Origin of the sequence: Cellulomonas olei (assembly GCF_039548315.1) — a bacterium.
GTDB lineage: Bacteria > Actinomycetota > Actinomycetes > Actinomycetales > Cellulomonadaceae > Cellulomonas.
Window position 1 is genome coordinate 1 of sequence record NZ_JBCLVN010000002.1, and the last position, 57,671, is coordinate 57,671.

The 57,671-nt window shown below is 76.2% G+C and carries 44 protein-coding genes (1 of these 44 running past the window's edge); 13 read left to right on the forward strand and 31 right to left on the reverse strand.

The genetic code is table 11. The features are described 5' to 3' along the window. Window positions 1–600 (forward strand): MFS transporter (locus AAHH18_RS00875; RefSeq protein ID WP_343300221.1); only part of this gene is annotated, 600 nt, incomplete at its 5' end. 9 nt (window positions 601–609) lie between these two features. On the opposite strand, the gene AAHH18_RS00880 is transcribed toward AAHH18_RS00875, so the two are convergent. From AAHH18_RS00880 to AAHH18_RS00915, 8 genes are all read right to left on the reverse strand, one after another. Next, entirely contained in the window at window positions 610–2,148 is a 1,539-nt protein-coding gene (locus AAHH18_RS00880) for an FAD-dependent oxidoreductase (protein WP_343300222.1), read from the reverse strand. Next, window positions 2,145–4,034, reverse strand: a complete 1,890-nt coding sequence (locus AAHH18_RS00885) for a hypothetical protein (protein ID WP_343300223.1) — start codon at window positions 4,032–4,034, stop codon at window positions 2,145–2,147. Before AAHH18_RS00885 ends, AAHH18_RS00880 begins: the two co-directional genes overlap by 4 nt. Window positions 4,035–4,109: 75 nt before the next feature. Next, window positions 4,110–5,501, reverse strand: coding sequence for a GH1 family beta-glucosidase (locus AAHH18_RS00890; RefSeq protein ID WP_343300224.1), 1,392 nt, complete (start codon window positions 5,499–5,501; stop codon window positions 4,110–4,112). Beyond that, entirely contained in the window at window positions 5,498–8,287 is a 2,790-nt protein-coding gene (locus tag AAHH18_RS00895; RefSeq protein ID WP_343300225.1) for a glycosyl hydrolase 2 galactose-binding domain-containing protein, read from the reverse strand. The genes AAHH18_RS00890 and AAHH18_RS00895 overlap by 4 nt, the downstream gene beginning before the upstream one ends. Window positions 8,288–8,346: 59 nt before the next feature. Further along, window positions 8,347–9,864, reverse strand: coding sequence for an alpha-amylase family glycosyl hydrolase (locus AAHH18_RS00900; RefSeq protein WP_343300226.1), 1,518 nt, complete (start codon window positions 9,862–9,864; stop codon window positions 8,347–8,349). Between the two features lie 11 nt (window positions 9,865–9,875). Next, the gene (locus AAHH18_RS00905; RefSeq protein ID WP_343300227.1) at window positions 9,876–10,616 is read right to left on the reverse strand and encodes an aspartate/glutamate racemase family protein; all 741 of its coding nucleotides are present in this window, start codon (window positions 10,614–10,616) and stop codon (window positions 9,876–9,878) included. Beyond that, window positions 10,613–11,512, reverse strand: coding sequence for a hypothetical protein (locus AAHH18_RS00910; RefSeq protein WP_343300228.1), 900 nt, complete (start codon window positions 11,510–11,512; stop codon window positions 10,613–10,615). The genes AAHH18_RS00905 and AAHH18_RS00910 overlap by 4 nt, the downstream gene beginning before the upstream one ends. Continuing rightward, on the reverse strand, window positions 11,509–13,218 hold the full coding sequence (locus AAHH18_RS00915) for an FGGY-family carbohydrate kinase (protein ID WP_343300229.1): 1,710 nt from the start codon (window positions 13,216–13,218) through the stop codon (window positions 11,509–11,511). The genes AAHH18_RS00910 and AAHH18_RS00915 overlap by 4 nt, the downstream gene beginning before the upstream one ends. Window positions 13,219–13,303: 85 nt before the next feature. Here AAHH18_RS00915 and AAHH18_RS00920 point away from each other — a divergent pair, with 85 nt between their 5' ends. From AAHH18_RS00920 to AAHH18_RS00930, 3 genes are read left to right on the forward strand one after another with little or no spacing between them, the layout of a single operon-like run. Next, the gene (locus AAHH18_RS00920; protein WP_343300230.1) at window positions 13,304–14,176 is read left to right on the forward strand and encodes a DeoR/GlpR family DNA-binding transcription regulator; all 873 of its coding nucleotides are present in this window, start codon (window positions 13,304–13,306) and stop codon (window positions 14,174–14,176) included. Then, the gene (locus AAHH18_RS00925) at window positions 14,173–15,570 is read left to right on the forward strand and encodes a four-carbon acid sugar kinase family protein (RefSeq protein WP_343300231.1); all 1,398 of its coding nucleotides are present in this window, start codon (window positions 14,173–14,175) and stop codon (window positions 15,568–15,570) included. The genes AAHH18_RS00920 and AAHH18_RS00925 overlap by 4 nt, the downstream gene beginning before the upstream one ends. Continuing rightward, the gene (locus AAHH18_RS00930) at window positions 15,567–16,391 is read left to right on the forward strand and encodes a class II aldolase/adducin family protein (RefSeq protein ID WP_343300232.1); all 825 of its coding nucleotides are present in this window, start codon (window positions 15,567–15,569) and stop codon (window positions 16,389–16,391) included. Before AAHH18_RS00925 ends, AAHH18_RS00930 begins: the two co-directional genes overlap by 4 nt. 241 nt (window positions 16,392–16,632) lie before the next feature. On the opposite strand, the gene AAHH18_RS00935 is transcribed toward AAHH18_RS00930, so the two are convergent. Further along, window positions 16,633–16,887: an STAS domain-containing protein gene (locus tag AAHH18_RS00935; protein ID WP_343300233.1), complete on the reverse strand. Its 255-nt coding sequence runs from the start codon at window positions 16,885–16,887 to the stop codon at window positions 16,633–16,635. 247 nt (window positions 16,888–17,134) lie between these two features. On the opposite strand from AAHH18_RS00935, the gene AAHH18_RS00940 reads away from it, so the two are divergent. Beyond that, window positions 17,135–20,167, forward strand: coding sequence for an alpha-mannosidase (locus tag AAHH18_RS00940; protein WP_343300234.1), 3,033 nt, complete (start codon window positions 17,135–17,137; stop codon window positions 20,165–20,167). A 74-nt stretch (window positions 20,168–20,241) separates the two neighbouring features. Here the strand turns inward: AAHH18_RS00940 and AAHH18_RS00945 are convergent, their stop codons facing one another. After that, window positions 20,242–22,263, reverse strand: a complete 2,022-nt coding sequence (locus AAHH18_RS00945) for a beta-N-acetylglucosaminidase domain-containing protein (protein WP_343300235.1) — start codon at window positions 22,261–22,263, stop codon at window positions 20,242–20,244. Between the two features lie 191 nt (window positions 22,264–22,454). Here AAHH18_RS00945 and AAHH18_RS00950 point away from each other — a divergent pair, with 191 nt between their 5' ends. Next, entirely contained in the window at window positions 22,455–25,253 is a 2,799-nt protein-coding gene (locus AAHH18_RS00950) for an alpha-mannosidase (RefSeq protein ID WP_343300236.1), read from the forward strand. Window positions 25,254–25,350: 97 nt separating this feature from the next. Here the strand turns inward: AAHH18_RS00950 and AAHH18_RS00955 are convergent, their stop codons facing one another. Next, window positions 25,351–27,957, reverse strand: coding sequence for a glycoside hydrolase family 38 N-terminal domain-containing protein (locus AAHH18_RS00955; RefSeq protein ID WP_343300237.1), 2,607 nt, complete (start codon window positions 27,955–27,957; stop codon window positions 25,351–25,353). A 247-nt stretch (window positions 27,958–28,204) separates the two neighbouring features. On the opposite strand from AAHH18_RS00955, the gene AAHH18_RS00960 reads away from it, so the two are divergent. Further along, a complete protein-coding gene (locus tag AAHH18_RS00960; RefSeq protein ID WP_343300238.1) occupies window positions 28,205–29,575 on the forward strand; it encodes a type 2 periplasmic-binding domain-containing protein in 1,371 nt (456 codons plus the stop codon). A 133-nt stretch (window positions 29,576–29,708) separates the two neighbouring features. Here the strand turns inward: AAHH18_RS00960 and AAHH18_RS00965 are convergent, their stop codons facing one another. Continuing rightward, on the reverse strand, window positions 29,709–30,179 hold the full coding sequence (locus AAHH18_RS00965; protein WP_283318927.1) for a nucleoside deaminase: 471 nt from the start codon (window positions 30,177–30,179) through the stop codon (window positions 29,709–29,711). A 346-nt stretch (window positions 30,180–30,525) separates the two neighbouring features. Between AAHH18_RS00965 and upp the strand changes: the two genes are divergently transcribed. From upp to AAHH18_RS00980, 3 genes are all read left to right on the forward strand, one after another. Further along, window positions 30,526–31,161, forward strand: coding sequence for a uracil phosphoribosyltransferase (upp, locus tag AAHH18_RS00970; RefSeq protein ID WP_283318926.1), 636 nt, complete (start codon window positions 30,526–30,528; stop codon window positions 31,159–31,161). A 267-nt stretch (window positions 31,162–31,428) separates the two neighbouring features. Continuing rightward, entirely contained in the window at window positions 31,429–31,773 is a 345-nt protein-coding gene (locus AAHH18_RS00975) for a hypothetical protein (RefSeq protein ID WP_343300239.1), read from the forward strand. 436 nt (window positions 31,774–32,209) lie between these two features. Next, complete coding sequence (locus AAHH18_RS00980; RefSeq protein WP_343300240.1) at window positions 32,210–32,875, forward strand: SDR family oxidoreductase; 666 nt, start codon at window positions 32,210–32,212, stop codon at window positions 32,873–32,875. Between the two features lie 42 nt (window positions 32,876–32,917). Here the strand turns inward: AAHH18_RS00980 and AAHH18_RS00985 are convergent, their stop codons facing one another. The 7 genes from AAHH18_RS00985 to AAHH18_RS01015 all read right to left on the reverse strand — a co-directional run bounded on the left by AAHH18_RS00985 (window position 32,918) and on the right by AAHH18_RS01015 (window position 41,877). Beyond that, the gene (locus AAHH18_RS00985) at window positions 32,918–33,220 is read right to left on the reverse strand and encodes a DUF1540 domain-containing protein (protein WP_283318923.1); all 303 of its coding nucleotides are present in this window, start codon (window positions 33,218–33,220) and stop codon (window positions 32,918–32,920) included. Window positions 33,221–33,308: 88 nt separating this feature from the next. Then, complete coding sequence (locus AAHH18_RS00990) at window positions 33,309–34,325, reverse strand: cation transporter (RefSeq protein WP_343300241.1); 1,017 nt, start codon at window positions 34,323–34,325, stop codon at window positions 33,309–33,311. Continuing rightward, window positions 34,322–34,798 carry a substrate-binding periplasmic protein gene (locus AAHH18_RS00995; protein ID WP_283318921.1) on the reverse strand — a complete coding sequence of 159 codons (477 nt, stop codon included), beginning with the start codon at window positions 34,796–34,798 and terminating at the stop codon, window positions 34,322–34,324. Before AAHH18_RS00995 ends, AAHH18_RS00990 begins: the two co-directional genes overlap by 4 nt. An 88-nt stretch (window positions 34,799–34,886) precedes the next feature. Beyond that, on the reverse strand, window positions 34,887–36,239 hold the full coding sequence (locus AAHH18_RS01000; RefSeq protein WP_343300242.1) for a YihY/virulence factor BrkB family protein: 1,353 nt from the start codon (window positions 36,237–36,239) through the stop codon (window positions 34,887–34,889). A 105-nt stretch (window positions 36,240–36,344) separates the two neighbouring features. Beyond that, window positions 36,345–38,408, reverse strand: a complete 2,064-nt coding sequence (locus AAHH18_RS01005) for a hypothetical protein (RefSeq protein ID WP_343300243.1) — start codon at window positions 38,406–38,408, stop codon at window positions 36,345–36,347. Window positions 38,409–38,512: 104 nt separating this feature from the next. Further along, window positions 38,513–41,011, reverse strand: a complete 2,499-nt coding sequence (locus AAHH18_RS01010) for a hypothetical protein (protein ID WP_343300244.1) — start codon at window positions 41,009–41,011, stop codon at window positions 38,513–38,515. Window positions 41,012–41,274: 263 nt separating this feature from the next. Continuing rightward, window positions 41,275–41,877, reverse strand: a complete 603-nt coding sequence (locus AAHH18_RS01015) for a sugar O-acetyltransferase (protein WP_283318917.1) — start codon at window positions 41,875–41,877, stop codon at window positions 41,275–41,277. Between the two features lie 129 nt (window positions 41,878–42,006). Between AAHH18_RS01015 and AAHH18_RS01020 the strand changes: the two genes are divergently transcribed. After that, on the forward strand, window positions 42,007–42,369 hold the full coding sequence (locus AAHH18_RS01020; protein WP_283318915.1) for a PadR family transcriptional regulator: 363 nt from the start codon (window positions 42,007–42,009) through the stop codon (window positions 42,367–42,369). Continuing rightward, a complete protein-coding gene (locus AAHH18_RS01025) occupies window positions 42,362–43,117 on the forward strand; it encodes a hypothetical protein (RefSeq protein WP_343300245.1) in 756 nt (251 codons plus the stop codon). The genes AAHH18_RS01020 and AAHH18_RS01025 overlap by 8 nt, the downstream gene beginning before the upstream one ends. Before the next feature lie 121 nt (window positions 43,118–43,238). On the opposite strand, the gene nrdF is transcribed toward AAHH18_RS01025, so the two are convergent. The 12 genes from nrdF to AAHH18_RS01085 form a co-directional block, all read right to left on the reverse strand. Next, a complete protein-coding gene (gene nrdF, locus AAHH18_RS01030) occupies window positions 43,239–44,213 on the reverse strand; it encodes a class 1b ribonucleoside-diphosphate reductase subunit beta (RefSeq protein ID WP_222170735.1) in 975 nt (324 codons plus the stop codon). A gap of 136 nt (window positions 44,214–44,349) precedes the next feature. Then, a complete protein-coding gene (nrdE, locus tag AAHH18_RS01035) occupies window positions 44,350–46,455 on the reverse strand; it encodes a class 1b ribonucleoside-diphosphate reductase subunit alpha (protein WP_343300305.1) in 2,106 nt (701 codons plus the stop codon). 35 nt (window positions 46,456–46,490) lie between these two features. Beyond that, entirely contained in the window at window positions 46,491–46,907 is a 417-nt protein-coding gene (gene nrdI / locus AAHH18_RS01040; protein ID WP_343300246.1) for a class Ib ribonucleoside-diphosphate reductase assembly flavoprotein NrdI, read from the reverse strand. Window positions 46,908–46,990: 83 nt separating this feature from the next. Then, the gene (nrdH, locus tag AAHH18_RS01045) at window positions 46,991–47,236 is read right to left on the reverse strand and encodes a glutaredoxin-like protein NrdH (protein WP_222170737.1); all 246 of its coding nucleotides are present in this window, start codon (window positions 47,234–47,236) and stop codon (window positions 46,991–46,993) included. Between the two features lie 557 nt (window positions 47,237–47,793). After that, window positions 47,794–49,926, reverse strand: a complete 2,133-nt coding sequence (locus tag AAHH18_RS01050) for a threonine/serine exporter family protein (RefSeq protein ID WP_343300247.1) — start codon at window positions 49,924–49,926, stop codon at window positions 47,794–47,796. Window positions 49,927–50,005: 79 nt separating this feature from the next. Then, complete coding sequence (locus AAHH18_RS01055; RefSeq protein WP_283318909.1) at window positions 50,006–50,452, reverse strand: heat shock protein transcriptional repressor HspR; 447 nt, start codon at window positions 50,450–50,452, stop codon at window positions 50,006–50,008. Window positions 50,453–50,520: 68 nt separating this feature from the next. After that, complete coding sequence (locus AAHH18_RS01060; protein ID WP_283318908.1) at window positions 50,521–51,528, reverse strand: DnaJ C-terminal domain-containing protein; 1,008 nt, start codon at window positions 51,526–51,528, stop codon at window positions 50,521–50,523. Between the two features lie 103 nt (window positions 51,529–51,631). After that, on the reverse strand, window positions 51,632–52,258 hold the full coding sequence (locus AAHH18_RS01065) for a nucleotide exchange factor GrpE (RefSeq protein WP_343300248.1): 627 nt from the start codon (window positions 52,256–52,258) through the stop codon (window positions 51,632–51,634). Beyond that, on the reverse strand, window positions 52,255–54,120 hold the full coding sequence (gene dnaK / locus AAHH18_RS01070) for a molecular chaperone DnaK (protein WP_283318906.1): 1,866 nt from the start codon (window positions 54,118–54,120) through the stop codon (window positions 52,255–52,257). The genes AAHH18_RS01065 and dnaK overlap by 4 nt, the downstream gene beginning before the upstream one ends. Before the next feature lie 513 nt (window positions 54,121–54,633). Further along, window positions 54,634–55,221: a M15 family metallopeptidase gene (locus tag AAHH18_RS01075; RefSeq protein WP_343300249.1), complete on the reverse strand. Its 588-nt coding sequence runs from the start codon at window positions 55,219–55,221 to the stop codon at window positions 54,634–54,636. 93 nt (window positions 55,222–55,314) lie between these two features. Further along, window positions 55,315–55,908, reverse strand: coding sequence for a TetR/AcrR family transcriptional regulator (locus tag AAHH18_RS01080; protein WP_343300250.1), 594 nt, complete (start codon window positions 55,906–55,908; stop codon window positions 55,315–55,317). Further along, window positions 55,895–56,503 carry a sugar O-acetyltransferase gene (locus AAHH18_RS01085; RefSeq protein WP_343300251.1) on the reverse strand — a complete coding sequence of 203 codons (609 nt, stop codon included), beginning with the start codon at window positions 56,501–56,503 and terminating at the stop codon, window positions 55,895–55,897. Before AAHH18_RS01085 ends, AAHH18_RS01080 begins: the two co-directional genes overlap by 14 nt. 90 nt (window positions 56,504–56,593) lie before the next feature. Between AAHH18_RS01085 and AAHH18_RS01090 the strand changes: the two genes are divergently transcribed. Further along, window positions 56,594–57,671, forward strand: the 5' portion of a protein-coding gene (locus tag AAHH18_RS01090) for an MFS transporter (protein ID WP_343300252.1). The gene runs 221 nt beyond the window's last position; 1,078 of the gene's 1,299 nt are visible here — the first part of the coding sequence; the start codon lies at window positions 56,594–56,596; its stop codon lies off the right edge, out of view.

A 57,671-nucleotide genomic window follows, 5' to 3' on the forward strand; every position in this document is an offset into this window, starting at 1 on the left:
GCGGGTCCGGGCGCGTCCTCGTCGCGCGGCGCCGCCGCCCTGCGCGGCGGTCTCGCGCACCCGGCCGTGCGCGCGGCGGTCGCCGCCTCGGCGGGCGTCTTCCTCGCGATGGCGCTGGTGCAGGGCAGCATCGGGTTCCTGGTGCAGGACCGCTACGGGCTGGCGGCGTCGCGGGCGACCGCCCTGACCGGGACCCTGCTGCTCGTCGCCGGTCTCGGCTCGATGCTGTCCCAGGGGCTCCTGGTGCCGCGGCTCGGCTGGCGGCCGTGGCGGCTGGTGCGCGCGGGTGGCGCCGTGCTGGTCGTGGCGCTCGGGGTCTACGTCGTGCCGCTGCCCGTCCCCGCGCTCGTGGCGGTCGCCCTGGTGTTCGGTGCGGGCGTCGGCGCCGCGGCGGCGGGCTGCACGTCCGCCGCCTCCACGGCCGTGGGCGCGCGGGAGCAGGGCGACGTCGCGGGGCTGGTGAACGCCGCCAACGCGCTGACGTTCGTCGTCGGGCCGACGCTGGCCGCCGCCGCGCACGGCCGGCACCCCGCGCTGCCCGCCGCCCTGGCGCTCGCCTCCGGCCTGCTGGCCCTCCTGGCCGCCCGCGGCCGGCGCTGAGCGGGCGGGTCAGGGCAGCGCCAGCACCTGCCCGGCCGCCCGCAGCTCGTCCTGGAGCGACGCCACGTCCACCGCCTGCACCGCCCGGCCGGACGCCACCGCGCGCGCCGCGGCGAGGCCGGCGACGTGCCCGAGCATCTGGTACTGCGGCTCCATGCGGATCGACGAGAACGCGACGTGCGACGCCGAGAGGCACACCGGGACGACGAGGTTGGTGCAGTCCTCCCACCGCGGCACGAGCGCCCGGTACGGGATCGGGTACGGCGGCACCGGCACCGACAGGTAGCCCTCCGTGACGACCATCGCGACCGGTCGCGGGTGCTCGTGCACCCAGCGCCACGTCCGCTGCACCTCGCGCACGTCCAGGTGGTACGAGCCCATCGCGACCACGTCGTGCCAGCGGGCCGGACGGCGCAGGTCGTGCTCGGTCAGCACCACCTCGCCGCGCATCCGGCGCGCCTCGCGCACGTAGAGCTGGTGCGGCAGGTGGCCGGTGTCGGCGAACTCGTCCCGCGCCGGCCCCCAGCGCGCGAGCTCCCGCCGCACGGACGCCGGGACGGCCGGGTCGTGGGTGAGGAACCACAGGACGTCCTGCGCGTGGTGCCGGTGGTGCCGGCGGATCTCCTCGCGCCGCTGCCTGCCGGCGGTCGGGTACTCCCACGCGGTGCCGTCCAGGACGCTCAGCGAGAACGGGCCGAGCGAGTTGCCGTCGGCCTTGCCGCCGGGCAGGTTCGGCTCGAGCCCCAGCAGCGCGCCCGCCGGCGGCTCGTACCCCTCGGCCGCCCAGTGCCGGAACAGCCGCCGGCCGAGCTCCCAGTGAGCCTCGTCGTACCCGGGCCGGCGCTCGACGGGGACGCGGTCGGGGGCGGTCGTCAGGCACAGCCGGTAGCCGTAGGACATGACGCCGCCGTCGCCCGCGCCCACCGGCGCCATCGGCACGTCGCGCACCTGCGGCAGCACCGCGCCGGGCGTCGTGCCGCCCGGGTCGTCGGTGAACGGCGACACCCACGCCGGGAACGCGTGCCGTCCGGGCACCGGCTCGCGGCGCCCGGCGAACGTCTCCCCGTGCAACGACCGGTCCTCCCGCCCGACCGACGACGGCACGCCCGCGAGCGCCAGCAGGTCGCCCTCGTAGGTGGCGTCGACGAACGCCCCACCCGTCCACGTCCGCCCGTCGCGGGTGCGCACGCCCGCGATCGTCGCGTCCCGCACCTCGGCGGCCTCGATCTCCGCGTCGTGCACCACCTCGATGCGCGGGTGGTCGAGCCAGCGCCGGAAGATCTCCTCCGCGACGTGCGGCTCCGGCCCGGCGTACGCCCCGACCGGCACGCCGTAGCGCGCGGCGACCTGGGCGCGGAACCGGGCCGCCGCGCCGCCGAGCACCCGGACGTCCCCGACGTCGGTGTAGCCGAGCCCGCCCGACGTCATGCCGCCGACGTGCCGCCCGGGCTCGAGCAGCACCACCGACGCGCCGGCCTCCGCGGCGGCGACCGCGGCGCACACGCCCGCGGACGTGGCGCCGGCGACGACGACGTCGGCGGACGTCACGCGCGCACCCGGGCGCGGTCGGGCGCCGGGAGGCCGGCGCGGTACTCCCGCCACGCCCCGGCCACGAGGGCCAGGTCGTCCGCGCCGAGCTCCTCGCCGCTGCGGTCGATGCGCTCCGCGTAGTACAGCGCCGGCACGCCGCCCTCGGACTGCGCCGCCACGTACGCCCGCCACTGCGCCGCGTCGAGCATCGGCCACTGGTCGGTGTCCACCAGGTGCCCGGGCAGCGCGGCCGTCGCGATGGCCCGCCGCACCCGCATCTGGTCGGCGAGCGGCACGACGCGGTGCGCGGTGTCCCGCTCCAGCACGTCGTTGAGCCGGACCATGTCGCAGACGTCCGCGAACGCCGGGTGCGGCGTGTGCGTCACGACGAGCGCGTCGGGCTTCGCGGCCTTCGCGGCGGCGTACAGGTCGGCCAGCAGGGCGTGCAGCGCGGCGACGCCCCACGGCGCGTCCGGGTCCGCGCCGGCGTGCGGGTGCACCGTGTGGCCCGCGGGCGCGCGCTGCGTGAAGTCGACCTTGAACCCGTCGGCGTCCACCCCGTCCGGCCCGAGCAGCGCGGCGACCACGCGGCGCACGCGCGCCCGGTAGGCGGGGCTCGCCGGGTCGACGGCCACGGGCCGGCCGGCGGCGTCGACCAGGCACTCCTCGACGGGCAGCCCCTCGGGGTCCCACGCCTTCCACCACAGCAGCACCCGCTGGCCCGCGGCGTGCCGGGCCGCGACCCACGCGCGCAGGTCCGGCCACCGCCGCGGGTCCGGCTCGCCGGTGCCGTACGCGGCCTGCCACTTGTCGTCGACGACCACCGTGCCCGGCACGACGTCGTGCGCGGCGAGGCGGGCGAGCAGCTCGTCGTACACCTCCTGCCGGGCGAGGTCGGGCGCGACCGGCAGCCCCGCGGGGACCACGGCGGGGCCGAGGTCCTGGAGCCGGTACGGGTGCGACGCGGGCTCCCCCGGCAGCGGCGCGCGGGCGCACTGCGCGCCCCACCCGCAGAACAGCGGCTCGGCCCACCAGCCCGCGGCGGGGGCGACGGGACCGGCGGGCGCGCCGGCCCGCATCAGGTCCTCCCGGTGGTCCGCGAGCGCCCGCCACGGGTCGGCGGCCGGCCGCAGCACCAGGGCGGGGCTGGTCCAGCGCCCGGCGACGCGGGTGTGGGCGTCGTGGTCGAGCTCCAGCAGGAACCCCCCGTCGAGCGGCTGGTAGCGCAGCTCGGTGAACCGCAGGTCCGCGACGGGCCCGACCACGCCGATCCCGAGCCAGTCGCCCGCGGGCACGTCGAGCGCCGACGCGGCCTGCTCGCGGCCGAGCACCAGGCACAGCGGCGGCGGGGAGAATACCGCGTGCAGCCGGCCCGGCGACGCGTCACCGACCACGCCGAGGGTCGCCGCCGACGCGGCCGGGCGCACCAGGTCCACCGGCTCCGTCGGCGTCGGGACGAACACCGACCGGTGCTCCGCGGACGACCGGAACGTCCCGCCGGCGCCGTTCGGCAGCACCGCCCGGCCGCCCAGCAGCCGCACGTCCGTCAGCACGCCGTCGCCCTCGACCTCCACGACCAGCTCCAGCCGGTCCGGCAGGCACCGCAGCGTGACGCGCCGGCGCGCCCAGGCCGTGCTCGCGCACTCCAGCCGCACCTCGGCCGCGTCGGTCTCGACCGGGTCCGAGCCGACCGGGGTGCCGTCGGCGGCGTGCACCGTGGGGGCGCCGACGTCGAGCGACTCGTCCGCGACGCCCACCCGGTCCACCGACGCCAGCAGGGACAGGTGCGACCAGATGAGGCCGTCCGGGGCGGCCAGCACGGCGCGCGGCGGGTCGGACCGCACCTCCAGCAGGTAGGCGTCGGCGGCGACCGTGCGGGTGCCGGGTCCGGCGGTGATGCGCATGGGGGTCCTCGGGGATCTCGGGGGTCGGGACGGGGGCGTCGGGGGCGTCGGGGCTGGGGCCGGAGCCGGGGCGGGTCAGCCGAACGGCGGGATCTCGAGCGGGGCGTCGGGCAGCGTGCCGGTGCGGGCGATCCCCGCGTAGACCCGGCCCGAGTCCTTCACGGTCCGCCTGCCGGTCGCGTAGTCGACGTGCACCAGCCCGAACCGCGGCCGGTACCCCAGCGACCACTCGAAGTTGTCGAGCAGCGACCAGTGCAGGTAGCCGACCACCGGGGCGCCGCCCTCGATCGCCTCGTGCACCGCCCGCAGGTGCCCGAGCAGCAGCTCGGTGCGCCGGACGTCGTGCACGCGGCCGTCGTGCGTGGGGCCGTCGCCGAACACGCCGCCGTTCTCGGTGATCATCAGCGGCGTCCCCGGGTTCTCGCGGTGCAGCCGCAGCAGCAGGTCCCGCAGGGCGTCCGGCACGATCTCCCAGCCCTCGTCGGTGCGGGCCACGTCGCCGGGCGGCCCCACCACCCGCCACGGGAACGGCCGGCCCGGTCCGGGCCCGGCCGCCGCCACGACGCGGCGGGTGTAGTAGTTGACGCCGATCCAGTCCTGCCGGCCGCCGATCCGCTCCTCGTCCCCGGGGAGGATCACGTCGTCCAGCGACCGCCCGAGCGCCCGCTCGTAGTGCGCGCGCACGTCCGCGGGGTAGCCGCAGCCCCCGAGCGGGTCGAGGTACCAGCGGTTGACGTACCCGTCGGAGCCCCACGCGGCCGCGGCGTCCTCCTCCGAGCCCGTCGCCGGGTCGCACGGGAACAGGCTGAGGGCGCAGCCGGTGCGGGCCGCGGGCGCGTGGGCGTGGATCGCGTCGGCGGCGGCGCCGTGGCCGAGCAGCACGTGGTGCCCGGCGGCGACCGAGGCGGCCAGGTCGGCGACGCCCGGGGCGTGCAGGCCGAGCTGGTAGCCGAGGAGCTGCACGATCCACGGCTCGTTCTGCGTGACCCACCACGTCACGCGGTCACCGAGGCGGGCGGCCACCGCGTCGGCGTACTCCGCGAAGGCGGCCACGCTCGACCGCCCCGCCCAGCCGCCGTCCGCCATGAGCGCCTGCGGCATGTCCCAGTGGTTGAGCGTCAGCACCGGCTCGACGCCGCGCTCCAGCAGCGCGTCGACGAACCGCTCGTAGTGGTCCAGGCCGCGCTGCTCGATCCGGCCGCGACCCTCCGGGACCACCCGGGACCAGGCCACGGAGAACCGGTACGCGCCCAGGCCCAGCCCGTCCACCAGGTCCACGTCCTCGCGCCACCGCCGGTACGAGTCGCACGCGCGCGACCCGTCGCCGCCGCCCTCGACGGCACCGGGCCGGGACGCGAACTCCTCCCACACGGACCGGCCGCGACCGTCGGCGTCGAGGCTGCCCTCGACCTGGTAGGCGGACGTCGCGGCGCCCCACAGGAAGCCGGAAGGGAAGGTGACGGTCACGGCAGGGGCTCCACGGTGGTCGGGGCGGGGGCGGTCGGGGCGGGGGCGGTCGGGGCGGGGGCGGTCGGGGCGGACGTGGTCGGGGCGGACGTGGTCGAGTCGAGCGTGGTCGGGGTGAGGTTCCACGCCTCGAGGGTCAGCGGTCGGCGTGGCGGGACGCCGCCCGCCGCCGCGCCGTCCGGCCGGTCGCCGCGCCAGCGCGCTCGCAGCCGCCGGGTCGCGCCGGGCAGCAGCGGCCGGGGGTCGCCGTCGAGCACGGCCCACCCGGGCGCGCCGGCGGGCCGGGCGTCGAGCAGGGCGATGCCGACCACCGCCGGGCCCGCGCGGTGGGTGACGGTCACGACGACGGCGTCCTCCTCGGACGGGTCGGCAGGGTCACGCGGGTCGCCAGGGTCGGACGGGTCGCGCGCGATCCCGACGTCGACCGTCGCGGGTGGGAGGTCCAGCAGCGGCGACAGGTCGGCGGCCGACGTCGCGACCACGACCTCGTGGTCCAGCGGCGTGCTGTCGGACGCGGCCCACTCGACCTCCCACAGCAGCACCTCCGCCTCCGGCAGCACCGCCGCCGGGCAGCGCAGCTCCCCCACCGGGCGCGGCTCGGCCACCGGCTCCGGGACGTGCCAGCGGCGCTCGGCGAGCACGGCGCCGTCGGTCGCGCGACGCAGCCGGGCCGCGACGCGCGACCCCCGCTGGACGCCGGCGTCCGACCACAGCCACACCTGCGCGACGGCGTGCGACCGGCCGGCCCAGGCGCTGGTCGCGGTGCGCAGCGTCGCGCGGTCCGGGGCGAACGCCCGCGCGACGGCGTGGTACGCGGGCTTCGGGTCGCCCAGGTGGTCCACGACGGCCGTGCACCAGGTGTTCGGGTACGACTCGGCGAGCTGCCACGGCAGCACCAGCGAGCAGCGCGGCCACCGCCGCCGGTCCGCCTCGACCGCGTACGCCAGGCCGGTCGCCTGCAGGTGCTGGCTCGCGCGGCGGTACCCCTGGACGTCCGCGAGCCGCCCGCCGAAGCACTCCTGCACGAGCGGGGCGTTGTCCCACCACTCCCCCAGGTGGCGGTGCACGGGGTTCGACCGGTCGAGCGGCCAGACGTCCGCCGCCGGCACCAGGTGGTCCAGCAGCCGGCGGTTCGCCATGCCCTCGACGCCGAACTCGCTGTGCGCCAGGCACGTGCCCGCGTCCGCGAGCGCGTGCTGCCCCGTCAGCCCCTGGTGCTCCCACGGCCCGTGGACGTCGTGCTGGTCGTCGGGGGCGGTGGCGATGACGTCGGCGCGGTGGTGGAACGCCGGACCGGTCGGGGACGTCGGCAGCCAGGACCGGCCCGGGTCCAGGCGGGCGACCTCGTCGCGCAGCGCCGCGAGCGCCGGCGAGCGGTCCTCGTCCAGCGGGACGCCGCCCTCGTCGAGCTCGTTGCCGCCGCCCCACAGCAGCAGGCTCGGGTGGTGCGTGCGGGCCGGGACCAGGGCGGCGGCCTCGCGCCGCAGCAGGTCCACGAACGCGGCGTCGGTGGCGGGCGCGCTCTGCATGCCCGACGACGACTGCGAGAACTCCTGCCACACCAGCAGGCCCGCGCGGTCGCACGCGTCGTAGAGCTCCTCGGTCTCGACCAGGCCGCCGCCCCACACCCGCAGCAGCGCGGCGCCGGACCGGGCGGCCAGGTCCACCAGGTGCCGCACCCGCGCGGGCGGCACGGCGCCGTACTGCGCGTCGGCGGGCGCCCAGTTCCACCCGACCAGCGGCAGGCGGACGCCGTTGACCTCGGCGGTGTACCCGCGGGCGCCGGCCGGCGCGCCCGCGTTCGCGACGAGACGAGCCGTGCGGAACCCGACGGTGCCCGACCAGAGCGTGCGACCCGCGGCGCGGAGCCGGACGGTGTACGTCGCGGGGACGCCGAGCCGGGCCGGCCACCAGCGCGCGGGGCGGTCGACGGGGACGGTCACGGCGAGCGCGCGCCCGGCACCGGGGCCGGGGAGGTCGACGGCGGCGCTCGCCACGACCCGGCCGGCGCCGTCCAGCACCTCGGCGACCACCCGCGCCGGGCCGTCGTCGGCGACCTCGACGGTGCCGGTGACGCGGACGAGCCCGTCGGCGTCGGGGACCAGGTCCGCGCGCACCGCGGCCGACGCCAGGTGCACCCGGTCCACCACGACGCGGGCGCTGCGCCACAGCCCCTGGTGTGGCAGCCGCGGGCAGAAGTCCCAGCCCTCGGTCATCCGCGGCCGGTGGGTGCGGACCCGCTCGGTGCGCCCGACCTGCGGCTCCGACGGCGGCAGCGGGTCCACGACGACGGCGAGCCGGTGGGGCCCCGGCGCTGTGCGGGCCTCCGGGACCTCGGCGCGCAGCCGGTGGTACAGCCCGTCGACGCGGCCGATCGCCTCCCCGTCCCAGAACAGCGTCCCGGACGGGTCGACGCCGTCGAGCTCCACGACGACGCGGTGCCCGGCGGGGACGGGCGGCAGGTCCACGACGCGGCGGTGCACCCAGGACCGCGCGCCGGTCCACTCGGCGGCGCGGCTGCTGCGCCCCCGGTACGGGTCCGGCAGCTCGCCCGCGGCGGCCAGCGCGGTGACGACCGAGCCCGGGACGGTCGCCGGCCACCAGCCCGGGGTCGTGGCGGCGGCACGGGCGGCGTCGGCCGCGTTGTTGAGGCCGTGCGCGCCGCCGTCGACGTACCACTGCCAGGTGTCGCCGAGCGCCTCGCGCAGGAACCAGCCGTCGCCGTCCAGGTCGAGCACCCGCCCAGCGTCGGGGCCGGCGTCCGGCGAGGTCAGGGGATCTGGCATCGATGCCATATGAGAACGAAACCACACGCTCCGGAGGCGGGGCAAGGGCGGTGGCGGCGTCAGCCCGCGAGCGCCGCCAGGTCCGCCAGGTCCGCCACCGAGGCGAACCGCCGCTCCCCCTCCTGCCCGCCCGCGACGTCGACCACGAACCCCTGCCTCCCCGGCGTCACGTCGACCGTGAGCACCGCCGCGGCACCGGCGTCGTCACGCCACGCCAGCTCGAGCCGCCCCTCGCCGACCTCCCGCGCCGTGAACTCCCCCGCGAACGCCGGGTGTGACGTCCGCAGCGCCACCAGGCCGAGCTGGGCACGGGTGACCTCCCCCGTGAGCGCCTCGGCGAGCTCGCCGGGCGTGTAGACGTGGCGGTTGACCTCCCGCCCCTGGCCCGTCGCGGCGTACCGCGGCATGTCGTTGGTGCCGGCGAGCAGCCCGACGTAGTAGATCTGCGGCCGGCCGGGCACGAACAGCTGCACGCACCGGGCCAGCAGGTACGCGGTCGCGTCCTCGCCCAGCACCGACCAGAACGTCGAGTTGACCTGGTGCGGCAGCGCGGCCCACGCGACCCGCGCCGACGCCTGCGCCGACTCGCCGCCCGTGCGCCGCTCGGCCTCCGCGAAGACGGCGGCCATCTCCTCCGCGCTGAGGATCCCCGGCCGCTCGCCGGACGGCCCCGCGTCGATGACCCCGATGCCGTCGTGCGTGTCCAGCACCGTGACGGCGTTCGCCGGGCGGATCGCGAACCAGTGCGCGAGGCGGTCCGTGGCGCCCGTCGCCAGCGCGTGCAGCAGCAGCGGCGGCAGGGCGAAGTCGTACACCAGGTCCACCAGGGGCGCGATCGCCGCCTGCTGCGTGTGGTGGGCGTGCACCTCCACCAGCACCTGCAGGCCCTCGGCGTGCGCGAGGGCGGTGATCTCCTCGACGAAGCCCAGGGTGTGCTCCGTCATGAACGAGTCCGTGCCCGGCGTCTTGACGGCGTACCCCACGGCGTCGAGCCGCACCGTCGACACGCCGCCCTCGCGCAGGGTCCGCAGGATGCGCCGCAGGTAGTCGCGCGCCGCCGGGTGGTGGACGTCCAGGTCCACCTGCGTCGGCATGAACGTCGTCCACACCAGGCGCCGGGTGCCGTCGGCCCGCTGGTACGGCGTGAACGGCAGCCCCAGCCGCGGGCGGTAGAACGCCGTGATCGCCGCCTCGTCCGCGCCGTGCGGGAACACCGTGTCGAACGTGAGGAACATGCCGTCCGACGGGGACCGCGGCCCGCGCGCCAGCCAGTCGCGGAACTCCGCGGAGTCGGCCGAGACGTGGTTGACGATGAGGTCCGCGGTCACGTGCACGCCCGCGTCGGCGAGCGCCCGCACGTCGTCCCAGGTGCCGAGCCGCGGGTCGACCGTCCCGTGGTCCACCGGGTCGAACCCCGCGTCGTCGCCGTCGAACGGCACGAAGAACGGCAGCAGGTGGACGCCGCTGAACACCGCGAGCGGGCCGCCCGCGAGCAGCGCCCGCACGCCGGCCAGGTCGGGCGTCGGCCCGCCGAGCCGCTCGGTGTACGCCAGCAGGTGCACGCCGTGGTCGTCCACGTCCGTCCTCCTCACCGTTCCCCGGGCACGCGCCCGGTGGTCGTCGCGATCGCCCGGGCGAGCGCCGCCACCCCGCCGGCCGGCGAGGTCAGCACCGGCACCGAGGGCTCCGCGAGCGCGGCGGCCCCGGCCATCGACGCCTGCGCGAGCACCACCACGTCGGCCTCGCGCGCGGCGACCGCCACGGCCTCGGCGACCAGCCGGTCCGCCCGCTCGCCGTCCCCCGCGTCCCGCGCCGCGGCGGCACCGTCGACGACACGGGCCGCCACCTCGACGCCCGCGCCCGCGTCCGCCGCGGCGCGCTCCACCAGCCGGCCGGTCGGTCCGAGCGTCGACGCCAGGGTCGCCAGGACCGCCACCCGCCCGCGTGCGCCCGGGGCGGAGGCCAGGGTGACCGCCTCGCGCGCCATCGGCGCGTCGACGCGCAGCACCGGGACGTCCACCGCCGCCGCCGCGGACTCCGCCGCCTCGCCGATGGACGAGCACGTGACCAGGACAGCCGACGCGCCCGCGCCCGCCAGGTGCCGCACGTGCGCCGCGACCGCGGCCTCCACCTGCGGCGTCACACCCTCCGCCACCGCGGTGGCCAGCAGCCAGGCGTCCACCACGTGCAGCCGGCGCAGCAGGGGGACGGCGGCGTCCACGTCGGCGTCGAACCGCTGCGCCAGGGCGGGGACCGTGTGCAGGAGGCCGACGGTGCCGGCGGACCCGGGAGCGGCCGGGCCGGGGCCTCCGGGGCCGGGGGCCGTCACGCCGCGCTCCACGGCCGCGCCTCCGCGTCCACCAGGTCGACCAGCGCGCGCAGCCGCGGCACCGACACCTCCGCCAGCGCCGCCGGGACGTCCGGCCGCCCGACGACGTCGCTCCACAGCGCCCGCCCCGCGAGGAACCCGCTCGCCCCGCCCCGGCACGCCGCGTGCACGGCCCCGGCGAAGTCGTCCCGGTCGACGCCCTGCGAAAGCACCACCCACGGCCCGGTGATGGACGCGCCCAGCGTGGCGCACGCCCGCTCGAGCTCCGCGGCCGGCGCCCTGCCGCCCAGCGGCACCTGCACCTTGTACAGGCTCGGGCCGAGCGGCGAGAGCTCCCGGGCGGCCTCGGCGATCGCCGCCTCCTGGTCCCACGTGCCGGCCGCCAGCTCCTGCGGGGTGGCCCGCACGACCGGCTCCAGCACCGACAGCACCCCCCGCGAGGCGGCGACCTCGATGAACCGCCGGGCCAGCTCGACGCGCTGCTCCCGGCGGGCGTCACGCCGCCAGATCACCAGCAGCTTGAGCGCGACCGCGCCGTGCAGGTCGGACTCCGGGGCCACGACGACGTCGTCCAGGCCGGTCTCCTCGACCGGCCCTCCGGGCTCCTGCTCCAGGGCGTCCGCCGCGAGGATCAGCCCGCAGGACGCCGGCAGCAGCGGTGCGGCGCGCTCGACGCCCATCTCCCGGTCGATGAGGAACCCCGACGCCAGCGGCGACAGCGCGCGGGCGACCGCGAGCTTGAAGTCGACGAGCGTCGCGTGGTCGGGACGGCCGGCGCCGGCCTGGTCGAACATCGTGCGCAGGCTCTCGCGCTGGTCCATCGCCACCATCGCGAGCGCCCCGGACGGGCGGGCGATGGCGTCGAGCGTGGGCGCGGCGGCGGTCGGGTGGGTCACGGGCGGGCCTCCTGGCGGTGCGGGGCGGGGGGTGCGCCACGGGGCGCGGGCTCGGGGGTCGGGGCGCCGGGCGCGGGTGGCGCCGGGGTGCCGGTGCCGGGCGGGTCGGTGCCGGGCGCGTCGGCGCCCAGCGGGTCGGAGGCGGGCGCGGCGGTGCCGGGCGCATCGGAGCCCGGCCTGTCGGAGCCCGGCGCGTCGGCGCCCAGCGCAGCCCGGACGAAGCGGTCGAGCGCCGCCCCGGCGCGGGGGTCGGGGTCCGGGACGGGGCTGCCGTCGGGCAGGCCGGGGAGCAGCGGCAGCGTCGGCGCCTCGCCCGCGCCGAGCAGCCCGGCGCGGTGCAGGGCGAGCAGGGCGGCCCCCGCGGCGACGGGCTCGGCGCCGTCCACGAGCCGCACGGGCACGGGCCCCGCGAGCGCCTTGGCGCGCATCCACGCGGTGTTCCGCCCCGCCGGACCGCCGAGCACCCGCACCTGCCGGGGCCGGTGGTCGGGACCCGCGAGCCCGGCCTGGACCTCGAGCATCCACCGGGCGTGCAGCGCCAGCCCGTCGACCATGGCGGACGCCAGCGCCACCGGCCCGTGGCTGCCGCGGTGCAGGACGGCAGGGCGGGCGCCGGGGTCGGGCTCCGGCGTCTGCCGCCCGCTCACGTAGGGCAGCACCACCACGTCGTGCGGGCGCTCGTCCGCCGGCAGGGCCGCGACGGCCGCGAACAGCGCGTCGGCCGACCAGCCCGGGGCCTCGTGCTCCAGCCACCACCGGACCATCGCCCCGGCGCTCGACGACCCGGCCAGCAGGGCGGGCAGGCCCGCGACGGTCCGGACCAGGCTCATGCCCGCGCGGGCCACGTCCGCGCGCACGGGGTCGGCGGCGAGCACGGTGCACACGGCCTCCGCGGTCCCGATCGAGTCGGCGACGTCCCCCGGCGCCCGGACGCCGGCGGCCCACGCACCCACCGCGTGGTCGTGACCGGCCACCGTGACGGGCGTGCCCCTGCGCACACCGGCCGCGGCCCAGGCGGGGGCGCTCACCGTCCCGGAGGCCGCGTCGGGCGGTGCGACTCGGGGCAGGTGCTCCGGGCGCAGGCCGACCTCGGCGAGCAGGTCGGCGTCGAACCCGTCGGGCAGCGGCACGCCGGTGGCCGGCAGCCGGTACGCCATGGTCCGCCCGGCGAGCGTGTGGTCGGTGACGAGCTCGCCGGTGAGCCGCAGGGCCGCGAGGTCGGCGACGCCGGCCCACCGGTGCAGCGCGGCGCGCGTCGCCGGCTCGTGGGCGCCGAGCCAGGCGAGCGTCGCGAGCGGCACCTTCGCGCTCGGGCGCACCCCGGTGGCCTCGAACAGGGTGGTCGCGCCGAGCCGGTCCGCGAGCGCGGCGGCCTCGGCGGCGGCCCGGTGGCCGTCCCAGCGGAGCCACGGTCCGAGCGGCCGGTCGTCCGCGTCGAGCGGGACGCCCGTCTCGGCCATCGAGGCGAGGCCGACGGCCTCGGGCACGACGGCTGACCCGGTGCGGCGCGCGGCCGCGGCGAGCGCCCGGACGGCGAGCTCGCGCAGCGTCCGGTCGAGGGCCGCGGGGCCGGGCGTCGGGGCCGACGCGACCGCGAGCAGCACGGGCGCGTCCGCGCCGTCCTCGGGCACGTCCACCACCGCCACCTTGACGTTGGTGGTCCCGACGTCGATGCCGAGGCCCACCCGGCGGCGCTGACGACTCACTCGCCCAGTGTGTTCGTCATCGAACACTTCGGTCAACCATGTCCGACGATTGACAACCCACGACCGGCCCCGTTGGATGACGTCCGTGCGCTACTCCGCCGCCCCCCGCCGCCGCGACGAGCTGCTGCGCCGCCTCGAGGAGACCGGCTACGTGTCGTCCAGCACGGCGGCCGCGGAGCTCGGCGTGTCCGAGATGACCATCCGCCGGGACCTCGGCCAGCTCGCCGCCGAGGGGCTGGTCCGCCGCGTCGTCGGCGGCGCGAGCCTGGTGGACGGCAGCGCGGCGCCGTCGTTCGAGCTGCGCCGCACCGAGGCCGCGCGGGAGAAGGACGCGGTCGCGCGCGCCGCGCTGCCGCTGCTCGCCGACGCCGGCGTGGTCGCGCTGGACGCCGGCACCACCGTGGCGGCCCTCGCGCGCCGGCTGCCCGGCGGGCTGACGGTCGTCACCCACTCGGTGCCGGTCATCACCGCCTGCACCGCGCGCGACGACCTGGAGGTGGTCGCGCTCGGCGGCACCTACCACCGGCTGACGCGGTCGTTCGCCGGGCCGAGCACGCGCGCCGGCCTCGCCGACCTCGCCGTCGACGTCGCCGTCCTGTCCGCGACCGCCGCCGGCCCGGCCGGGGTGTTCTCGGCCGACCAGTGGGACGCCGACACCAAGCGCGCCATGGCAGCCATCGCCGAGCGCGTCGTGCTGCTGCTCGACCACCGCAAGCTCGACGCCCGCGCGCCCATGCGGGTGCTGGGCCTCGAGCAGGCGCACGCCGTCGTGGTCGACGACGCGGCCACCCCCGAGCAGCTCGCCCTGCTGCGCGAGCGGTGCGAGCGGGTCGTGGTCGCGGCGACGGCCGGGCCGGGCGACACGGGCGGTGCGGCGGACGACGACACCCGGGACGCCGCCCGCGCCGGAGGCGGGACGGACCGCGCACCCGCCGGCACGGCGCGGGCACCGGCGTGACGGGAGGACCGGCAGCCCCCGGCGCGACGGGGCCGCACCTCGGCGTCGTCGCGGACGACGTGACCGGGGCCTGCGACCTCGCGGACGCGGTGCGCGACGCCGGCGGGTCGGCGGTCGTCGTCCTCGGGGTGCCCGGGGCGGGGCTCGAGCTGCCGCCGTGCGACTGCGCCGTCGTCGCGCTCCGCACCCGCACGGCACCGCGTGCGCAAGCGGTCGCCGAGTCCGTCGCGTCCGCCCGCTGGCTGCTCGACCACGGCGCCCGGGCGCTCTACCAGAAGTACTGCTCGACCTTCGACTCCACCGACGAGGGCATGATCGGCCCGGTCGCCGACGCGCTGCTCGACCTCCTCGGGCCAGCCGCCGTCGCCGTCGGCACGCCCGCGACCCCCCGCGCCGGCCGGACGCAGTACCAGGGCCACCTGTTCGTCGGGGACCGGCTGCTGTCCGAGTCGCCGCTGCGCGACCACCCGCTCACCCCGATGCGCGACCCGGACCTGGTGCGCGTGCTCGGGCGGCAGACACCGCGCCCCGTCGCGCTCCTGGACCACCAGGCGGTCCTGTCCGGCGAGGCGGCGGTGGCGCTGGAGCGGCTGGCCGGCGACGGCGCGCGGCACGTGCTCGCCGACGCGCTGACCGACGCCGACCTCGACGCCCTGGCCGCGGCCATCCCGCTCACCTCCCGGCCCGTGCTGCTCGGCGGAGCGGCCGGCCTCGCGGCCGCGCTGGCACGGCGGGGGTCCCGCGACACGCGCCCGTCGCCCCTCGCCCCGCCGGCCCCGGCCGCGTCGTCCCCGGCCCCGTCGTCCGCCCCGTCGTCCCCCTTTCCGTCGCCCCTCGCGCCGTCACCCCACGAGTCCCGGGCCTCCGGTGCCCGCGACGACCGTCCCGCCCTCGTCGTCTCCGGCTCCTGCTCCGCGCGCACGCTCGAGCAGATCGGCCGGTTCGTCGGTCCGCGGATCCCGCTCGACGCGGTCGCCCTCGACGCCGACCGCGAGGGCACGCTCGACGGGGTGCTGCGAGCGCTCGCGGACGCCTACGCGGCCGGCCCCGGCCCGGTGCTGGTCGCGTCCTCGGCCGAGCCCGCCGCCGTCCGCGCCACGCAGGAGCGTCTCGGAGCCCGGCGGGCCGCTGCGCTGCTGGAGGACGCGGCCGGGGAGGTGGCGTCGCGGGCGGTGCGGGACCTGGGGGTCGGGCGGCTGCTCGTCGCCGGCGGCGAGACGTCCGGCGCGGTGGCCGCCGCGCTCGGCCTGCGGGTCCTGCACGTCGGCCCGGCGGCCGCTCCGGGCGTGCCGTGGATGGTGCCCGCCGACCGTCCCCGTCTGTCCGTGCTGCTCAAGTCCGGCAACTTCGGCGGTCCCGACCTGTTCCGCACCGCCTGGGAGGCCTGCCCGTGACCACCGCCGACTCCGCCCGCGAGGCCGTCGTCGCCGCGTGCCGCCACCTCGCCGCGCGCGGCCTGTCACCGGGAGGCTCGGGCAACGTGAGCGTCCGGGTCGGCGACCACCTGCTCGTCACGCCCACCGGCTCGAGCCTCTCCCGCGTGCGACCGGAGGACCTCGCGCTGGTCCCGGTCGCCCCCGGCCCAGGCGACGACGCCCCCACCGACGCGACACCCGGCACCACAGCCACCGCCGACGCCGCACCCGGCCACGCAGCCATCACCGACGCCGCATCCGGTCACACAGCCATCACCGACGCCGCACCCGCGGGCACCGCACCCGTCTGCGGAGCTCCCGCCGGCACGGCACCCCGCGCCGGGACGGCTGCCGTGGACGGACCACGGCCGTCGAAGGAGCTGCCCCTGCACCGCGCCGTCTACGCGGCCCGGCCCGACGCCCGCGCGGTCGTGCACCTGCACTCCCCGGCCGCCGTCGCGGCGTCGTGCCTCGAGCCCGCCGCGCTCCCGCCCGGGACCGCCACCGGTCCACTCCCCGCCACCACCCCGTACCAGGTGATGCGCCTGGGTGACCTCCCGGTCGCGCCGTTCGCCCTGCCGGGCAGCGCCGAGCTCGCGGCGGGCGTCGCCGACCTCGCGGGTGCGGCGCCGGCGCTGCTGCTCGCGAACCACGGCTCCGTCGTCGCCGGGACGCACCTCGACGCGGCGGTCGACCTCGCCGAGGAGCTCGAGGCCGCGGCCCAGGTGGTCCTGCTCCTCCACGGCGTCCCCCACCGCCGCCTCACCCCGGCGCAGGTCCGCTCGCTCCGCCCCCGCTGATCGCCCCCACCGCCCGCGTCCCCGCGCGAGGTCGTCACCTGCGCACGAGGTCGTCCGTCCCACCTGACGACCTCGCCCCGACCTGACGACCTCGCCGCCCATCGCACCGACGCCGCCCCGCCCCCGCCCCACGTCCCGCGTCCCGCGAGGTCGGCACTTCGGTGACGACTTCGGCAGCTCCAGGTGCCGAACTCGACCGGGACTGCCGAACTCGCGGGCAAGGCGTGCGCGGGGTGGGGGGTCAGGGGTGCGGGGGTGGGAGGCGGAGGTGGCCGCCGAACTCGCGGCAGTGCCGCGCGACGCCCTCGAGGGTCGCGCGGCCGGCCTCGTCGGTGACGCGCACGCCGGTGGCGTCGACGGTGAGCTCCTCACCGCTGGCCGCGAGCAGGCAGTGCAGCGCCTCGCGGAGCGTGGACGCGGTGTGCACGTCCAGGTCCCCGCGCACCGAGATCACCGACTCCCGCCCGGGTCGTCCCAGGTCGATCGTCACGTCCACGGCTCACCCCCCTGCCGCCGGTGCGACCGTCCTGCCACAGCCCGCCAGCGCGAGGGTAGGAGCGGTTCGGCGGTGGCGCGAGGGGAAGCGCCTCGCAGGAGCAGCGCCCGGGGACCGAGACGCCGCACGCGGGGCCTGGTGTCCGAACTCGCACATTCGCTAGTGTGGCAACGTTCCTACATTCCGTCCGGCGCCGCACGGAGCCCTGCCCGGGAACCCCGCGCGCGCGACCCGACCGAGGAGAGCCGTGCACCGCACCCTGACCGACCTCACCGCCCGCATCGACCGCACCCTCAAGGAGCGGATCCTCCCCTGGGTCCACACCGGGCGGACCCCGCTCGAGGTGACGGTCGCCCACCTGCCCGGCGAGCCCATGCCGTTCGCGGAGGCGGTGCGGCTGCCCTTCACGCCCACCGCCGTCGGCGAGCCGTGGGGCCGCGCCTGGTCGACGTCGTGGTTCCGGCTGCGCGGCGTGGTGCCGCCCGGCATGGCCGGCCGCCGCGTGGAGGTGCTGGTCGACCTCGGGTTCCGCACGGGCGGCCCGGGGTTCGAGGCCGAGGGTCTCGTGTACACCCCGGACGGCACCCCGCTGAAGGGCATCGAGCCGCGCAACCTCTACGTCCCGGTGACGGACGCCGCGACCGGCGGCGAGGTGGTCGACCTCTACGTCGAGGCCGCGGCCAACCCGTCGATCGGGGGCGAGCCCGTCACCGCGCTCGGCGACCTCGACACCGTGCCGGACACGCTGCTGTACCGGCTGGCCCGCGCCGAGGTGGCGGTCCTGGAGGAGGAGGTCCAGGCGCTGGCGCTCGACGTGCAGGTGCTGCACGAGCTGGCGCTGCAGCTGCCGGACAACGACCCCCGCCGCGAGTCCGTCCGCGCCGGGCTGGAGCGGCTGGTCGACTCCCTCGACGTCCGCGACGTCCCGGGCAGCGCCGCCCGTGCCCGCGCCCAGGTCGCGGACCTGCTGGCCCGGCCCGCGTCGCCGAGCGCGCACCGGGTGTCGGCGGTCGGCCACGCGCACATCGACTCCGCCTGGATGTGGCCGGTGCGCGAGACGATCCGCAAGTGCGCGCGCACGTTCTCCAACGTGGTGTCGCTCGCCGACCGGTACCCGGACCTGCGCTTCGCGTGCTCGTCCGCGCAGCAGTACGCGTGGACGAAGGAGCACCACCCGCGCGTCTTCGACCGGATCCGGGAGAAGGTCGCGTCCGGCCAGTTCGTGCCGGTCGGCGGGATGTGGGTGGAGTCCGACACGAACCTGCCGGGCGGCGAGGCGCTGGTGCGGCAGTTCGTGCAGGGCAAGCGGTTCTTCGACGCGGAGTTCGGCGTCGAGCCCCGCGAGGTGTGGCTGCCGGACTCGTTCGGCTACACCGGCGCCCTCCCGCAGCTGGCACGGCTGGCCGGGTTCCGGTGGTTCCTGTCGCAGAAGATGTCGTGGAACACCACCAACCGGTTCCCGCACCACACGTTCTGGTGGGAGGGCATCGACGGCAGCCGCGTGTTCACGCACTTCCCGCCCGCCGACACGTACGGCGCCAAGCTGTCCGGCGAGCAGCTCGCCTACGGCGTGGCGAACTTCGCCGACGCCGGGCCGGCGAACCGCAGCCTGCTGCCGTTCGGGTACGGCGACGGAGGCGGCGGCCCGACGCGCGAGATGATGGAGACCGCGCACCGCGTCGCGGACCTCGAGGGGTCGCCGCGCGTGGTCGTCGAGACGCCGGCGGAGTTCTTCGCCGGCGCCGAGGCGGAGTACCCGCAGGCGCCGGTGTGGTCCGGGGAGATGTACCTGGAGTTCCACCGCGGCACGTACACCAGCCAGCTCGCGATGAAGCAGGGCAACCGCCGCACCGAGCACCTGCTGCGGGAGGCCGAGCTCTGGGCGGCGACCGCCGCGGTGCGCACCGGCGCGGACTACCCGTACGAGCAGCTCGACCGGATCTGGCAGGAGATGCTCCTGCTGCAGTTCCACGACATCCTGCCGGGCAGCAGCATCGCCTGGGTGCACCGCGAGGCGCGGGCGACCTACGCGCGGCTGCGCGAGGAGCTCGAGGCGCTGGTCGGCGACGCGCTGCACCGTGCGGCCGGCGAGGGCGACGTCGAGGTGGTCGCGAACGCCGCGCCGCACGCCCGCGCCGGCGTGCCGGGGTTGGGGGCCGCACCCCCCGCGGCGTCACCGGCGCCGGTGGAGGTCCGCCGCGACGGCGACGCCGTCCTGCTCGACAACGGGCTGCTGCGGGTCCGGGTCGACGCCGACGGCACGATCGGCGCCGTGCGGGACCTGGTCGCCGACCGCGAGGTCCTCGCGCCGGGCACGTCCGCGAACGTGCTGCAGCTGCACCCGGACCAGCCGGTGCGGTTCGACGCGTGGGACGTCGACGAGTTCTACCGGCACTCCGTCCGCGAGGTCCGCACCGTCGAGGAGCTGGTGGTCGACGACGCCGACCCGGCACGCCCGCAGGTCCGCGTGACGCGTCGCGACGGGGCGTCGACGTACGTCCAGACGATCGCGCTCGAGGCGGGCGGGCGGCGCGTGGACCTGGCGCTGGACGTCGACTGGCACGAGCGCGAGACGCTCTGCAAGGCCGCCTTCCCGCTGGCCGTCCACGCCGAGCGGTCGGCGAGCGAGACGCAGTTCGGCCACGTGCACCGGGCCACGCACACCAACACGTCGTGGGACGCCGCGCGGTTCGAGATCTGCGCGCACCGCTGGGTGCACGTCGCCGAGCCCGGCTACGGCGTGGCCGTGGTCAACGACTCCACGTACGGGCACGACGTGACCCGCCCCGGGCCGGGCGACGCCCGCGGGGCCGGGGCGACGACGGTCCGGCTGTCGCTGGTCCGGGCGCCCCGCTACCCCGACCCGGAGACCGACCAGGGCCGCCACACGATGCGGTACGCGCTGGTGTGCGGCGCCGAGGTCGACGACGCGGTGCGCGAGGGCTACCGGATCAACCTGCCGGAGCGCCGCGTCCGGGGCGCGGCTGCGGTCGCCCCGCTGGTCGAGGTCACCGGCGGCGGCGCGGTGGTCGAGGCCGTGAAGCTGGCCGACGACCGGTCCGGCGACGTGGTGGTGCGGCTGTACGAGTCGCGCGGCGGCCGCGGGGGTGCCGTGGTCCGGCCCGGGTTCGCGACGTCGGGCGCGTCGGTGCGGGACCTGCTGGAGCGCCAGGACCCGGACGTCGCCGCGCTCGCACCGCTGACGGACGCGGGCGACGGGGCGGTGGCGCTGGACCTCGCGCCGTTCCAGGTGGTGACGCTCCGGTTCGCGCGGGCCTGACGACCGCGTCCCCGGCGGCCCGTGCGGGCACCGGGGACGGCGTGGTCGGACCGCCGGAGCGGGCGCGGACCGGCTCAGCGCCCGGCGTCGCCGCCGTCCGGCGCCCCGCCCACCAGCCGGTCGAGCGCCGCGTCGAGCAGCGACCACCCGGCGTCGGTCAGCAGCCAGCGCGCCGCGCCGTCGCCGGTGAGGAACGCGACCGTGCGGGCGGCCGGGGCCGGCGTGCCGTCGGCCAGCGGGGTCCCCGCCGCGACCTCGACCAGCACCGGCCGCGGCTCCGGCTCCGGCGCCCGGGCGACCACGTGCGCGCCGGCCACGGGCTCGCACCACGTGAGCCGCCCGGCCCCGCGGTGCACGACCACCTCGTCGTCGCCGGCACGCACGCGGTCGCGGTCCAGCAGCACACCCGACTCCCGCCCCAGCCCCAGGGTCACGAGCCGACCGGTCGCCAGCACGGGCACGGCCGCCGCCGCGACGGCGCGGGCGGCGGGCAGCGGGGCGTCCGGGGTCACCACCACGAGGTCCGCCGCATCCCCGGGCGCCCACGTCGGGCGGAGCTGCACCGCGAAGCCCCTCCGCCGCAGCCACTGCGCCGTCGCGAGGTCACCGGCCCCCGGGTCCGGGCCCGTGACGAGCACCGCCTGCCGCCCACCGGCGGCGTCCTCCCCCGCGACAGCCCCGGCCGCCGCGAGCGCCCGCCGCACGAACCCGGCGACGTCCGCCCGCAGGACGTCCGGGAAGTCGGTCTCGACCCGGTCGAGCGCCTCCCGCGCCGCCCCGACCTGCCCGGCCGTCGGGGCGCCGGGGCGGTCCAGCAGGTCGCACGCCGCCAGCACGGCGGCCCCGGTGTGCGCCGCGGCGTCGAGCCACGGGGCGAGCGCGGTCAGCAGCGCGTGGCCGGTCGGGGCCACGCCCGGGCGCTCCCGCTCGGGGCCGGCACCGCCCACGCCGGCCCCGTCCCCGCCGGCCCCGTCCCCGCCGCCCCCGCCCACGCCGCCCCCGCGGCCGCCGTCCCCCGCGCACCCGGCCAGCTCCCGCATCCGCCCCCGGACCGCCGCGACGGCGGCTGCGTCCCCGGCCAGCGCCCCCTCCAGGAGCGCGGTCAGCCCCGGGTCCCGCGGCGCCGACGGCGGCCAGGACGAGCAGGCCCGCACCAGCGGGGCGACCTGCGCCGTCAGCTCCCCGGCCACGGCCCGCAGCGCCGCGGCGCCCGCCCGCGCCGGGTCGTACGCGGCGGGGTCCCGCGCCCAGGCGCCGACGGTCGCGAGCGGCAGCCGGGACGGCAGCGCCTCGATCATCGCGTTCGCGACCACGCCGTCGAGCGGCAGGCCGGTGACGTCGGCGGGGCGCCCGGTCAGCGGCCCCAGGAACAGCCGCGTGCGGTCGAAGTCGTTGACGGGGTAGTTGTCCCACAGCACCAGGCGGCGCCCGAACGCGGCGGCCGCGGCGAGGACGTCCTCGCGGGTGACCTCCCCGACGACGATGTCCCGCCCCGTCCAGAGCACGCGCGCGTCGGCGGGCAGCGTCTCCGCGAGCCCGACGCGGTAGGGCGAGGGCCCGCACCCGGCGTAGTCGGTGGGGCAGACGGTCATCGGGTGGTCGAGGCCGTGCGGCAGCAGGAACGCCTCCCGGAACCGCGCGGCCGCCTCCCCGTGCGCCCGGCCGGCGCCGTGGGGCCCGTCGCCGTACCGGTCGGCGTCCGCGGGGTCGGCCAGCCGGTCGGGCACGTCGTCGAACAGCAGCCAGACGTCGCGCACGCCGGCCGCCCGCACCTGCTCGGCCTTCGCGGCGAGCGCGGCGTGGTCGGCGTCATCCGCGTACCGCATGGACAGGCCGGGGGCGACGGACCAGACGAACGCCACCCCGGCGTCCCGCGCCGCGGCGGCGAGCTCCCCGAGGCGCGCGAGGGCGTCCGGCGGGTACGGCTCGCGCCAGCGCTCGCGGTGCCACGGGTCGTCCTTGGGCGCGTACAGGGAGGTGTCGAGCCCGAGGGACGGGGCGGCGGCGAGCAGGTCGAGCCGCTCCTGGTGGCTCCACGGCGGGCCGTAGAACCCCTCGACGACACCGGCCTGCAGACGTCCTCCGCGACGTGACATGGCGACCATGCAACCGGCCGCCGTCCGCGGGTGTCAATCGCCGCACACGTGTGCGGCGTCGCACACTCGATGCGCCCCGACGTGCGGCGACGCCGCGGGTTGACACCACCCGGTCGCTCGATATGGGATCGATTGCAGCGTACGATCGTGCGCACAGGACCGAACCCGCGCGACGACGCACGAGGAGCGACATGAGCAGGCCCCGCCACACCACCGGCGCACCGGTGTCGAACGCACCCGCCGGTGCCCAGCCCCGGGACCTGCCGGCGGTGCCCCACCCGCACGCGACGCCGGACCGGACCATCCACATGATCGGCAACTCGCACATCGACCCCGTGTGGCTGTGGCCGTGGCAGGAGGGCTACCAGGAGGCGCGCGCGACGTTCTGGTCCGCCATCCACCGCATGGACGAGTACCCGGACTTCGTCTTCACGTGCGACCAGGTGGTGCTGCTGTCCTGGGTCGAGGAGTCCGACCCCGAGCTGTTCGCCCGCATCACCGAGCGCGTCGCCGAGGGCCGCTGGGTCAACGTCGGCGGCTGGTGGGTGGAGCCGGACTGCAACATGCCCATGGGCGAGTCGTTCGCCCGGCAGGGCCTGTACGGGCAGCGGTACCTGATCTCGCGGTTCGGGCAGCCCGCGACCGTCGGCATGAACGCCGACCCGTTCGGCCACAGCGCCGGCCTGCCGGCCGTGCTGCGCGGGCAGGGCATGGACTCGTACCTGTTCCTGCGGCCCGGCCCGCACGAGAGCGAGCTCGACGACACCCTGTTCCGGTGGCGCGCGCCCGACGGGTCCGAGGTGCTCGGCTACCGCATCCCGTTCGAGTACTGCTCCCCGCCCGGCTCCGTCGACGGCCAGGTCGACAAGGCCCTCGGGACCCTCGACCGCTCGCTCGGCGACGTCATGGTGCTGTACGGGGTCGGCAACCACGGCGGCGGCCCGACCATCGCGAACATCGAGTCCATCCACCGCTACGACCGCATGGGCTCCTTCGGCCGCCTGCGCATGTCGTCGCCGCGCGAGTACCTCGATGGGGTCCACGCGCGCGGCCCGGAGTTCCGGGAGGGCCTGACCGTGTGGACCGACGACCTGCAGCACCACGCGCCCGGCTGCTACTCCGCGCACTCCGGCATCAAGGCGTGGCAGCGGCGCGCGCAGTACGCGCTGCTCTCCGCGGAGCGCTGGGCCGCCGTCACCGCCGTGCACGACGGCACGCCCTACCCCCGGGAGGACCTGGAGCGCGCCTGGAAGCAGGTGCTGTTCAACCAGTTCCACGACATCCTGCCGGGGTCCGCGATCGAGCACGCCTACGACGACGCCCGCGACCAGCTCGGCGAGGCCGTCGCCATCGCGAAGCGCATCATCACGCGCGCGCACAACACGATCGCCCGGCAGGTCGACGTGCCGCTGGAGGAGGGCAGCCAGCCCGTCCTCGTCTTCAACCCCCACCCGTGGCCGGTGTCGACCGACGTCGAGCTGCACTACGGCTCGCACCCCGGCGCGGTGCACGTGGTCGACGACGAGGGCCGCGTCGTCGTCGCGCAGCCCACCCAGTCCCGCGCGACCACCAACCAGACCGGCCGCGGCGCGCTCGTGCTGCGGGCCGACGTGCCGCCGCTCGGCTACCGGCTGTACCGCGTGCGCATGGCCGCCGAGCCCGCCCGTCCCGAGTGGAGCGAGGGGGCGCCCGGGGCCCTGACGGTGTCCGGGAGCGTGCCGGGCACGGTGCTGGAGAACGACCTCGTGCGCATCGAGCTCGACCCGGCGACGGGCTGGATCGCGTCCTACCTCGACAAGCGCACGGGCCTCGACGTCATGCGCGGCGTGGACGGCGCGCAGCACACCCAGGTCTGCGACGACCCGACCGACACCTGGGGCCACCGCGTCGTGTCGTACGCGTGGCCGGGCGACACGATGGCGACGGCGCGGATCGTCGTGCGGGAGACCGGCCCGCTGCGCGCCCGGGTCCGCGTCGAGCGCGAGTGGGGCGCCTCGACGATGATCGAGGAGCTGCTGCTCGACCACGACTCGCCGGTGCTGCGCGTCGACGTCACGCTGGACTGGCGGGAGCCCGCGCACCTGCTCAAGCTCCGGTTCCCCACCGCGCTGACCGACCCGCGCGCCACCTACCAGATCCCCTACGCGGAGCTGGAGCGGCCGGTGGACGGCGCCGAGGAGCCCGGACAGGGCTGGGTGGACCTCACCGGCACGCTCGACGGCCGCCCCGCGGGCCTGACGGTGGTCGTGACGAACAAGCACGGCTACGACGTCTCCCCCGGGGAGCAGCCGAGCATCGGCGTGACGGCCGTCCGCAGCCCCGTGTACGCGTGGCACGACCCGCGCCTGCTGGACGGCGACGACGTGTACGCCTACCAGGACATGGGCATCCAGCGGTTCTCCTACGAGCTGGTCGTGCACGACGGGGACCGGCACGCCGCCGACCCGGGGCGCCGCGCCGCGCTGCTCGGCTCGCCGGTGCGGGCCATGCTCGAGTCGTTCCACGCCGGCACGCTGCCCCGGACCGGGTCCTTCGCGTCCGACCAGGCCGGCCCGGTGGCCATCACGGCGCTCAAGGGCACCGAGGACGCGACCGACGGGCCCGGGGGCGCCGACCTGGTGGTGCGGGCGGTCGAGACCCGCGGCGGCGCGGCGACCGCCCGGCTGGAGCTGCCCCTCGTGGGGCGCACCGTGGAGGCGGAGTTCGGGCCGTACCAGCTGCGCACGTTCGTCGTCCCGGCGGACCCGCAGGCGCCGGTGCGGGAGGTCGACCTCGTCGAGCGGCCGCTCGGGGCGGACGGCGCCGGCGCGTCGGCCGTCCGCAGCGTCCGCGTGACCCCCGAGGTGCCGGCGGCCGGCACGACGGACCACCCGGAGGACCCGGCCGCGGCCGCGCCCGGCTCGGGCCTGACGCCGACGCAGGAGTCCGCCCCGGGCGCGACGGGCCGGCCGCGCCCGTCGCAGGCCCCCTCGGCGGACGACCCCGCCTGAGACGCGCGAGGCCGGGTCCCGGGTCGTCGCGACCCGGGACCCGGCCTCGTCCACGCCCGAGGGGCGCCCGGTCGTGCCCGCCCGAGAGCGGCCCCGGTCAGCCCTCCGGGTGGTGCAGCACCACGTCGGCCACCCCGTGGCCGCCCAGCGACACCCGGCCCCCGCCGGCCACGCCCGGCCCGTCCCACGTGACGGTCGCCTCGACGGGCTCGTCGCCCGGGTTCCGCAGCCGCACCCGCACGCCGCCACCCGGCCCCGGCAGCGGCCGCACCTCGGCCAGCACCCGCTCCGCGGGCTCCACCCGCAGACCCGACCGGCCGGTGAACGCCACCGGGCCGTCGTACGCGCGGGCCTGGAGCGGCTCGGCGAGGTCCCGCCCGAGCACCCGCACGGCCTCGCGCGTCACGGCGTCGGCGGCGGCGAACCGGTAGCGGTAGGTGCGGGTGCCCTCCTGCCGGGCCTGGAAGTTCGTGAAGTGCAGGTTGTTCATGAGCCACGACGACAGGTAGCCGCTCGCGGGTCGCAGGGTGCGTGCCCACTCGCCCGTGTGCAGCCCGCCGACCTGCACCAGCGGCGCGTCGACGGTGCCCCACAGCACGCCCGGCCCGCCCGCCGCGCCGTGCACCCCGACGGCGTGCTGCACCGAGTACCAGTCCTTGCTGGTGTCGGGCAGCTGCTCGGTCTCGGCGGCGTACACCGCGCCAGCGGTCTCGAGCAGGAACTCCGGGGGGCCGTCCACGCGGAACGGGAACGCCACGTGGATGCTCTCCGGCCCGAACGACTCGGGCTTCACCAGCGCGACGGCCAGGTCCACCACGTCGACGTCCCGGTACAGCGTCAGCGTGGTCGTCGCGGGCGGCAGGCCCGGCGGGGTGGTCCGCCACGAGATCCGCGCCCAGCCGTCGCCCTCGGTGACGACCGGCTCCTCGTCGCCGGTCGCGTGCCGGCGGTCGAAGTCCGGGCCGGGGAAGTCGGGGTGGAAGTCCTTCGGGTCCCGCACCACCATCGGGTGGGTGCTGCCCGGGACGACGGTCTCGGTGACGACCGCGCCCAGCCCGTGCCCGGCGCCGCCGTCCACCAGCTCGCGGCCCGACGGCAGGTGCACCAGCGAGACGACGCCGCCGCGCGCCGGGTCCACCGCCACCCGGTACGCGCCCCAGGTCAGCTCCCGTGCCGTCCGTGACGCGCCGGGCGCCGCGGGCAGCGGCACCACCGCGACACCGAACGGCGGGACCGTCGCCACGGTGCGGGCCCGGGTGCGGCCGGCGACCTCGACGTCGACGGGCTCGGTGCGGGTGCGCTCGGTCGGGTTGACCACGAGCACCCGGGTCCCGCCGGCGACCTCCGCGTCGCCGGCCGCCGCACCGGGCCCGCTGGCCGCGAACCGGAACAGCCCCTCGACGGCGAGGTCCCGCGCCAGGTCGAACGCCCCGTAGGCGAAGCCGGCCTTCGCGTTCCAGTGCGAGTGCGAGAACGTGGAGTACGGCTTGGAGTAGGTCTCCCAGGAGCCCCAGGTGTGCTCGCCGAACAGCAGCAGCTCGTGGTCGACGCGCTCCAGGTCCCGCGCCACCTCGGCGTCGGACCGCACGCGCACGGGCCCGCGGCGGTAGCCGATGACATCCGCGAGCGCCGGCTCGCCGTCGCCCCGCAGCCGCGTGAGGCCGAGCGTGGTCTGCGCCGCCCGCGCGAGGCTGCGGGCCTCCCGGTAGACGGCGACCTCCCGCGCCGTCGAGCCGTGCCCGTGCGCCCACCAGTCCGACCACTCGCCGCGGGCCACGGGCACGTCGGCGGCCTCGGCCTGCGGCTGCAGCACGTCCAGCGCCTCGTCGACCGTCGCCGTGCGCATGGGCAGCTCCGGGTGACGGGCGTTCCAGTGCCGCACGACGTCCAGCCACAGCGCCGTCGGCCACCGGTTGTCGTTCGCGGCGTGCACGACGGCGGTGTCGTACGGGTAGTCGTCGCGCGCCTCGAGCTGCGCGACGAACGCCGCGACGTGGGCCTCCGCGGCGGTCGCGTCACCGTCGACGATCCCCCACTCCTCACCCACCCCGTAGTGCGTGGACAGCCACACGAACACCCGCCCGCCCGACGGCCCCTCCCACCAGAAGCCGGTCGGCTGGGTGTAGGGCGGTCGGCCGTGGTCGGGGTTGAGCGCCATCACGAGCCGCGAGACGCCGGCGCGGCGCATGCCGTCGACCGTGCCCCACGCGGTGCCGTTGACGTCGCCGTGCTGCTCGGTGCGCACGGGGAGCCCGGCGTCCCGCAGCCGGTCCAGCAGGTCGTAGGCGGTCCCGAGCTCCGCGTCGGAGGGCAGCTGGGTCATGTTGAGGTAGCCGCCGGTCACGGCGACCCGCCCCTCGGCGACCCGGCGGCGCAGCCGCTCCACGTCGGCGACGGAGGCCCGCTCCAGGAACCGCAGCACGGGCCGGGCCACCTCGAAGGTCCACCGGAACGCGTCCGGCCCGTCGCCGTCCTCCGTGTCGCACAGGTCCAGGACCCGCCGTACGGTCTCAGCGTGCAGGTCGTCGACCAGGCGCGGGCTGTTCGTGTAGCCGACGTCGTGGTGGGTGTGACCCACCAGCAGGACCTGCCGCAGCCGCGGTCCCGGCACGGGGCGGGCGGCAGCGGGGCCGTCGGGGAGCGGGCGGCCGGAGCCGTCGTGGCCCAGGCGGTCGTCTCGGGACTCTTCACGCGCGGAGGGCATCGCCAAATCCTCGTCTTTGTGGCATCGTTGCCATATGAGCCTAGTCACAGACTGGGTGTCGAGTCCATGGTCAGCACGCGTCGGACAGGCGTGATCACACCGTGATCCGTCCGCTCTTGCCGCCGCCGAGGGCCCTGAACTAGCGTCCGATGTGGGAAGGTTTTCATCCATCTCGGCACCGATGCCGAGGGTTCTCCCGTGGGCCCGCGACGACGCGGACCCAGTGGCCGAGGAAGGGAACACGTCAATGACCAAGAGGAGCCGTCGCGCAGCGATCGCCCTGCTGCCCCTCACCGCGCTCGCCCTCGCGGCGTGCAGCTCCGGCGGTGGGGAGGAGGAGGGCGGCGGATCCAGCGACTTCAGCACCGAGGCCACCGGCACGCTCAACGCCTGGGGCTTCGAGAACGCCGACGACGTGGGCCAGTCGCGGCTCGACTACGCCGCCGAGCAGCTCTCCGACGTGGACATCGAGCTCGACGCCACCGCGTTCGACGCCCAGAAGTTCACCACCCGCCTCGCCAGCGGCGACGTCCCCGACGTCGTGCAGATGGACCGCCGGTACGTCACGACGTACGCGGCGCAGGACCTGATCATGCCGCTGGACGCCTGCTACGCCGCGCACGACGTCGTGCCGGAGGAGCAGTACTACCCGTCGGTCGTCGACGACGTGCGGTACGAGGACCAGGTCTGGGCGGTGCCGCAGTTCTACCAGCCGCCGGCCATCATCCTGAACAAGCGGGTCATGGACGCCGCGGGCGTCACCAACGACCAGATCGACACCTCGAAGCCGGACGTCCTCATCCCGGCCATCGAGAAGATGTACGCCGAGAGCGGCGGCGTCCCGACGACGCTCGGCCTCGACCCGGTGGCCACCGGCCAGGGCGGCCTGTGGATCCTCGGGCAGGGCGGGCAGCTCACCGACGCGGACGGCAAGCCGACCCTCGACGACCCGTCCAACGTCGCCGGCATCGAGCTGCTCAAGCAGATCACCGACGCCCAGGGCGGCTTCGCCAAGGTCAAGTCGTTCACCGACTCGTTCGACACCTTCGGCGACAACAACCAGTACGTCGCCGACCAGGTCGGCGCGCAGGTCAACGCCCAGTGGTACCCGAACGTGCTCGGGGCCTACGTCGGCCAGATCGAGATCGAGGCCGTGCCGTTCCTCGACCAGGACGGCAACCCGTTCTCCGTCGCCTCCGGCACCGCCTTCGTCATCCCCGCCGGGGCGCAGAACAAGGACGCCGCCTGCTCCTGGATGCTCAACCTCACGTCCTACGACGCGTGGATGGCGGCCGGCGAGGCCCGGGCCGACACGATCGCCACGGACGGCGGGATCAACACCGGCCTGTTCACCGGCTCGCCCGAGGCGGACAAGGCGATCCGCGACGAGTACGTCACGGAGACCGGCGACGCCGGCTTCGACCAGGTGATCTCCACCTACTACGACGTCGTGGACTACGGGCAGACCTTCGGGTCCTCCCCCGCCGGCCAGGACATCCAGAACGAGCTGAACAACGCCATCACCGCGGCGCTGCTCGGCGACAAGTCCCCCGAGGACGCGCTGGCGGACGCCCAGACCGCGGCCATGCGGGCGTACGACAACATCACGGGCGGCTGACCCGCCGTCCGCCCCCTGCGACGAGGGCCCCCGCCGGTGCACCGGCGGGGGCCCTCGTCCGTGCGGCGCGGAGCGGGACCGACGTCCCGGGCCTGCCGGGACCCCACGGGGCCGTCGCGCCGGTCCCCCGCTGTCAGGCCCCGCCGCGGTGCGGCGCGAAGAACTCGCGCAGCAACACCCCGCACTCCTCCTCGCGGACGCCGCCGACCACCTCGACGCGGTGGTTCGACCGCGAGTCGCGCACCACGTCCCACTGCGACCCGCACGCGCCGGCCTTCGGGTCCCAGGCACCGAGCACCAGCCGCGGCACACGGGCCAGGACCGTCGCGCCCGCGCACATCAGGCACGGCTCGAGCGTCACGACGAGCGTGCAGTCGTCGAGCCGCCACCGGCCCAGGGCCGCCGACGCCGCCCGCAGCGCCAGGACCTCCGCGTGCGCGGTCGGGTCGCCGTCCGCCTCCCGCCGGTTGCGGCCCGCGCCGACGACCGCGCCGTCCGGGCCGATCACGACCGCCCCCACGGGGACGTCCCCCGACGCCGCGCAGCCGGCGGCCTCGGTGAGGGCCAGGCCCATCGCGGTCAGGTCGTCGGGGCGCGCGAACATGCGGCCCATCCTCGCGCACCACGCGCGGCGGGACCGGGCACCGCGGCGGGGGGGTGGCGGGGGTGGCCGAGAGGGACGGCGGACCACCGGAACGGACGCGCGACGGTGCGCGTGCGGCACGGGAGTTGGGTGCGCGGCGGCGACGACGCAGGCAGGGGGTCCTCGTCGTCGCCGCGCGCTCCCGCTAGCGTCGCGCCCGCGCGGGCCCCGCGCCCGGGACGTTGGACCCACCCGGCGGTCGCCGGTCGCACGCACCGGCCGGACGCGGGCCCGTGCCGGTGCCGTGGCGCCCGGCGGAGCCGCCGGGGCGGGGCGGGGCGCCGCCCGCGCACGGTAGGTTGAGCCCATGCGCCTGCACGTCGCCGACCACCCGCTCGTCGCCCACAAGCTGTCGGTGCTCCGCAACAAGGACACGTCGTCCCCGACGTTCCGCAAGCTCGTCGACGAGCTCGTGACCCTGCTCGCCTACGAGGCGACGCGCGACGTGCGCACCGAGCCGGTCGAGATCGAGACGCCCGTCGCCCGCACCACCGGCGTCAAGATCGCCGAGCCGCTGCCGCTCGTGGTCCCGATCCTGCGCGCCGGCCTCGGCATGCTCGACGGCATGACCCGGCTGATGCCGACCGCGGAGGTCGGGTTCCTCGGCATGCAGCGCGACGAGACCACGCTCGAGGCCATCACCTACGCCAACCGGCTGCCGGAGGACCTCACCGGCCGCCAGTGCTTCCTCATCGACCCGATGCTGGCCACCGGCGGCACGCTGGTCGCCGCGATCGAGTACCTGTTCGACCGCGGTGCGCGCGACGTCACGGCGGTCTGCCTGCTCGCCGCACCCGAGGGCCTCAAGGTCGTCGAGGACGCCGTCGGCGACCGGGTCGACGTCACGGTGGTCGTCGCCGCCGTGGACGAGCGCCTCAACGAGAAGGCCTACATCGTCCCGGGCCTGGGCGACGCCGGCGACCGCCTCTACGGCGTCGTCTGACCCCGCCCGCCGCCCCGCCGGGCGGCGCCTCCCGTCATCCGGTCTCGGCCGCTGAGACCGGACCGGGCATTGCCGTGGACAGCACCGGCCCGGTGCGTCACGCTCGTGCCGTGACGCACCGCCGACGCCCGACCGACGCCACCCCGGCGTCCGTCGGCGTACGCCCCGGAGCGCACCGCACGCGCTGTCGGTCCTGACGCCCCGCGTCCCCCGACCACACCCGGCCGCCCGTCCCGCGCGGCCCCGCGCACCCCTCCGGAGCACCCCGTGCCACGTCCACGCACCCCCGCGCCGCCCGCCGTGCCGGGCCCGCCGACCGCCCCCCGCCGCCCGCCGCGCGACCCGCAGCCCGCGCGCGCCGGCTTCGTCCTGTACGTCGGCCTGCAGGGCGACCCGCCGGACCTCGACGCCGGTCACGTCACCGAGCTGGCCGAGGTCGCGGAGGCGCTGCGCGACCTGGCCCGGGACCTGCTGCCCACGGCGGAGACGTTCACCGCGCTCTCGGTCGTGCCCGGCGCGTCCGGCCCCGACGACGTGCGCGACCTCCGCGCCCGGCTCGCCGCGCTGCGGCCGCTGGAGCGGGAGGCGGCACCCCGTCCCGCGGGGGCGTGACCCGGGCGCACCCGGAGCCCCGGTCACGTCCGCACCCCTACGCAGTCGCTGCGCGGCGCGCCGGCGAGGTCGGTCGCGCCCCTCAGTCCGGCGCGGTCCACCACCTGGTTCCGCCTCCGCGCGCTACTCATCGGTCTCCGTGACGCCCGGCGCTGCCTAGCCTGGCCGTGCGCCGCCGCCCCGCACGCACCGGCACACCCGCGCCGGAACGCGCGGCACGCGGCGCCGACGCCCGGCACCGTCACCCCCTTCGGCGACGGGCGTCACGCCCCGGGCCGTGGCACCCCTCCGCGGCCCGGGGCACCCCGCGATCGGCCGGGGGGACCGGCGGGCGGCACAGGCCGTCGCCAGCCGCCGCCGGCCGTCGCCGCCCGCCGGCGGCCTGCACGGCCGCGACCCTGTGGCGGGCCCGCCCGGACGCTCCTACCGTGGACGGATGCGCATCGTCATCGCCGGGGGCCACGGGAAGATCGCCCGACGCCTGAGCCGGCTGCTCGCCGAGCGGGGTGACACGCCGGTCGCCGTCGTCCGGAACCCCACGCACGTCGCGGACGTCGAGGCCGACGGCGCGACCGCGGTGCTCCTCGACCTCGAGCAGGCCGGCGTCGACGACCTCGCGCCGCACCTCGACGGTGCCGACGCCGTCGTCTTCGCGGCCGGGGCCGGCCCCGGCAGCGGGACGGCCCGCAAGGACTCGGTCGACCGCGGCGCCGCGGTGCTGCTCGCCGACGCCGCCACCACGGCCGGCGTCCGTCGCTACCTGCTCGTCTCGTCCGTCGGGGCGGGGGCCGAGCCGCCGCCGGGCACCGACGAGGTGTTCGCGGCGTACCTGCGCGCGAAGACGGCGGCCGAGGAGGCGCTGCGCGAGCGCGACCTCGACACCACGATCCTGCGCCCCGGGTCGCTCACGGACGAGCCCGGCACGGGCCGGGTCCGCCTCGGCCCGGACATCCCGCGGGGGTCGGTGCCGCGCGACGACGTCGCCGCCGTGCTGGTGGCCCTGCTCGACGAGCCGCGCACCGCGGGCCTCACCCTGGAGCTGTCCGAGGGCGCCGTGCCGGTGGCGGCCGCGGTGGCCGCCGCCACCGAGCGGGAGGACTGACCTCCCGCCCGGCGCGCGGGTCGGGCGTGGACCGGGCGCGGATCAGGCCGGGGCGTACGTCAGGCAGTCCGCCAGGTCGTGGCCCGCGCCGATGCGGACCGCGTCGGCGGCGCACGTCAGGTGCTCGTTGTGGGAGCAGTCCGCGCGCTGGCAGGCGCCGACGTGCGAGACCACGCGGTCGAGCCCGCCCTTGACGCTCAGCGGGATGAACGTGGAGCACTGCGCGTCGCCGGTCGTGCTGCCGCCGACGGTGATCGCGGCCGCACTGCACGCGTGGTCGTGGTTGTACGAGCAGCCGTCGACCGAGCACTCGGAGACGGGCGGCTGGTCCATCAGCGTGCTCATGGGAACCTCCGCGGGGGTGGGGGCGTGCCTGCTGTCCCGTTCGACGCTAGGCCCGGCCGGGCGGGGCGTCTAGAAAGGAAGGCCTGGCTCACCCGCCGCCGGCGGCCGTCCGCGACTCCTCGCCGGGTTCCGCCCGCACCCCGGGGAGCATCTGCTCCGGCAGCTGCTCGACGGGCACCACCACCAGGTCCTGGATCTTCCAGTCGAGAGCCGCCACACCCCGCCGCAGCTCCGTCAGGTCCTCCGGGCCGGGGGCGGTCCCGTCGCGGGGCACGACGAACGACTCCACGTGGAAGACGTGGCCCTGGTCCCTCACCCGTGACCGCGCGGCGGCCACCCACGGCACCGCGCGCAGGTACTCGTCGACGCGTCCCACCAGCGGGTGGACGTCCGTGCCGTCGACGGTCGTCGCCCGGGCGTCCATGAGGGCCGCCGCCGCGACCCGCAGGTTCGTGGCGCCGTCGCGCAGGATGCTGCCCGCGATGAACAGCGCCGCCGCCGCGTCCGCCCACCACAGACCCGCCCCGATGCCGAGCACGCCGACGACCGTGCCGAGCGCCGTCATCCAGTCGGCCTTGTTCATGTCGGCGTCGGCGTACAGGACGCGGTCGTGCAGCGTCCGGGCCAGCGGCAGCTTCGCCCGGCCGAGCAGCACCGGCGGCACGCCGGTCACCACCATCGCGGCGATCATCGGCCACCCCGCCCAGAAGACGTGACCGCCCAGGTGCATCACCCCGACCGGGGGGTGCTCGGCCTTCAGCAGGCCGCTGCCGGAGTCGACGACCAGGAACGTCCCCATCGCCAGCAGCGCCGTGGCCGCCACCAGGTGCCCGATGCCGACCGACCGGTGGTAGCCGTAGGGGTGCTCGGGCGTCGGCCGGCGGCGGGCGAACCGCACGGCCACCAGGAAGCTGATCGGCGGGATGAACGACAGCAGGTCCTCCGTCCACGCCGCCTTCATGGCCTGCGAGCTGCCCATCACCAGGTACACGAGCGTCACGCCGACGACGAGGAACCCGATCGTCCCCCAGGCGAGGCGCACCGCCCGGCGCAGCGCCTGCGACTGCTCCGGCGGCAGCTCCGTGTGCCCGAACGTCACGCTCACGGCAGCACGTCCTCCCGGTTCTCCAGCAGGTACGTCTCAAGGCGCACCAGGAACGCGTTCTCGCCGAGCGGCGCGGCCATCACGTGGGGCTCCGGCTCACCCCGCGGCCCGGGCACCGTCGTGTACGGCGTGGTGAGCGCCGCCTGGTCCGCCCACGGGGAGCGACCCGTGAGGCCACCGACCACGAGGTCGAGGCGGGACTCCGCCAGGTCCGCCACCAGCGACTCCTCGCCTCCGGTCGTCCACTCCACGCGGGCGTCGAGCGTGCGGGCGAACTCCGAGACGATCTCCACCTCCAGCCCCGACGGCTCGCCACCGGGTCCCACCTCGGTCCACGGCGGGTTCGGGGACACGCCCACCCGCAGCACGTCGCCGGTGACCCGCTCGAGCGTGCCGTCCGGGTCGGCCGGGAAGGACCCGCCGCACCCGGCGAGCAGCAGGACCGCGAGCGCCGTGGCCGCTGTACGCCTCATGCCGCCGAGTGAACCCCCCGGCGCTCCGGACCGCACGCGGAGGCGGTCGCGGGCGGAGCGGTCGAACGCGGGTGGCCCGGGCGGCGCGTCAGCCGGTGCCGGACCGTGCGGGACGGGCCCGGGCTCCCGGCGCGGGACCCTCGGCGGCGGGCTCCGCGCCTCCCGCGTCCTCCGGGCGCCCGGACCGGCGACCGCGCTCCGCGTCCTCCTCGCGGCCGCCGTGCTCCGCGTCGAGCTCGGCGACCAGGACGCCCCCGGCGAGCACCGCGATGCTGCACAGCCACAGCCACAGGGCCCCGGCGAGCACGAGCCCGAGCATCTGCGCCGCCGCCTGCACGACGGCCGCGCTGTCCGGGGAGGCGCCGGGGGTGTCCGGCACCGCGACCCGCACGTACGACAGGTACCCCGCGGAGACCAGCAGCACGCCGGCGGTCCCCACCACCGCCCCGGGGAGGCAGCGCCGCCAGGTGGAGCCGGCGCTCGGGGCGTACCGGTACAGGAGCGTGAGGAACGCGGTGGTCACCGCCAGCACCGCGGGCCAGCGCAGCAGGTCCCATGCCGTCCGGAACGCGTCGCCGAGCCCGAGGCGGTCCGCCAGGCTGGCACCGCCGCCGAGCAGCGGACCGACGACGACCAGCAGCAGCACCGTCACGACGGTGACCAGCGCGCCGACGGTGAACGCCAGGCCCAGGGCGTACTGCGCCACCACCCCGCGTCGCCTGCGCACCTGGTAGGCGTCGTCCAGCGCCCGCACCGCGGCCCGGAACACGCGGCTGGCGAGGTACAGCGTCACCAGCAGGGCACCGACGGCGAACCCGCCGCGCTGCTCGTCCAGCAGCCCGTCGACCAGCGGGACCAGCACGTCGCCGGCCACCTGCTGCGCGAACACGGCCGCCAGCGTGTCCACGACGCCGGACCGGAGCTGCTCCACCTGGGCGTCCCCGAGCACCGGCCGCAGGTACCCGAGGCTGGCGCCCAGGGCCGTCGTGATCGGTACCAGCGAGATGAGGGCGTAGTACGTCATCTCGGCGGCGAGACCGGTGACGCGCACGTCGCCCGCCCGCAGTCCCGCGCGCACCGTCGTGCCCACGACGTCGTGGCCCGCGACGCGCACGGGGTGCCGCCGGGCGAACGCCTCCGTCCGCTCCCGCAGCGTCGGCTGCCCCTCGCGCCGGCGCCGGCGGCGCGCGAGCGGCCCGCGCAGCCGGCCGGTGACCCACGCAGCCGCACCGACGGCCGCGGCGCCGGACGCTGCGGCGAGCGCACCTCCGGCCACGGCCCGCCACCCCGCGGGGAGGTCGGCCACCGCGAGCGCGCTCCCGGCGGCCGCCAGCCACGCGGCGGTCGTGGACGCGGGCACCGGGAGCCGGTGGCGGACCCACGGCACGCGGCGGGCCAGGACGGCCACGAGGAGGGCGACGACGAGCACGGTGGCAGGCACGGGGCCTCCTTCTCCGGGCGGGCGGCACCCTCGGTCGAGTGAAGCCGAGATGCGCGGGCGGCGCACGACGGGCCCCGCCCGGCTCGGGCCCCGTGCGGAGCCGGATCAGCCGGGGCCCGGCACCCCGCGCGGCTCCGACGCGCGGCGCGCGGCGGCCCGGCGTCCCCGGACGACCAGCAGCGCACCGCCCGCCCCCAGCACGACCAGCAGCCCCGTCGCGGCGGCCGCCCGGGCGGGCGCGGAGGCCAGCGTGCCGGACGCCCGCTCGGCCGCGGCCGTGGCCTGCGCGTACCGGCCGGCGTCGAGCGCCGTGCGCGCCGCCTCCAGGTCGCCGTCCACGCCGCCGGCGAGCATGCCGAGCCGCGTCACCGGGTCGGCGTCCTCCCGTTCGCGCGTGGCGGCCACGAGGGCCGCGGCGGCCTCCCCGGCCTCCGTGACGGCGGCGGCGGCCTCCGGCACGGACGTCGCGTTCTCCACCTGCTCCTGCAGCGCGCCCGGGACGTCCGCGCCGATGCCGGCGAGGGCGGCGACCAGGGCGTCGCGGTCCTCCAGCAGCGCCAGCACCTCGGGCGCCGCGGCGGTCGCGTCGTCGAACCGCCAGTCCGCCATCGCGTCGCGGACCGCTGCCGGCGGCGCCCACCCGTCGCCCGCGTCGAGCAGCCGCTGGTACTCGTCACGCGCGGCGTCCCGGGCGTCGAGCACCGGGAGCTCGTCCTGCCGCACGACCACGTCGCGGAACACCTGCGCGGCCCGTTCGGAGCCTCCCACCTGCTCGAGCAGGTCGAGCAGGCGCTGCCACCCGGTCGGGCCCCGCACGCCCGTGTCGTCGGTCGGCGCGGGGTAGGCGTCCTCGCCGGACACCGCCGCCCCGACGGCCGCCGACAGCGCCTCCGGGCCGATCTCCGCGGCGATCTCGTGCGCCACCCACCAGGACGCGGCGTAGCCGTACTCGTCGTGCGCGCCGCCCTCGGGCCCGTCCGCGCGGGCGTCCTCCCAGTCGACCAGGCGGACCGCGTCCGGCCGTGCGAGGTCCAGCGGCGCGGGCGTCGGACGCTCCTGGCCGAGCGTCTCCATCGCGATCGCGGAGTACTCGTCGGCGAGCGCCTCGCCGATCCACCGGCCCTCGAACGTGGTCCCGTTGAACCAGGCGTGGGCGAGCTCGTGGAGCGTCACGTGCGCGTCGAGCATGTCGCCGATCTCGATCGAGCCGCGGTCGTGGTCGTACCAGCCGGCGTACCCGTGCGCGCTCGGCGTGGCCGCCTCGAGGATCGTCAGCCCGCCCGTGACCGTCCACGGCTGCCCGACCAGCTCCTCCAGCACGGGCAGGCCGCGTCCGGCCAGGTCGGTGGTGAACGCCAGCCACTCCGCGTCGTCCGGCCACCCGAGCACCTGCACGCCGTCGCCGTAGTCCACGTCGGCCGGCACCAGGGCGTCGTCGTCCCGCACCACGACCTGGGCCTGCCACGCGGCCGGGTCGGCCACCGCGTCCGCGCTCCACGTCGTGCCGTCGCCGGTGGGCGCCAGGGTCATCGGGCCGCCCACCACCTCGACGTCCGGGACGCCGGGCACCACGACGCGCGCGGAGGCCAGGCCGGGGTCGCCGTCCAGCACCACGGGGAACGTCGCGAACGCCGGGTTCACCTGGGCGTACGTGGCGACGCGCGGCGGCTGCGCCGGCAGGTCGTACGTCACCCGCAGCGTCCGGGTGTCGCCGTACGTCAGCACCGGCCGCAGCGCGACGACGACGGCCGGCAGGTACTCGTCCGTCCCCGGCTCCAGGGTGAACGCGAGCGGCGTCCCGTCGTCCCACGTCGCAGTCACGCCCGTCCCGCCCGGCAGGAACGGCACCGCGTACTCCTCGAACGTGTAGTACCAGGCGCCCGTCGACGGGGTCTGGTGCGTGAGGGTCGCGACGTGCTCCACGTGCACGACGCTCGCCGCCAGGTCCACCGTGTACGTCGCGGACGTCTCGACCCGCAGGCCCTCGGTGCGGTCCTCGGCGGCCGGCAGCGGCCCGAGCGCGGGGACGGCCGCGACGGCGGCAGGGGGCGCGGGGCGCGCGGCGGCCACCGGCACCGCGGCGGAGACCCCGGCGGGGGCGAGCAGGGGCAGCAGCACGGCGGCACCGGCGGCACCGGCGGCCGCGAGCAGGCGGCGGGGCGAGGGCATGCGGGCATCCTGGCAGCGCAGGCGCCCGCCGGGGTCGACGTCGCGCACGGCGGGTGTCAGGTCACCCGGACGCGCGGCGCCGCGGGTGGGCGGGGCGTGGTCCGTCAGGGCACGGCGGGTGGCGCGACGACGAGCTGCGCCGGGGCCGACGACCCGGCCGCCGTGGTCGTCGCCGTGGTCCCCGTCGGGGTGAACTGCGCGACGACGTCGTACGTCCCGGCGTCGAGGGTCGGGAGCGCGACCGTCGCCCTGCCGCCCGCGGTGGACGCGATCGTGGCCGTCGTGGTCGTCCCTCCGGCGGTGACGGTGACCGTCCCTGTCGGCCTGGTCACGCCCGGGACCACGACCGCCACCCCGGCCGTGACCGTCGTCCCGGCGGGCGCGGACGAGGGCGTGAGCGTGACGGTCACCGCCGGCGCGGCCTTGACGACCGCCGCGGTCGCGAGGCTGGTCGCGGTCGCGGTCGTGTAGCCGCTCTTCCTGGCGGTCACACGGACGGACAGCGGCTTGCCGACGTCCGCCGCGGTCGGCGTGTAGGTCGACGCGGTGGCGCCCGTGATCGCCGAGCCGCTGCGCAGCCACTGGTAGCCGTACGTCAGCCCCGTCGTCGCCCACGTGCCCGGCGTCGCGGTCAGGCGGGACGCCACGGCCGCGGTCCCGGTGACGGTCGGCCGGGCCGTGCTCGTCAGGGTGCCGCGGGCCACCGCCGCCGTCGACGCGCTCGTCGCCGAGGCCGACGTGTAGCCGGACCTCACCGCGGTGACCCTCACCGACAGCCGCTGCCCGAGGTCCGCGGCGGCCACGGTGTACGTCGCCTTCGTGGCGCCCGGGACCGGCTTGCCCGCGCGCAGCCACTGGTACCGCAGCGTCACCCCGGACGCCGACCACGTCCCCGGCTTCGCGGTGAGCACCGCGCCGACCTTCGCCGAGCCCGCCGCGGTCGGCTTCGTCCGGACGGCGATCGTCCCCTTGGCGACCGGCGCCGTCGCCGCGCTGGTCGAGCTCGCGGCCTTGTAGCCGGTGCGGCGGACCGTGACCTTGACCGCGAGCTTCCTGCCCACGTCGGAGGCGGTGACCCGGTACGAGGCGGACGTGGCTCCGCTGATCGCCGCGCCGTCGCGCAGCCACTGGTAGGTGGTCGTCAGCCCGGAGACGGACCAGGAACCGGGCCTGGCGGTCAGCGTCGCGCCGACCTTCGCCGCGCCCGACGTCGTCGGCCTGCTCGTGCTGGTGACGACGAGCAGCGGCACCGTGGCGGTCGCGGCGCTCGTCGCCTGCGCGGACTGGTAGCCGGACCGCGACGCGGTCACCCGGACGGACAGCTTCTGGCCGGCGTCCGCGGTCGTGACGGTGTACGTCGACGTCGTGGCGCCGCTGATCGCCGCCGTGCCGCGCAGCCACTGGTACGTGTAGGCGAGCCCCGCGACCGACCAGCCGCCGGGCTTGGCGGTGAGCCTCGCGCCGACCTTCGCGGTGCCGAGGACCGTCGGCCTCGTCGTGTTCGTGGGCGTGAGCGGCGTCGCCGTGGCCGTGGGCCGCAGGACCAGGCCCGTCGCGCCGGGCGCGACCCGCGAGGCGTCGCTCTTCTGGTGGCCCAGCGGCTGCGTGTCCGAGACGTAGTACCCCGGGAAGACCTTGTCCGACCCGGTGATCGACAGGTCGTACGTCTCCCACGACGACAGGCCCGCGATGGTGAACGTCGTGGAGGACCCCGTCAGCGTCGTGCTGCCCTGGAACGGCTCGTCCCACCAGGACAGGCCGACGGCCTGCACCGTCAGCCCGGCGAGCGACGTCACCCCCGGCGGGAGCTCGACCCGGCCGGAGATCGACATCGGGTGGTGGGGCCTGAGCACGATGCCCTCGGAGCCCGGGTCGACCCACGTGCCGGCGGGCGCGCCGGAGTCCGCGTCGGTGACCGGTCCGAGCGTGCCGTCGTCGCTGCGGTAGCAGCCGGCGGTCGTCGACGCGGAGGCCTCCAGGCAGACCCGGTAGCCCAACGAGGGGTTCAGCCCCGTGAGGGTGAACGCCGAGCCGGTGACGACCGCGGTGCGCACCGCGTCCTCCCCCTCGTAGTCGGCGAGCCCGACGGTGGCGACGACGCGCGTCCCGTCGACCGACGCGACCTCGGGCGGCAGCGTCAGCGTGCCGGAGATGCTCGTCGGTGACGCCTTCTTCAGCGCCTCGACCACGAGGTCCGTCGTCCCGCCACGGACCGCGACGGCCGCCGCCACCGCCCGCACGGGCGGGACGCCGGGCCCCGCCCAGAGCCCGTCGGCCAGCTCGTCGTGCCAGAACGAGAGGGACACGACGTAGTCCTGGTCGGCACGCAGCCCCGGGATCGAGAACGAGGTCCCCGAGCCCGACGTGCTGCCGTACGTCCACGGCTCCTGGCCGTCCACGGTCCACGCCTGGATGTCGAAGCCCTCGGAGTACCCCTCCTGGAGCCCCTCGGGGAACACGATGGTCCCCGAGATCGACGCCGTCGCCGCCGGGTCCGTCCCGTCGCCGTCCGCGGCCCCCGCCGCCGGCGCGCCGGCGAGCGCCAGCACGGCCGCCGTCACCACCGCGACCAGCGCGTCCCGCCACCAGGTCCTCGTGCTCATGGGCCGTCCCTCGTCTCTCACGCCGTCAGCAGAGCGGAGCGTGACGACGGACGCGGGTGAGGCGGACGGCGGTCGCACCTCCGTCACGCCGGTCACCCACGGTCCGGCTCGCGCCGCGGCCGCGTCGGGACGCCGGGCACGGCAGCTCACCGCGCCGTCGTGGGCGTCCGCGTCGGTCTGGCGGTGAGGCTAGTGACGCGTGCGGCCGGAACGGCCGGGCGCAGGCGTGCGGGACCGTTCGGAGATCTGACGGCGCCGGGCGGTCAGCCCTCCGGCAGCAGCGAGCGCACGACGCGCGCGGGGTTCCCCGCCACGACCACGTCCGGCGGCACGTCCTTCGTCACGACGGACCCTGCGCCGACCACCGACCGGGCGCCGATCGTCACGCCCGGGCAGACCACGACGCTGCCGCCCAGCCAGACGCCGTCCTCGATGGTGATGGACGAGACCCGCTCCCACCCCTGCGGGCGCAGCTCGGGGTCCAGGACGTGCGTCGGCGTGTAGAGGCGCACGCTCGGACCGATCAGCACGTCCGCGCCGATCCGGATCTCACCGCCGCCCAGGGTCAGGAGGTCCGCGTTGACGAACGTCCGGTCGCCGAGGTGCAGGCGGTGCCCGTAGTCCAGGTAGAACGGCGGCCGGAAGTCGACGCCCTCGCCCACGGTGCCCAGCAGCTCGCGGAACAGCTTCTCGGCCGCGGGCCGGTCCTCGTCGTACAGGGCGGTGATCCGGCGGCACGTGCGCTGCGTGCTGGTCGTCATGTCCGCCAGCTCGGGCCCGAACCGGTAGCGGTACCAGTCGCCGGCCACCATCTTGTCGTACTCCGTGCGGCCGTCCGCGAGCGCCGTCGCCAGGTCGAGCTCCACCCTCGGGTCCTCCTTCGTCGTGTGGGGCGAGTCTCCCAGACCACGCAGGCGGGCAGCCGGGACCACAGGTCCGCGGGCCGGCGACCCCGGTAGATTGCCTCCCGATCTAGTCAGCCATACGATCTAGACGTGACCGACGAACGCGAGTGGCCGGGCGAGTGGCTCCGCGGGGTGCTGCCGCAGGCAGTGCTGCGCGTGCTCGCCGACGGCCCGACGTACGGGTACGCCATCGCCACCCGCCTCGCCGGGGCCGGGATCGGCGACATCAAGGGCGGCACCCTCTACCCCCTGCTCGGTCGCCTCGAAGCCGCCGGGCACGTGACCGTCGAGTGGCGCGCCGGCGAGGGCGGTCCGGGTCGCAAGTACTACGAGATCACCCCGGAGGGGCGCCACCACCTGCTCGACCTGGTGGCGCGCTGGACGCGCTTCGCCGCGGTCGTCGACGCCCACCTGGCCGCACCCGCCCCCGGAGGAGAGGACCCCCGTGCCTGACACCCGCCGCCCGACCGGCGCCCAGCAGATCGCGCCCGCCGTCGACCCGGGCTGGGTCGACGCGTTCGTCCTCGAGGCCCGGCTGCGCGACGTCCCGGGCGAGCGCATCGGCGACGCGCTCGCCGAGATCGACGCCCACTGCCGGGACAGCGGCGAGCCCGAGCACGTCGCCTTCGGAGACCCCGCCGCCTACGCCCGGACGGTCGCCGAGACGTTCCCCGCCCCGCGCACGCGGTGGTGGCCGCACCTCGCGCCGCTCGCCGCCGAGATCCTCGGCATGGTCACCGTCATCACGGCGGTCGGCGAGACCGCCCGGGGCGGCGACGTCACGCTCAGCTGGGGCCTCGTGGCGATGCTGGCGGTCGTGGCCGCCGGGTGCGGGCTCCTCGTCCGGCGCGCGGACCGCGTGCTGGGGCTGATCGTCCGGAGGCCGGTCGTCGCCGCGGTCACCGTCGGCGCCGGCGTCACCGCCGCGCTCGTCCCGGCGGCGCTGCTGCTGCGCATCGAGGCACCGATCGCGCACCTGCCCGCACCCGCGGCCCTGGTCGCCGGCCTCCTGCTGCTCGCCGCCGGCATCGGGGCGGAGGTGGTCCTCGGGCGTCGCGGCCGGACCGCCGACCCCGTGGTCGGCCCGCGCGAGGAGGCGGCCCCGCGACGCGTGAGCATGCTGCTGCCGTGGACGGTGCTGGCGTGGACCGCGATCGGGTCCGTGGTCGTCGCCGTCATCGGGGCCGGGTCCGGGAGCTGAGGCCCCGGACGAGCCGTCCCGCGGACACCAGCCGGCTCCCCGGCAAGCGCTCCGGGACGCACGACGCCCCGGACCCACCAGGGTCCGGGGCGTCGTCGTCGGTGTGCGGTTCAGGCCGGGATCAGAAGTCCCAGTCCTCGTCCTCGGTGTTCACGGCCTTGCCGATGACGTACGACGAGCCCGACCCGGAGAAGAAGTCGTGGTTCTCGTCGGCGTTCGGCGACAGCGCGGCGAGGATCGCGGCGTTGACGTCCGTCTCGTCGCGCGGGAACAGCGCCTCGTAGCCCAGGTTCATGAGGGCCTTGTTGGCGTTGTAGCGCAGGAACTTCTTGACGTCCTCGGTGAGGCCCAGGGGGTCGTACAGGTCCTGGGTGTACTCCACCTCGTTGTCGTACAGCTCGAAGAGCAGCTCGAACGTGTAGTCCTTGAGCTCCTGGCGCTCCGCCTCCGTGAGCTTCTCCAGGCCCTTCTGGAACTTGTAGCCGATGTAGTACCCGTGCACCGCCTCGTCGCGGATGATCAGGCGGATCAGGTCGGCCGTGTTGGTGAGCTTGGCCCGCGACGACCAGTACATCGGCGCGTAGAAGCCGGAGTAGAACAGGAACGACTCGAGCATCGTCGAGGCGACCTTGCGCTTGAGCGGGTCGTCGCCCCGGTAGTAGTTGAGGACGATCTCGGCCTTGCGCTGCAGGTTCGGGTTCTCCTCCGACCAGCGGAACGCCTCGTCGATCTCCCGGGTGGAGATGAGGGTCGAGAAGATCGAGGAGTAGGAGCGGGCGTGCACCGACTCCATGAACGCGATGTTGGTGTACACCGCCTCCTCGTGCGGGGTGAGGGCGTCGGGGATCAGCGAGACGGCGCCGACCGTGCCCTGGATGGTGTCGAGCAGCGTCAGGCCCGTGAACACCCGGGTGGTCATCTGCTTCTCGGTCTCCGTGAGCGTCGCCCACGACTGGATGTCGTTGGACAGCGGCACCTTCTCGGGCAGCCAGAAGTTGCCCGTGAGCCGGTCCCAGACCTCGAGGTCCTTGTCGTCCTCGAGCCGGTTCCAGTTGATCGCCTGCACGCGGTCGATCAACTTCAGCTTCTCCGCCATCACTGCTCCATCGTCGTGTCGTGGTTCGCCGCGCCGACCGCGGCTGCGGGCCGGGGCCCGCGACGTCCTGCTCCCCATCCTGCACCCCGGGACCGACGCGCCGGCCGGGCCCGCGGGCCCGGCCGGCGCCGGTCGCTCAGAGCATGCAGGACACGCAGCCCTCGACCTCGGTGCCCTCGAGCGCCATCTGCCGCAGGCGGATGTAGTAGAGCGTCTTGATGCCCTTGCGCCAGGCGTAGATCTGGGCCCGGTTGATGTCGCGCGTGGTGGCGGTGTCCTTGAAGAACAGCGTCAGCGACAGGCCCTGGTCCACGTGCTGCGTGGCCTCGGCGTACGTGTCGATGATCTTCTCGTAGCCGATCTCGTACGCGTCCTGGTAGTAGTCCAGGTTCTCGTTGGTCATGAACGGCGCGGGGTAGTAGACCCGGCCGATCTTGCCCTCCTTGCGGATCTCGATCTTCGACACGATCGGGTGGATCGAGGAGGTCGAGTTGTTGATGTACGAGATGGAGCCCGTCGGCGGGACCGCCTGGAGGTTCTGGTTGTAGAGCCCGTGCTCGCGCACCGACTCCGCCAGCGCCCGCCAGTCGTCCTGCGTCGGGATGTGCACGCCGGCCGTCGCGAACAGCTCCCGCACCCGGGCGGTACGGGGCTCCCACGTGCCCTCGATGTACTTCCGGAAGTACTCGCCCGAGGCGTACGTCGAGTCCTCGAAGCCGAGGAACGCCTGGCCGCGCTCCTTCGCCAGCAGGTTCGACGCGCGGATCGCGTGGTACGCCACCGTGTAGAAGTAGATGTTCGTGAAGTCCAGGCCCTCGTCGGAGCCGTAGTAGACGTGCTCGCGCGCCAGGTAGCCGTGCAGGTTCATCTGCCCGAGGCCGATGGCGTGGCCGCCGCGGTTCGCCTTCTTCACGGACGGCACCGACTCGATGTCCGTCTGGTCCGACACCGCGGTCAGCGCGCGGATCGCCGTCTCGACCGAGCGGCCGAAGTCCGGGGAGTCCATCGCCAGCGCGATGTTCATCGAGCCGAGGTTGCAGGAGATGTCGCGGCCGACCTCGGCGTAGGACAGGTCCTCGTTGAACGTCGACGGCGTCGAGACCTGCAGGATCTCGGAGCACAGGTTCGAGTGCGTGATCTTGCCCTTGATCGGGTTCGCGCGGTTCGCCGTGTCCTCGAACAGGATGTACGGGTAGCCGGACTCGAACTGCAGCTCGGCGAGCGTCTGGAAGAAGTCGCGGGCGTTGATCTTCTTCTTGCGGATCTCGCCGTTGTCGACCATCTCGCGGTACTTCTCGGAGACGTTGACGTCCGCGAACGGCACCCCGTAGACGCGCTCGACGTCGTACGGCGAGAACAGGTACATGTCCTCGTTGTTCTTCGCCAGCTCGAACGTGATGTCCGGGATGACGACGCCCAGCGACAGGGTCTTGATGCGGATCTTCTCGTCCGCGTTCTCACGCTTGGTGTCGAGGAACCGCATGATGTCGGGGTGGTGCGCGTGCAGGTACACCGCGCCGGCGCCCTGGCGCGCGCCGAGCTGGTTCGCGTACGAGAACGAGTCCTCGAGCAGCTTCATCACGGGGATGACGCCGGAGCTCTGGTTCTCGATGTGCTTGATCGGCGCGCCGTGCTCGCGGATGTTCGACAGCAGCAGCGCCACGCCGCCGCCGCGCTTCGACAGCTGCAGGGCGGAGTTGATGCCGCGCGCGATCGACTCCATGTTGTCCTCGATGCGCAGCAGGAAGCAGGACACGGGCTCGCCGCGCTGCGCCTTGCCGAGGTTGAGGAACGTCGGCGTGGCCGGCTGGAACCGGCCGGAGATGATCTCGTCGACGAGCTGCAGGGCGAACGTCTCGTCGCCGGCCGCCAGCGTCAGCGACACCATCGCGACGCGGTCCTCGAACCGCTCCAGGTACCGCTTGCCGTCGAACGTCTTCAGCGTGTACGAGGTGTAGTACTTGAACGCGCCGAGGAACGTCTGGAACCGGAACTTCTTCGAGTACGCGTGCTTGAAGAGCCGCTTGATGAACTCGTGGTCGTACTGGGCCAGGACCTCGGCCTCGTAGTACTTGTTCGTGACCAGGTAGTCCAGCTTCTCCTCGAGGTCGTGGAAGAAGACGGTGTTCTGGTTGACGTGCTGCAGGAAGTACTGCCGCGCCGCCTCCCGGTCCTTGTCGAACTGGATCTCGCCGTTCGGCCCGTACAGGTTCAGCATCGCGTTGAGCGAGTGGTAGTCCATCTCGGGCGTGATGGTGACGACCTGCGTGCCGTCGGTCAGGCCGGCATCCGTGACTGTCGCTGCCAAAATCGTCCCCATCCCTCTCGGACGCGCGTGACGTCCTCGGTCGTTCCCATGAGCTCGAAGGCGTACAGGTACGGGACCTGGCACTTCGCGGCGATGATGTCCCCGGCGATGCAGTAGGCAGCGCCGAAGTTGGTGTTCCCCGCCGCGATGACGCCGCGGATGAGGGAACGGTTCGATGCGTCGTTGAGGAACTTCACGACCTGCCGCGGCACCGCGCCGCCCTCGTTGCCGCCGCCGTACGTCGGGACCACCAGCACGTAGGGGTCGGTGACGCGGAGGAACGGCTCGGAGGGGCGGAGCGGGATGCGCGCGGCGTCGATGCCCAGCTTGTCGACGAATCGGCGTGTGTTCTCCGAGACGCTGGAGAAGTAGACCAGTGAGCTCATCGCTCGTCGATCCCCCTCGCCCCGGTCGGATCGTGGATCGTGCAGGGTCGCGGCCGGGCCGCCCGGGTCAGCGGGCGGCGACGTCAGGCGACGGAGACCGCGGCGCGGTCGGCGATCGCCTTGATCTGGTCGGGGCGGTAGCCCGACCAGTGGTGGCCGTCCGCCACGACGACGGGCGCCTGCAGGTGACCGAGCGACATGACGTAGTCACGCGCGTCGGCGTCCTCGGTGATGTCGACGACCTCGTACTCCAGCCCGGCCTTGTCCAGGGCGCGGTACGTCGCGTTGCACTGGACGCACGACGGCTTGCTGTAGACGGTGATGGTCATCGTGTCTCCCCGGTGTGAAAGGCCTCGCTGGTACGTGCGCCCCCGCGCCCGCCCCGCACTGCTGGTGGTGCTCGTCCTGGGCCGCGTCGGCGGGTCTCCCGGTGGCCGGGGCCCCGCGTCGAGCGGCGAGTCAGAACACTACACCTAGTGGTGCGTCCGGCAAGGGACCACAAGTGCTGGTGTTACACGCGTGTCGTTCTCCACAGGCTGTGCACGGAGTCGTGGTGTCCGGCTTCATCCACAGGCTACGACCGACCACTGACACACAGCCCGCCCGACGGCGACCCGCGGGACCTGCTGCGTCGTCCACAGCGAGCCCCTCGTCGTCCCCAGGTCACCCACACCCGGGTCCACCTGTGGACGACGACGCGCACGCCCGCCGCGGACGTGATCCGGGTCCGGCGTGTCGCGCCCGCCGGCGTGTCGCGGACCGGACGCGCGCGTGCCCCGACCCCCTCCCCCACCCCCTGGCCGCGTTCGGATCCGTTCGCACGGACACGCCCGGCGCGCCCGCACGAACGGATCCGAACACCCCCGGCCGACCGGCGGCGGGGCGGTCAGATCCGCGGAGTGTCGGGGGCGGGCGGCGCGGCGGGGTCGGTGCCCGGCGACGCACCGCGGCGGTCGGCGTCCGCGACACCCCCGCCGCCCGCCCGGTCAGCCGCCACCCCGTCGTCCGCCTGGTCGGCCGCGCGGTCGGCCGCGCGTGCACCGGCACCGGGCGCGGAGGCTCCCGCAGCCGCGACGGGCACCCGCCGCCCCACGACCGCCGTGCCCGGCAGGCCGTCGCCGCCGCGCCGGTGCGGCAGGCCGGGCAGCGCCCGCGAGGCCGACAGCCCCAGCAGCACCCCGAGCGCGATGCCGAGCATCGTGGAGGCCGTCGACACGAGGGTGGACAGGGCCCCGCTGCCGCCGTCGAGCAGGGTCGCGACGCCCACGAGGCCCAGCGCACCGGGGACGAGCATCCAGAACGCCGGCAGGAACGACACGAGCGGCGACGGGCCGGACGGGAACCGCGCGACCGCGAGCGCCACCGGCGTCATGACGAGCGCACCCACGAACGCGGACAGCACCCCGCCGAGCAGCGTCCCGCCGACCACCTGCGCGCCGTAGGCGACCGCGAGCACCAGGACGACCCAGCCGGTGGTCCGCGGCCGGGCGCACCGGAAGACGACGGTCCCGACGCCGAACAGCACGACCCCCGCCCACGGCGCGAGCGGGCCGAGCGGCTGGGACGACGCGGTGAGGTCGAGCTCGGGGATGCCGACGAGGGCGCCGGCCCCGACGATGCCGCCGGCCAGCAGCGCGAGCTGCATGGTGCCCGCCGCGAGCCGCCCGCCGCCGGACAGCATCTGGCCCGCCGCGAGCTCGATCACCCCGGTGGTGAGCAGACCGCCCGGCAGGAACAGCGCGAGCGGCGCGACGACGGACGGCAGCACGCCGAGGCCGGGCACCACGCGGGCGAGCAGCAGCACCGCGAGCGCCACCCCGAACGCCGCGGCGATGGTCAGCGCCACCTGGGGGCCGCTGGACAGCGGCGGCACGGCGAGCTGCACCGCGCCGACGGCCACGCCCAGCCCGCCGGCGACGAGCAGGTCCACCCAGGACCCGCCGAGCAGCGCGGCGAGGCCGACGGACAGCAGCAGGTAGCCCGCGAGCCGGGCCACGGGCCCGAACGGCCGCGGCGCGGCGCGCAGGTCCGCGATCCGGCCGATCAGCGACCCGGGCGTCGGGCGGGGGCCGGCGTCCGCGGGCGCGGCGGCGTCGCGCAGCACGTCCGCCAGGTCGTCCACCTGGTACAGGTCGAGCGGGCGCCGCCCCGTCGACACCACGGCGGTGGCGACGGCGGACCCCTGCGGCACCGACACGAGCAGCGCCGTGGGCAGCACGACGACCTCGGCGCCGTGGACGTCGTGCGCGACGGCGATGTCGTCGAGGGCCTCCGCGACGGAGGAGACGGTGTGGCCGGCGTCGATCATCGCCTCGCCGGCGGTGACCATGAGGCGCAGCACCTCCTCCGGCCCCGGGGGGTCGGAGGCCGCGCTCCCGCCTCCCGCCGCGTCCGGGTCCGCCGCGGGCCCGTGCGGTGCCGCGGCGGCAGCGGCGGCCGCAGCCGCCCGGCGGCGCGCGGAGACCACGACGACCGCGACGGCACCCGCGAGGACGACCGCCAGCGCGCCCAGCAGCTGCCCCCACGGCGTCGTCGCGGTCGTGGCCGCGGGCGGTGTGGCGGGGCGCCGGCCGGGCGCGGGCCGGTCGTCGTCCGTCCCGGACCCGCCGGGTGCCACGGACGTCGGCGTCGGAGCGGGCGACGGCGTCCCCGGCGCGACGGGGGTCGGCTCCGGCACGGGGGTCGGCGTGGTCGTCGGGCGCGGCTCCGGCTGCGGCGCGCGCGACGGGGTGGGGTCGGGTGTCGGCACGGGCGCGGTGGTCGGCACCGGTGTCGGTGTCGGCGTCGGCGTGGGGACGGGCTGCTCGGGCGCCGCGGCGTCAGCGCCGGACCCCCCGCCGTCCGCCGCCGGACCGCCGCCGTCCACGGTCGTCGCCGCGGCCGGCCGGGCGGCGACCACCGCGGCGTCGCGGGCGGCGACGGGCCCGCCGGGGCTCCCGGCCGCCGGCCCGGACCCGAGCAGCGTCAGGACCGCCGCCAGCAGCAGCGCGGCGCCCGCCGCCGGGGTCCTGCCTCGCATCGTGCCCGCCTCGTCCGTCCGGCCCGTCGCCTGCCACGGTAGGCGACCTCGCCCGGCGCGCGCCGGGCGACGTCGCGCGTCAGCGCCCGGAGGGCCGCCAGAGCACGATCGCCCCGCGCGCCCCGGCGGCTCGGGGGTCCTCCGCGGCGGGCTCGGCGGACCGGCGCTGGCTGCGCCCGAGCGGCCCCATCGCCACGACGTCGCCCGAGGGGTGGGCGGTGAACACGCGCCGACCGGGCTCGGCGAACGCCCGCAGGTACTCGACCTGCCGGCGCAGCCGCTCGACCTGGGACTCGAGCTCCAGGATGCGCTTGATGCCGGCGAGGTTGACGCCCTCCTCCTGGGAGAGCCGCTGCACCTCGCGCAGCGTGGCGATGTCCCGCAGGGAGTACCGCCGCCCGCGGCCGCGCGTGCGGCCGGGCTGCACGAGGCCGAGCCGGTCGTACTGCCGGAGCGTCTGCGGGTGCATGCCGGCGAGCTCGGCGGCGACCGAGATCACGTAGACCTGCGCGTCCTCCGAGACCATCCCCACCACCTCCTGCCGTCGTGCGCCGGGCGACCGGGACCGTCAGGCCCCGGTCGCCCGGCGGTGCCTCACTCCTGGGCGCGCGCCAGCAGCTCGGCGCGCGGGTCCTCGCCGGACGTCGCGATGCCGAACGCCTGCACGGCCTCCTTCGCCGCGGCGCTGAGCCGCTGCGGGACGACCACCTGCACGGTGACCAGCAGGTCCCCCGTGCCGGACGACGTCGTGACGCCGCGGCCCTTGACCCGCAGCGTCCGCCCGGACGGCGTGCCGGCCGGGATCTTCAGCCGCACGGTGCCGCCGTCGAGCGTCGGCACGGGCACCTCGGCGCCGAGCGCGGCCTCGTCGAACGCGACCGGCAGCGTCACCCGCAGGTTGTTGCCGTCGAGCGCGAACACCGGGTGCGGCGTGACCCGCACGGTGACCTCGAGGTCGCCGGGGGGCGCCCCGTGCTCGCCCGGCCGGCCCTTGCCGCGCAGCCGGATCTTCTGGCCGTCGCGGACGCCGGCGGGGATGCGCGCCTTGACGGTGCGTCCCTCGACGCCGAGCGCCACGGTCGAGCCCTCGACGGCCTGCCGGAACGGCAGCGTGGTGACCGCCGACAGGTCCGCGCCGCGGCGCGCCGTGCGGGCCTGGCCGAACCCGCCGCCGCCGAACAGCCCGCCGAGCAGGTCCTCGAACCCGCCGGCACCGCCCGCGCCGCCGCCCGCCGCACCGCCGCCGCCCTGCGGGAACCGCACGCGCGACCCGCCGCCGCCGGTGAACACGCCGCCGAACAGGTCCTCGAACCCGCCCGCCTGCGCGCCACCCGGGCCACCGGCACCCGCGCGGAACCGCGCACCGCCCGCCATGGCCCGCAGCTGGTCGTACTGCTGCCGCTGCTCGGGGTCGGACAGCACGGCGTACGCCTCGCCGACCTCCTTGAACTTGGCCTCCGCGACCGCGTCCCCGGGGTTGTGGTCCGGGTGCATGGTGCGGGCGAGCTTGCGGTACGCCTTCTTGATCGCGGCCGCGTCGGCGTCCTTGGGGACGCCCAGCACGGCGTAGAAGTCCTTCTCCAGCCAGTCCTGCCCGCTCACGACGCCTCCCTCCGCTCTGCTCCACCGGTCCGGGCCCGCGTCAGGGCCCGGGCCGGGCGGGACCCGGCCGCGCGGTCACGCGGCCGGGCCCTCATCCTGCTCGTCACGCCTCCGGGTCGACGACCGCCACCCGGGCGGCGCGGATGATGCGCTCGCCCATGCGGTAGCCCGGCTGCAGCACCTGCTGCACGGTCGGCTCGGAGACGTCGGCCGAGTGCCCGTGCATGAGCGCCTCGTGCACCGTCGGGTCGAACGGCTCGCCGGCCGCGCCGTAGCGCTCGATCCCGAACCGCCCGAGGGTGCCCTCGAGCTTCTCCGCGATCGACGCGAACGGGCCGACCAGGTCGCCGTGCTGGCGCGCCAGCTCGATGTCGTCGAGCACGCTGATGAGCGCCTCGGCGACGGCGGCCACGCCCTGGTCCCGGGCCGTGAGGGCCTCGGACTTCGACCGCTTCACGTACGCCGAGTACTGCTGCTCGAGGTTGTAGTAGTCGGCGTTCCGGCGCTGGAGCTCGTCCAGCCGCTCGGCCGCCAGCTTCTGCGCCTCGACCAGCCCCTCCAGCACCACGGCCTCCTCGGCGGCGGTCGCGGCCTCCTCGGCCTCGGCCAGGACCGCCTCCTCGGGCGTCGGCTCGCGCAGCTCGCCCGTCTCCGGGTCGATGCGGCGCTTGTCGGTCACGCGCGGGGCGTCCTCCGGGTCACGCCCCTGCGGGGTCGGCTCGTCGGTCACTTCTTGTCACCCTCGTCGTCGACGATCTCGGCGTCCACCACGTCGTCGTCCTGCGCCGACGCGCCGGAGTCGGCCGCGCCGTCCGCCGGGGCGTCGCCCGCGGGGGCCTGCTGGTTCGCCGAGTACAGCGCCTCGCCGATCTTCTGGCTGGCGGTCACCAGGGCGGCCTGCTTCGCCTGGACCTCCGCGACGTCCTCGCCCTCGAGCGCCTTCTTCAGGTCGTCGACGGCCGACTTCACCTCGGTCTTCACGTCGTCGGACAGCTTGTCGTCGTTGTCGGCGAGCAGCTTCTCCGTGGAGTAGACGAGCTGCTCCGCGGAGTTGCGGGTCTCGGCCTCCTCACGACGCTTCTTGTCCTCGGCGGCGTGCGCCTCGGCCTCCTTGACCATGCGGTCGATCTCGTCCTTCGGCAGGCCGGAGCCGCCGGAGATCGTCATCGACTGCTCCTTGCCGGTGCCGCGGTCCTTGGCGGACACGTGCACGATGCCGTTCGCGTCGATGTCGAAGGTGACCTCGATCTGCGGGACGCCGCGCGGGGCCGGCGCGATGCCGGTCAGCTCGAACGTGCCGAGCGGCTTGTTGTCCCGCGCGAACTCACGCTCGCCCTGGAACACCTGGATCAGCACGGACGGCTGGTTGTCCTCGGCGGTCGAGAAGATCTCGCTGCGCTTGGTCGGGATGGCCGTGTTGCGCTCGATGAGCTTGGTCATCACGCCGCCCTTGGTCTCGATGCCGAGGGACAGCGGGGTCACGTCGATCAGCAGGACGTCCTTGCGGTCGCCCTTGATGACGCCGGCCTGCAGCGCGGCGCCGACGGCCACGACCTCGTCCGGGTTGACGCCCTTGTTGGGCTCCTTGCCGCCGGTCAGCTCGCGCACGACGTCGGCCACGGCCGGCATGCGGGTGGAGCCGCCGACGAGCACCACGTGGTCGATGTCCGAGACCTTGATGCCCGCGTCGCGGATGACCGCGTGGAACGGCGCCTTGGTCCGCTCGAGCAGGTCGGCCGTCATCTGCTGGAACTGCGCCCGGGTGAGCTTCTCGTCCAGGTGGATGGGGCCGTTCTCGCTCATCGAGAGGTACTGCAGGCTGATGTTGGTGCTGGTCGCGGACGACAGCTCCTTCTTGGCCTGCTCGGCCGCCTCGCGCAGGCGCTGGACGGCGATCTTGTCCTTCGCCAGGTCGACGCCGGTCGAGTTCTTCACCTGGCCGACCAGCCAGTCGACGATCCGGCTGTCCCAGTCGTCGCCGCCGAGGCGGTTGTCGCCGGAGGTCGCCCGGACCTCGATGGTCGAGAAGTCGTCGTCCTTGCCCACCTCGAGCAGGGAGACGTCGAACGTGCCGCCGCCGAGGTCGAAGACGAGGATCAGCTCGTCCTCCTTGCCCTTCTCCAGGCCGTAGGCCAGGGCCGCCGCGGTCGGCTCGTTGACGATGCGCAGGACGTTGAGGCCGGCGATCTGGCCCGCGTCCTTCGTCGCCTGGCGCTCGGCGTCGTTGAAGTACGCCGGGACGGTGATGACCGCGTCGGTGACGGGCTCGCCCAGGTACTCCTCGGCGTCGCGCTTGAGCTTGCCGAGCACGCGGGCGGAGATCTCCTGCGCGGTGTACTTCTTGTCGTCGATCTCGGTCGTCCAGTCCGTGCCCATGTGGCGCTTGACGGACGCGATGGTGCGGTCGACGTTCGTGACGGCCTGCCGCTTGGCGACCTCACCGACGAGGACCTCGCCGGTCTTGGAGAACGCGACGACCGACGGGGTCGTGCGGGCGCCCTCCGCGTTGGCGATGACCGTGGGCTCCCCGCCCTCGAGGACGGCGACCACGGAGTTGGTGGTGCCCAGGTCGATGCCGACTGCTCGTGCCATGTCTGTCGCTCCTTCGTCGTGCTGCGTGGGTCCGGCGCCGCGCACCCCGGAGCGGGGCCGGTCGCCTTGAGCCTGCTGCACTCAAGTCTGCGCCGCCCCGGGCGCTGTGGCAACTCGGCGGGCGCGAACTTGAGTCCACATGGCTCAACTCTGCGGCGTGGCGGGGCATTCCCCGAGCGAAGCAGGCGAGCGCCGGCCGCGCGGGGGCCTCGCGGGATCGAGAGTCCAGGACACGCCGAGCCGGCGGCTGAACCCCCGGGCGTGTCCTGGTGTCTCGGTGTGGGCGCCGCGGGGACGGAGGGCTGAGGGGAAGGTCGCGGCCCGGCTCGCACGCGGTCCCCAGTCGCGATCAGGGCCTGTCAGCGCATCTCAGGGACCTTCTGATACAGGCTGAGAGCTGGTGAGACGTGGACCTCGCACGCAACCCGCACACGCCCGGGGCCGGACGGACCCCGCCCGCGCTCGTCGGCCGCACGGCCGAGCTGGAGGCACCCACCGGCCGCTGACGCGCGCTCACCCCCGCAGCCGCGCCGCGACCTCCGCCACCACGTCCGGGGCCCCGACGATCTCCAGGTGCATCTCGTCGGGCCGGTCGGCGTAGTCGCCGCCCCACGCGACCGCGGGCGCGACGTCCGCGAGGATCGACCGGATCGCCGCGACCTGCTCGTCCGTGAACGTGCCGCGCACGCCCATCGGGTGGAGCGGGGCGTTGAGGTCGATCGCCGTGGCGGAGGCGTGGTTGGACAGGACCTCCCGGCCGCGGACCGGGCGGTGGGCCCAGCCCCACGAGGCGTCGGCGTCGACGGGCTCCACCTCGGAGTCGAACCGCTCGGCGACGTACCCGAGGACGGTGGCGACGTCGCCGCCCAGGACCCGGCCCGTCACCCAGGGGAGACGCACGAGTCGGGGGTCGTCGCCGGACGTGATCTCGGGCCAGCCGTTCTGCGAGGTGCCGGCGCCGCGCCCGCCACCCGGCCCGAACCCCTGCAGCGCGAGCCCCGCCGCGACGACCACCGCGAGGGCGGCGAGGGCGAGCGTGGCCGCGTGCCGCCGCGTGCTCGAGAGGTGGGTGGGGACGCTGTCGCTGGTCAGGCTCGTCATGCCCTCGACGCTAGGAAGCGGCGGCACCCCGGGGCATCGGCTCCCGGGCCGGTCCTCCCACCCGCCCGGCACCACCGAAGGGTCCGGTCGGCGTCACCCCGCGGGAGGAGCCGGCCTCCGGGTCACCAGCGCCACCGCGCGCTCCACCTCGGCGATGTCGTGCGGCTCGGTGTCCAGCGCACGGTGGATCGACAGCCCCTCGATGAGCGCGTCCAGCAGCCGGGCGGTCGGCGGGTCGAAGTGCCGCTCGAGCGCGGCGCGGCTGCGCGCCATCCAGGCGTGCGTGAGGCGCCGGTACCGCGGGTCGCGGGCGGCCAGCGTGTAGAGCTCGTGGGTGAGGACGAGCTCGCGGGGGTCGGTGAGCACGTCCGTGCCGATCAGGCGGACGACGGCGTCGCGTGCCTCGTCGAGGGTCGCGGCGCCGGCCATCGCGGCCTCGAACCGGTCGCTCACGCGCCGGGCGAACCGCTCGAACGCTTCGTGCAGCAGCGCGTCCACGTCGGCGAAGTGGTAGGTGATCGAGCCGAGCGGGACGTCCGCGGCGGCCGCGATCCGGCGGGCCGAGGTGCCCGCGACGCCCTCCGCGCCGATGACCTCCAGGCACGCCTCGACGATGCGGTCGCGCCGGTCGGGGTCGTGCCGGCGCCTGCGGGGCTGCCCGGCGGCGGCCACCTCAGACCTGCTCACGGGGCTCGTCGAGGCGCCGCACCACGCGCGCCGGGTTCCCGACGGCCACGACGCCCGCCGGCAGGTCCCGCGTGACGACGGCGCCGGCCCCGACCACCGTGTCGTCCCCGATGGTCACCCCGGGGCAGACGATGACGCCGCCGCCCAGCCAGACGTTGTCCCCGAGCGTGATCGGCTCGGCGGCCTCGAGCTTGTCGCGCCGCGGCTGCGGGTCGAGGGGGTGCGTGGGGGTCAGGAGCTGCACGTCCGGGCCGATCTGGCAGTCCTCGCCGATGGTGATCGTCGCGACGTCGAGCGCCGTGAGGCCGGAGTTCACGAACGTCCGGGCGCCCACGTGGAGGTTCTCCCCGTAGTCGACGGCGAGCGGCGGCTTGATGAACGCGCCCTCGCCGAGCGAGCCGAGCAGGTCCGTCAGCACGCGGCGGGCGCGGGCGTCGTCGGCCGCGATCACGGCCAGCCGGTACTCCTCGACCAGGACGGTCGCCCGGCGCGCGATGCGCTCGCTCTCCGGGTCGTCCGCGATGTACAGGTCACCGGCGAGCATCCGCTCGCGGTTGGTGCGCGGGTCGCCGGCGAAGTAGTCGCGATCGCTCATGTGTACGAGCGTACACATCGTGTGTACGCTCGACGACGCACCCCGACCGCGGGCGCCGACGCCGGCACCCGGACCCACCGCCGGAGCCCCATGCCCGCCTCCCCCGCAGCACCCTCAGCAGCCGTCGTGACGCCGGTCGCCCGGCGCGCCCGCGTCGCCGTCTCGATGGTGTTCCTGGTCAACGCCGTGCTGTACGCGAACCTCGTGCCGCGGCTGCCCGAGGTGAAGGCCGACCTCGGCCTGAGCAACGCCGCGCTCGGCACCGCGATCGCCGCGATGCCGCTCGGCGCCCTGCTGGCCGGGCTGCTCGCGCCGCTGCTGATCCAGCGCCTCGGGTCGGCCGCCGTCGCGTCGTCCGGCCTGGTCACGCTCGCGGTCGCCGTGGCGCTGGTGCCGCTCGCCGGGAGCTGGGCCGCGCTGGCCGGGCTGCTCCTGCTCGCGGGCGCCCTCGACGCCGTGATCGACGTCGCGCAGAACGCGCACGGGTTCCGGGTGCAGCGGCTCTACGGGCGCTCCATCGTCAACGCGTTCCACGGCCTGTGGAGCGTCGGCGCGGTGCTCGGCGGGCTGGTCGGGTCGGCCGCCGCCGGGCTCGGCGTGCCGCTGCCCGCGCACATCGCCACGACGTCCGCGGTGTTCGCGGTCGTCGCCGTCGTCGCGCACCGGTTCCTGCTGCGCGGGCCCGAGGACGCCGAGCGGGCCACGGCCGGCGCCGCAGCCGACGCGCCCGCGGCCGACGCCCCCGCACCGGCGCCCCGGCGGCGCGTCGCGGGCCACGCCGTCCTCCTGCTCGCCGCGCTCGGCGTGCTCGCCGCCTGCGGCGCGTTCGTCGAGGACGCCGGGTCCTCGTGGGGCGCCCTGTACCTGCGCACGGAGGTCGGCACCGGCGCGGCCGCCGCCGGGCTGGCGTTCGTCGCCCTCCAGGTCGCGATGACCGTCGGCCGGCTCACCGGAGACCGGGTCGTCGACCGGTTCGGGCAGCGGCGCGTCGCGCGCGTCGGCGGCCTCGCGATCGCGGTCGGGGCCGGCGGGATGCTCGCCGTGCCGTCACTGGCGACGACGCTCGCCGGGTTCGCCCTCGCGGGTCTCGGCGTCGCGACGCTCGTGCCCGCCGTCATGCACACCGCGGACGAGCTGCCCGGCCTGCCCGCCGGCGTCGGCCTGACCG

What these genes read in the sequence shown, in the direction of transcription:
- AAHH18_RS00960 (WP_343300238.1), top strand. Translation starts at nt 28,205, where the DNA reads ATGACCAAGAGGAGCCGTCGCGCAGCGATCGCCCTGCTGCCCCTCACC.
- AAHH18_RS00895 (WP_343300225.1), bottom strand. Translation starts at nt 8,287, where the DNA reads ATGCCAGATCCCCTGACCTCGCCGGACGCCGGCCCCGACGCTGGGCGG.
- AAHH18_RS00945 (WP_343300235.1), bottom strand. Translation starts at nt 22,263, where the DNA reads ATGTCACGTCGCGGAGGACGTCTGCAGGCCGGTGTCGTCGAGGGGTTC.
- upp (WP_283318926.1), top strand. Translation starts at nt 30,526, where the DNA reads ATGCGCCTGCACGTCGCCGACCACCCGCTCGTCGCCCACAAGCTGTCG.
- AAHH18_RS01055 (WP_283318909.1), bottom strand. Translation starts at nt 50,452, where the DNA reads ATGGTCTCGGAGGACGCGCAGGTCTACGTGATCTCGGTCGCCGCCGAG.
- AAHH18_RS00965 (WP_283318927.1), bottom strand. Translation starts at nt 30,179, where the DNA reads ATGTTCGCGCGCCCCGACGACCTGACCGCGATGGGCCTGGCCCTCACC.
- AAHH18_RS00995 (WP_283318921.1), bottom strand. Translation starts at nt 34,798, where the DNA reads ATGAGGCGTACAGCGGCCACGGCGCTCGCGGTCCTGCTGCTCGCCGGG.
- AAHH18_RS01005 (WP_343300243.1), bottom strand. Translation starts at nt 38,408, where the DNA reads ATGCCCTCGCCCCGCCGCCTGCTCGCGGCCGCCGGTGCCGCCGGTGCC.
- AAHH18_RS01050 (WP_343300247.1), bottom strand. Translation starts at nt 49,926, where the DNA reads ATGCGAGGCAGGACCCCGGCGGCGGGCGCCGCGCTGCTGCTGGCGGCG.
- AAHH18_RS00955 (WP_343300237.1), bottom strand. Translation starts at nt 27,957, where the DNA reads ATGCCCTCCGCGCGTGAAGAGTCCCGAGACGACCGCCTGGGCCACGAC.
- nrdE (WP_343300305.1), bottom strand. Translation starts at nt 46,455, where the DNA reads ATGGACTACCACTCGCTCAACGCGATGCTGAACCTGTACGGGCCGAAC.
- nrdH (WP_222170737.1), bottom strand. Translation starts at nt 47,236, where the DNA reads ATGACCATCACCGTCTACAGCAAGCCGTCGTGCGTCCAGTGCAACGCG.
- AAHH18_RS01075 (WP_343300249.1), bottom strand. Translation starts at nt 55,221, where the DNA reads ATGACGAGCCTGACCAGCGACAGCGTCCCCACCCACCTCTCGAGCACG.
- AAHH18_RS00885 (WP_343300223.1), bottom strand. Translation starts at nt 4,034, where the DNA reads ATGCGCATCACCGCCGGACCCGGCACCCGCACGGTCGCCGCCGACGCC.
- AAHH18_RS00950 (WP_343300236.1), top strand. Translation starts at nt 22,455, where the DNA reads ATGAGCAGGCCCCGCCACACCACCGGCGCACCGGTGTCGAACGCACCC.
- AAHH18_RS00985 (WP_283318923.1), bottom strand. Translation starts at nt 33,220, where the DNA reads ATGAGCACGCTGATGGACCAGCCGCCCGTCTCCGAGTGCTCGGTCGAC.
- nrdF (WP_222170735.1), bottom strand. Translation starts at nt 44,213, where the DNA reads ATGGCGGAGAAGCTGAAGTTGATCGACCGCGTGCAGGCGATCAACTGG.
- AAHH18_RS01010 (WP_343300244.1), bottom strand. Translation starts at nt 41,011, where the DNA reads ATGAGCACGAGGACCTGGTGGCGGGACGCGCTGGTCGCGGTGGTGACG.
- nrdI (WP_343300246.1), bottom strand. Translation starts at nt 46,907, where the DNA reads ATGAGCTCACTGGTCTACTTCTCCAGCGTCTCGGAGAACACACGCCGA.
- AAHH18_RS00980 (WP_343300240.1), top strand. Translation starts at nt 32,210, where the DNA reads ATGCGCATCGTCATCGCCGGGGGCCACGGGAAGATCGCCCGACGCCTG.
- dnaK (WP_283318906.1), bottom strand. Translation starts at nt 54,120, where the DNA reads ATGGCACGAGCAGTCGGCATCGACCTGGGCACCACCAACTCCGTGGTC.
- AAHH18_RS01085 (WP_343300251.1), bottom strand. Translation starts at nt 56,503, where the DNA reads ATGAGCGATCGCGACTACTTCGCCGGCGACCCGCGCACCAACCGCGAG.